This is a genomic window from Nostocoides sp., assembly GCF_037045025.1.
GTDB lineage: Bacteria > Actinomycetota > Actinomycetes > Actinomycetales > Dermatophilaceae > Nostocoides_A.
In genome coordinates this window covers 284336-341864 of sequence record NZ_JBAOHM010000018.1, presented here as the reverse complement: position 1 = coordinate 341864, position 57529 = coordinate 284336, and the positions used below count along the sequence as shown (strand labels likewise).

General features: G+C 69.2%; 50 protein-coding genes and 2 pseudogenes (1 of these 52 only partly in view). 20 read left to right on the top strand and 32 right to left on the bottom strand.

Going from position 1 to position 57529, the window contains the following annotated elements:
* The 5 genes from V9G19_RS26835 to V9G19_RS26815 form a co-directional block, all read right to left on the bottom strand.
* A protein-coding gene (locus tag V9G19_RS26835) for a beta-propeller domain-containing protein (RefSeq protein ID WP_462288428.1) crosses the window boundary here: on the bottom strand, positions 1-1738 show its 5' portion. The gene continues 278 nt to the left of window position 1, outside the view; only the first 1738 of its 2016 coding nucleotides appear in the window; its start codon is at positions 1736-1738; its stop codon lies off the left edge, out of view.
* Between the two features lie 122 nt (positions 1739-1860).
* Positions 1861-2223, bottom strand: coding sequence for a HipA domain-containing protein (locus V9G19_RS26830; protein WP_462288499.1), 363 nt, complete (start codon positions 2221-2223; stop codon positions 1861-1863).
* 155 nt (positions 2224-2378) lie between these two features.
* A complete protein-coding gene (locus V9G19_RS26825; protein ID WP_462288427.1) occupies positions 2379-2819 on the bottom strand; it encodes a HipA N-terminal domain-containing protein in 441 nt (146 codons plus the stop codon).
* Entirely contained in the window at positions 2809-3147 is a 339-nt protein-coding gene (locus V9G19_RS26820; protein WP_462288426.1) for a helix-turn-helix transcriptional regulator, read from the bottom strand. The genes V9G19_RS26825 and V9G19_RS26820 overlap by 11 nt, the downstream gene beginning before the upstream one ends.
* 231 nt (positions 3148-3378) lie before the next feature.
* Positions 3379-3774, bottom strand: coding sequence for a DMP19 family protein (locus V9G19_RS26815; protein ID WP_462288425.1), 396 nt, complete (start codon positions 3772-3774; stop codon positions 3379-3381).
* A 127-nt stretch (positions 3775-3901) separates the two neighbouring features.
* Here V9G19_RS26815 and V9G19_RS26810 point away from each other — a divergent pair, with 127 nt between their 5' ends.
* Positions 3902-4369: an adenylyltransferase/cytidyltransferase family protein gene (locus tag V9G19_RS26810; protein ID WP_462288424.1), complete on the top strand. Its 468-nt coding sequence runs from the start codon at positions 3902-3904 to the stop codon at positions 4367-4369.
* Between the two features lie 127 nt (positions 4370-4496).
* Here the strand turns inward: V9G19_RS26810 and V9G19_RS26805 are convergent, their stop codons facing one another.
* From V9G19_RS26805 to V9G19_RS26790, 4 genes are all read right to left on the bottom strand, one after another.
* Positions 4497-5837, bottom strand: coding sequence for a TSCPD domain-containing protein (locus V9G19_RS26805; RefSeq protein WP_462288423.1), 1341 nt, complete (start codon positions 5835-5837; stop codon positions 4497-4499).
* Entirely contained in the window at positions 5750-10966 is a 5217-nt protein-coding gene (locus tag V9G19_RS26800) for an LAGLIDADG family homing endonuclease (protein ID WP_462288422.1), read from the bottom strand. The genes V9G19_RS26805 and V9G19_RS26800 overlap by 88 nt, the downstream gene beginning before the upstream one ends.
* A gap of 83 nt (positions 10967-11049) precedes the next feature.
* The gene (gene nrdR / locus V9G19_RS26795; RefSeq protein ID WP_462288421.1) at positions 11050-11535 is read right to left on the bottom strand and encodes a transcriptional regulator NrdR; all 486 of its coding nucleotides are present in this window, start codon (positions 11533-11535) and stop codon (positions 11050-11052) included.
* Between the two features lie 207 nt (positions 11536-11742).
* Positions 11743-12153 carry a LysM peptidoglycan-binding domain-containing protein gene (locus V9G19_RS26790; RefSeq protein WP_462288420.1) on the bottom strand — a complete coding sequence of 137 codons (411 nt, stop codon included), beginning with the start codon at positions 12151-12153 and terminating at the stop codon, positions 11743-11745.
* Between the two features lie 208 nt (positions 12154-12361).
* Here V9G19_RS26790 and lexA point away from each other — a divergent pair, with 208 nt between their 5' ends.
* Positions 12362-13150 carry a transcriptional repressor LexA gene (gene lexA, locus V9G19_RS26785; RefSeq protein WP_462288419.1) on the top strand — a complete coding sequence of 263 codons (789 nt, stop codon included), beginning with the start codon at positions 12362-12364 and terminating at the stop codon, positions 13148-13150.
* Here the strand turns inward: lexA and V9G19_RS26780 are convergent.
* Entirely contained in the window at positions 13125-14021 is an 897-nt protein-coding gene (locus V9G19_RS26780) for a Sir2 family NAD-dependent protein deacetylase (protein ID WP_462288418.1), read from the bottom strand. The two genes, lexA and V9G19_RS26780, sit on opposite strands and share 26 nt — an antisense overlap.
* 72 nt (positions 14022-14093) lie before the next feature.
* Between V9G19_RS26780 and V9G19_RS26775 the strand changes: the two genes are divergently transcribed.
* Positions 14094-15053 (top strand): LysR family transcriptional regulator, encoded by a 960-nt coding sequence (locus V9G19_RS26775; RefSeq protein ID WP_462288417.1) that lies wholly within the window; start codon positions 14094-14096, stop codon positions 15051-15053.
* 47 nt (positions 15054-15100) lie between these two features.
* Here V9G19_RS26775 and V9G19_RS26770 read toward each other — a convergent pair whose 3' ends face one another.
* From V9G19_RS26770 to V9G19_RS26755, 4 genes are all read right to left on the bottom strand, one after another.
* On the bottom strand, positions 15101-17635 hold the full coding sequence (locus tag V9G19_RS26770; RefSeq protein WP_462288416.1) for a ComEC/Rec2 family competence protein: 2535 nt from the start codon (positions 17633-17635) through the stop codon (positions 15101-15103).
* 60 nt (positions 17636-17695) lie between these two features.
* The gene (locus V9G19_RS26765) at positions 17696-18739 is read right to left on the bottom strand and encodes a helix-hairpin-helix domain-containing protein (protein ID WP_462288415.1); all 1044 of its coding nucleotides are present in this window, start codon (positions 18737-18739) and stop codon (positions 17696-17698) included.
* Positions 18740-18848: 109 nt separating this feature from the next.
* The gene (gene leuS / locus V9G19_RS26760) at positions 18849-21734 is read right to left on the bottom strand and encodes a leucine--tRNA ligase (protein WP_462288414.1); all 2886 of its coding nucleotides are present in this window, start codon (positions 21732-21734) and stop codon (positions 18849-18851) included.
* Positions 21735-21910: 176 nt separating this feature from the next.
* Positions 21911-22483 (bottom strand): hypothetical protein, encoded by a 573-nt coding sequence (locus tag V9G19_RS26755; RefSeq protein WP_462288413.1) that lies wholly within the window; start codon positions 22481-22483, stop codon positions 21911-21913.
* Positions 22484-22612: 129 nt separating this feature from the next.
* Here V9G19_RS26755 and V9G19_RS26750 point away from each other — a divergent pair, with 129 nt between their 5' ends.
* Positions 22613-23335, top strand: coding sequence for an AIM24 family protein (locus V9G19_RS26750; protein WP_462288412.1), 723 nt, complete (start codon positions 22613-22615; stop codon positions 23333-23335).
* 6 nt (positions 23336-23341) lie between these two features.
* Here the strand turns inward: V9G19_RS26750 and V9G19_RS26745 are convergent, their stop codons facing one another.
* The 4 genes from V9G19_RS26745 to V9G19_RS26730 all read right to left on the bottom strand — a co-directional run bounded on the left by V9G19_RS26745 (position 23342) and on the right by V9G19_RS26730 (position 27429).
* Complete coding sequence (locus V9G19_RS26745; RefSeq protein WP_462288498.1) at positions 23342-23677, bottom strand: hypothetical protein; 336 nt, start codon at positions 23675-23677, stop codon at positions 23342-23344.
* Positions 23566-24144, bottom strand: a complete 579-nt coding sequence (locus tag V9G19_RS26740) for a hypothetical protein (protein ID WP_462288411.1) — start codon at positions 24142-24144, stop codon at positions 23566-23568. Before V9G19_RS26740 ends, V9G19_RS26745 begins: the two co-directional genes overlap by 112 nt.
* A gap of 18 nt (positions 24145-24162) precedes the next feature.
* Positions 24163-24666 (bottom strand): antitoxin, encoded by a 504-nt coding sequence (locus V9G19_RS26735; protein ID WP_462288410.1) that lies wholly within the window; start codon positions 24664-24666, stop codon positions 24163-24165.
* A gap of 132 nt (positions 24667-24798) precedes the next feature.
* Positions 24799-27429, bottom strand: coding sequence for an MGH1-like glycoside hydrolase domain-containing protein (locus V9G19_RS26730; RefSeq protein ID WP_462288409.1), 2631 nt, complete (start codon positions 27427-27429; stop codon positions 24799-24801).
* A 238-nt stretch (positions 27430-27667) separates the two neighbouring features.
* Between V9G19_RS26730 and V9G19_RS26725 the strand changes: the two genes are divergently transcribed.
* Genes V9G19_RS26725 through V9G19_RS26705 form a run of 5 tightly spaced genes read left to right on the top strand, consistent with a single transcriptional unit; the run spans position 27668 to position 32592 of the window.
* Positions 27668-28585 (top strand): S1C family serine protease, encoded by a 918-nt coding sequence (locus V9G19_RS26725; protein ID WP_462288408.1) that lies wholly within the window; start codon positions 27668-27670, stop codon positions 28583-28585.
* A 20-nt stretch (positions 28586-28605) separates the two neighbouring features.
* Positions 28606-29646: an AAA family ATPase gene (locus V9G19_RS26720; RefSeq protein ID WP_462288407.1), complete on the top strand. Its 1041-nt coding sequence runs from the start codon at positions 28606-28608 to the stop codon at positions 29644-29646.
* The gene (locus tag V9G19_RS26715; protein WP_462288406.1) at positions 29625-30515 is read left to right on the top strand and encodes a DUF58 domain-containing protein; all 891 of its coding nucleotides are present in this window, start codon (positions 29625-29627) and stop codon (positions 30513-30515) included. Before V9G19_RS26720 ends, V9G19_RS26715 begins: the two co-directional genes overlap by 22 nt.
* Entirely contained in the window at positions 30512-31504 is a 993-nt protein-coding gene (locus tag V9G19_RS26710) for a VWA domain-containing protein (protein ID WP_462288405.1), read from the top strand. Before V9G19_RS26715 ends, V9G19_RS26710 begins: the two co-directional genes overlap by 4 nt.
* The gene (locus tag V9G19_RS26705; protein ID WP_462288404.1) at positions 31501-32592 is read left to right on the top strand and encodes a VWA domain-containing protein; all 1092 of its coding nucleotides are present in this window, start codon (positions 31501-31503) and stop codon (positions 32590-32592) included. The genes V9G19_RS26710 and V9G19_RS26705 overlap by 4 nt, the downstream gene beginning before the upstream one ends.
* A 19-nt stretch (positions 32593-32611) precedes the next feature.
* Here the strand turns inward: V9G19_RS26705 and V9G19_RS26700 are convergent, their stop codons facing one another.
* From V9G19_RS26700 to V9G19_RS26685, 4 genes are all read right to left on the bottom strand, one after another.
* Complete coding sequence (locus tag V9G19_RS26700) at positions 32612-33583, bottom strand: TolB family protein (protein ID WP_462288403.1); 972 nt, start codon at positions 33581-33583, stop codon at positions 32612-32614.
* A 176-nt stretch (positions 33584-33759) separates the two neighbouring features.
* Positions 33760-35241 carry a GTPase HflX gene (hflX, locus tag V9G19_RS26695; RefSeq protein ID WP_462288402.1) on the bottom strand — a complete coding sequence of 494 codons (1482 nt, stop codon included), beginning with the start codon at positions 35239-35241 and terminating at the stop codon, positions 33760-33762.
* 156 nt (positions 35242-35397) lie between these two features.
* The gene (locus V9G19_RS26690; protein WP_462288401.1) at positions 35398-35793 is read right to left on the bottom strand and encodes a TolB family protein; all 396 of its coding nucleotides are present in this window, start codon (positions 35791-35793) and stop codon (positions 35398-35400) included.
* 510 nt (positions 35794-36303) lie between these two features.
* Positions 36304-38028 carry a glycerol-3-phosphate dehydrogenase/oxidase gene (locus tag V9G19_RS26685; RefSeq protein WP_462288400.1) on the bottom strand — a complete coding sequence of 575 codons (1725 nt, stop codon included), beginning with the start codon at positions 38026-38028 and terminating at the stop codon, positions 36304-36306.
* Between the two features lie 78 nt (positions 38029-38106).
* Here V9G19_RS26685 and glpK point away from each other — a divergent pair, with 78 nt between their 5' ends.
* Together glpK and V9G19_RS26675 are read left to right on the top strand one after the other, a co-directional pair.
* Complete coding sequence (gene glpK / locus V9G19_RS26680; protein ID WP_462288497.1) at positions 38107-39624, top strand: glycerol kinase GlpK; 1518 nt, start codon at positions 38107-38109, stop codon at positions 39622-39624.
* Positions 39625-39626: 2 nt separating this feature from the next.
* Positions 39627-40247, top strand: coding sequence for a class I SAM-dependent methyltransferase (locus V9G19_RS26675; RefSeq protein WP_462288399.1), 621 nt, complete (start codon positions 39627-39629; stop codon positions 40245-40247).
* 163 nt (positions 40248-40410) lie between these two features.
* Here the strand turns inward: V9G19_RS26675 and dapF are convergent, their stop codons facing one another.
* Genes dapF through def form a run of 3 tightly spaced genes read right to left on the bottom strand, consistent with a single transcriptional unit; the run spans position 40411 to position 42786 of the window.
* Positions 40411-41283, bottom strand: coding sequence for a diaminopimelate epimerase (gene dapF, locus V9G19_RS26670; protein WP_462288398.1), 873 nt, complete (start codon positions 41281-41283; stop codon positions 40411-40413).
* A 5-nt stretch (positions 41284-41288) separates the two neighbouring features.
* Positions 41289-42224, bottom strand: coding sequence for a tRNA (adenosine(37)-N6)-dimethylallyltransferase MiaA (gene miaA / locus V9G19_RS26665; protein ID WP_462288397.1), 936 nt, complete (start codon positions 42222-42224; stop codon positions 41289-41291).
* The gene (gene def / locus V9G19_RS26660; RefSeq protein WP_462288396.1) at positions 42208-42786 is read right to left on the bottom strand and encodes a peptide deformylase; all 579 of its coding nucleotides are present in this window, start codon (positions 42784-42786) and stop codon (positions 42208-42210) included. Before def ends, miaA begins: the two co-directional genes overlap by 17 nt.
* Before the next feature lie 115 nt (positions 42787-42901).
* On the opposite strand from def, the gene V9G19_RS26655 reads away from it, so the two are divergent.
* Together V9G19_RS26655 and V9G19_RS26650 are read left to right on the top strand one after the other, a co-directional pair.
* Entirely contained in the window at positions 42902-43084 is a 183-nt protein-coding gene (locus V9G19_RS26655; RefSeq protein WP_462288395.1) for an antitoxin, read from the top strand.
* Between the two features lie 188 nt (positions 43085-43272).
* Positions 43273-43620: a hypothetical protein gene (locus V9G19_RS26650; protein WP_462288394.1), complete on the top strand. Its 348-nt coding sequence runs from the start codon at positions 43273-43275 to the stop codon at positions 43618-43620.
* Positions 43621-43770: 150 nt separating this feature from the next.
* Here the strand turns inward: V9G19_RS26650 and miaB are convergent, their stop codons facing one another.
* Complete coding sequence (miaB, locus tag V9G19_RS26645) at positions 43771-45300, bottom strand: tRNA (N6-isopentenyl adenosine(37)-C2)-methylthiotransferase MiaB (protein ID WP_462288393.1); 1530 nt, start codon at positions 45298-45300, stop codon at positions 43771-43773.
* Between the two features lie 78 nt (positions 45301-45378).
* Between miaB and V9G19_RS26640 the strand changes: the two genes are divergently transcribed.
* The 5 genes from V9G19_RS26640 to V9G19_RS26620 all read left to right on the top strand — a co-directional run bounded on the left by V9G19_RS26640 (position 45379) and on the right by V9G19_RS26620 (position 50728).
* Positions 45379-46017: a hypothetical protein gene (locus V9G19_RS26640; RefSeq protein WP_462288392.1), complete on the top strand. Its 639-nt coding sequence runs from the start codon at positions 45379-45381 to the stop codon at positions 46015-46017.
* Positions 46018-46151: 134 nt separating this feature from the next.
* Positions 46152-46913, top strand: a complete 762-nt coding sequence (locus tag V9G19_RS26635) for a LamB/YcsF family protein (protein WP_462288391.1) — start codon at positions 46152-46154, stop codon at positions 46911-46913.
* A 2-nt stretch (positions 46914-46915) separates the two neighbouring features.
* Positions 46916-47530 (top strand): 5-oxoprolinase subunit B family protein, encoded by a 615-nt coding sequence (locus V9G19_RS26630; RefSeq protein WP_462288390.1) that lies wholly within the window; start codon positions 46916-46918, stop codon positions 47528-47530.
* The gene (locus tag V9G19_RS26625) at positions 47527-48387 is read left to right on the top strand and encodes a 5-oxoprolinase subunit C family protein (RefSeq protein WP_462288389.1); all 861 of its coding nucleotides are present in this window, start codon (positions 47527-47529) and stop codon (positions 48385-48387) included. The genes V9G19_RS26630 and V9G19_RS26625 overlap by 4 nt, the downstream gene beginning before the upstream one ends.
* Before the next feature lie 214 nt (positions 48388-48601).
* Positions 48602-50728, top strand: coding sequence for a RecQ family ATP-dependent DNA helicase (locus tag V9G19_RS26620; protein ID WP_462288388.1), 2127 nt, complete (start codon positions 48602-48604; stop codon positions 50726-50728).
* A gap of 231 nt (positions 50729-50959) precedes the next feature.
* On the opposite strand, the gene V9G19_RS26615 is transcribed toward V9G19_RS26620, so the two are convergent.
* On the bottom strand, positions 50960-51154 hold the full coding sequence (locus tag V9G19_RS26615; protein WP_462288387.1) for a CsbD family protein: 195 nt from the start codon (positions 51152-51154) through the stop codon (positions 50960-50962).
* 72 nt (positions 51155-51226) lie between these two features.
* The gene (gene yczE, locus V9G19_RS26610) at positions 51227-51988 is read right to left on the bottom strand and encodes a membrane protein YczE (RefSeq protein ID WP_462288386.1); all 762 of its coding nucleotides are present in this window, start codon (positions 51986-51988) and stop codon (positions 51227-51229) included.
* A gap of 60 nt (positions 51989-52048) precedes the next feature.
* Here yczE and yczR point away from each other — a divergent pair, with 60 nt between their 5' ends.
* Positions 52049-53491, top strand: a complete 1443-nt coding sequence (gene yczR / locus V9G19_RS26605; RefSeq protein ID WP_462288385.1) for a MocR-like transcription factor YczR — start codon at positions 52049-52051, stop codon at positions 53489-53491.
* A gap of 514 nt (positions 53492-54005) precedes the next feature.
* On the top strand, positions 54006-54401 hold the full coding sequence (locus V9G19_RS26600) for a VOC family protein (RefSeq protein WP_462288384.1): 396 nt from the start codon (positions 54006-54008) through the stop codon (positions 54399-54401).
* Positions 54402-54470: 69 nt separating this feature from the next.
* On the opposite strand, the gene V9G19_RS26595 is transcribed toward V9G19_RS26600, so the two are convergent.
* The 4 genes and pseudogenes from V9G19_RS26595 to recA form a co-directional block, all read right to left on the bottom strand.
* Entirely contained in the window at positions 54471-55169 is a 699-nt protein-coding gene (locus tag V9G19_RS26595; RefSeq protein WP_462288383.1) for a regulatory protein RecX, read from the bottom strand.
* Between the two features lie 9 nt (positions 55170-55178).
* Positions 55179-55622 (bottom strand): annotated as a pseudogene (locus V9G19_RS26590) (recombinase RecA family protein); the annotation flags it as partial.
* 80 nt (positions 55623-55702) lie between these two features.
* Positions 55703-56695 (bottom strand): hypothetical protein, encoded by a 993-nt coding sequence (locus tag V9G19_RS26585; RefSeq protein WP_462288496.1) that lies wholly within the window; start codon positions 56693-56695, stop codon positions 55703-55705.
* A pseudogene (gene recA / locus V9G19_RS26580) lies at positions 56681-57322 on the bottom strand (recombinase RecA); the annotation flags it as partial. The gene V9G19_RS26585 and the pseudogene recA, both read right to left, overlap by 15 nt.
* Positions 57323-57529: the final 207 nt, after the last annotated feature.

Genomic DNA, 57529 nt, shown 5'->3' with positions numbered 1-57529 from the left:
AGGCGCGGTGATCCCACTCCGCCGGGGAGTTGGTGTCCTTCCAGGTCAGCTGGGCCAGGCGCGCCGGCTTGGCCGGGACGGAGATGTCGAAGAGCGAGGCCTGCAAACCCCTCGTCTGCCCGTTCTCGATGTCTGCGTCTTGACCGACGCCGAGCAGCCGGCCGTCACCGAGTGGATGGAGGTATGCCGAGTAGCCGGGGACCTTCAGCTCGCCCGCCACGCGTGGTGTCGTGGGGTCGCTGGTATCGACCAGATAGAGCGGGTCGGTTTGCCGGAAGGTGACGACCGCCGCCAACTCGGGCGACAGATAGCGCACCGAACGGATCTGCTCGGTCAAGCCCATCCCGTCGACTCGCCCGATCGTCACCAGTTTTCCGCCCTGCTCACGCAGCACCAGGAGCGAGGACTGGGAGCGCTGCCGCCGCCACTCCAGCCCGGCCGTCGTGGTGGCGACCCGGATCGTGCCGTGGTCTTCATCGAGCGCGAACTGGTTGACCAGCCGGCCGGCGACCCTGCCCGACCCGGTATAGGTCGTTGCCGCGGGGTTGCTGATGTCGAAGGCGTGCAGGGTGGTCGTCATCTTCGCCGGGTCCGGGGTGCGGATCCAGCCGGCGCTGAACAGATCCCACGGGCTGGTCGCGACGATCAGCCGGTCGCTCGAGGCATAGACCGTCTCGCCGCTGGCCACGACACCGACGGTGGACTTGGGTGCGACGCTTCGGGCGTTCGCGGCCATGTCGAAGGTCACCACCGACAAGGTGGCCACGCCGGCGAACTCCTTGGGACGTGCCACCGCGGCGCAATTGGTCAGCTGCTCGGTGCCCTGAGCCTCGCCCTGGGCGTTCAGCTGCTGGATGTGGGGCACCCAATCGTCGATCGTGCTGTCCGCGATCGCGCGCTGGTTGGCCTTCTTGGCCTCATCCTCGGCGGTGAGCGAATTGTCCTTCGGCTGCGTGAACGTCAGCCCAGGGGGTTGGCTGACCATGACCATCCGCACCGCATCGCCGATCATCCGGGCGGAGCGGTAGGACCCCTCCATGCGCACCGCCCCGAGCACCTTCGGGTTCCTCGGGTCGGACAGGTCCACACGCGTGACGGTGGTCCGTTCCGAAGGAAAGCCCGGTGCTCGGAGATCTCTCGCGATGTCAGAGGCACCGAAGAACGGGCCCGATGTGGTGCTGAGCACGATCATGGTGTCGCCGGACAAAAGCAGTTCGGAGGAGGCGTCCGCGGCCTTGGGGATCGAGATGGTGGCCAGCCGGGTGGCGGTCGCGGCGTCGGTGACGTGGATTCGGCCGCCGCCCTGGGCGGTGACGATGATCCGGCCGTCGGTCTTGACCTGGTCGGCTTCGTCGACGCCGCTCTCCTGGTTGTTCGTTTCGCTGTAGTCGCCGGCCGTGTCCGCGGTTCCGGCTGCCGGCGTCGACGCCGCGTCGTCCGCGGTCGCCCGGGCCTCCAGCCGCATGACGCCCTCCCGCCCCCCGTATCCGCCGAGGCCGTAGGCTCCGACGAGCGGCCTGGCCTTGGCTCGGTAGTAGTCGAGCAGTTGCGCGCAGGAGTCGAAGGCGACCAGTTCCCCCAAGAATGGCGACTGCGGATGTGCCGTCGAGGTGGCTCGCGCGGTGGCGTCACCGTCACAACCGGCGAGCACCGCGGCGGCCGCGGCCGTCCCGACGGCGACGGCCGCGACCCAGCGCCGGCGCATGTGAGATTGGGAAAAGATGGGCTCGCTGGTCATGGCCTGGCTCCACGGGTGAGTGCAATCCGATCTCGTATGACGCACTGCCTGCCCGCCCCGGTTCCCTGCCCTAGGGACGGACTCAGCAGGCACCTGCGCCCAGGCGCCGCCGGCGACGAGCGTCAGATCACCCCGCGGGTGGCTCCCGGATGCAGGATCTGGTTCCTGCGCAGCACGCTTCGGTCCGCCTCCCGCAACCGCGCGAGGTCGGCGGCTGCCGACCAGTTCGTGGTGATGCTCTCGCTGATCGCCTCGATTCGTGCCCGCGCCTCTTCGCGGGTGAGGTCATAAGCGGAGCACGAGTCGATCAGCCCGCTAAATGTGCTCTCCCGCTGACCATTCAGTCCGTATGCCATCGCTTGACTGGCCGTTTCGCCGGACCGAATGCCCGGCGCGAGGTCGTAGGCGGGAGTGAGGGTCAGCTGGTGCCCATTCCAGAAGGCCGCGTGATTCCGCGCGTGGTCGTCATGGTTGCTGATCGCCATGTTGAAGGCGATCCGATCGAAAACAAGCCGGCCCACGGCAGCCGGCGTCCTCGACCAAAACCTTGGGACGGGCGCCGCCGATGCTGGTGCCGTGGATGAGCGCAGCCTCTGCGACCGGCGAAAGCTGCTTGCCCTGTTGAAGTCGAGCTGCAGCGTCATGGAGTTCGTCGAGGGTCGCTGTGTCGGACCGGTCGACATACACGGTCGGACTCATTTGAAAGTCCAGGGCACCGAAGCGGTTGCTCCCCGACTCCAGGAGATAGCCGATCTCGCTCAAGCCGTTGTCCGGCAACCCCGAGGCGGGCCTCGATGACCCGACGCCCCCAGGCATCCGGTGATCCGTCCCGGAGGCACCCGGGCATGGCGAGAGCGTCGAGGGGCTCGATAGTGCCCGGACGCAGCGGCAACTCCGGTCCGTAGAGGCTCAGCGCGTCTGGGCGCGCCAGGTAGGACTCCCCGTAGCCAAAGACAATCCGATCTCCACGCTGGCGCAGCCGGCCCACGACCACCGGCTCGGCGTGCCCTGGCAGCCAGGCCCAGGCATAGGCCGGTGTGGCGTCGGCGTGGTCAGAAGTCCTGACGTCGTCAGAAGTCATAGTCCTCGTCGACCTTCTCGGGACGAACCCGAGATCCGATCAAGGCCAGTCTCTCCTCGCCGCGACGACGCATCCGGGCGAGTTCGGCCCGATCCTCGGTCCCGAAGAGCGGGACACCCGTCAGGACGGCGGCGTTCAGCACGGTGCCGATGGCGGTGCCAGGCGCGCCGGCCTCCAACGCGAGGACCGTCGGCTGGGATACCCCGAGCCGGGCCGCGAGATCTGCCGCTGTCCACCGGCGGCCGTGCCGGGCCTGGCGGATTTGCGAACCCAGAATCCGCAGCGCCTCGTTTGCCTCCGGAAGCGGCGCGATCGTCCTGCGCGGCATCGCACCTCCAATAGACTGGTTCTAAACCACGATAGCCTAAACTTTATTTACTCTCTCGTCCGTTTGGTTGGCCGTCGTCGCCCCTCGGCATGGTCAGTGACCTCTTCCACGCGGTGGAACTCCTCAAGGCGGCCAGGGCTTATGGGGGTTGGCTTGTCGTCGGCCTGCTCGGCGACGAGTACGCCGCGGAGGTTCGCCGCTCGAGGTGGATCTCGTGGGCTGTGCAGGCGACTAGGACGCCAGCTGGGCATCGAGGAGGGCGTCCGCATCGGTCGAGCCCTCCAGGTCAAAGAAGCGTTGGTCGAGTGCCTCGAGTGCGGCGTCACGGTCGAGCCCGTCCATCAGCGCTTCGCGCTCACGCTGACTCGCCGGGTAGGTGGGGCCGAACAATTCCATGGCGTCACGCAGCACCCCGGCCCACTCCTCGCCTAGCGCCGTCGGCAGGGCATCGAGCGCAACCGGGGCGGTGTCGCCGCCCCAATTGCGGAAGTAGCCGTCGAAGCCGCCAGAGTTCACCTCCTGCCGAAGATCACAGATCGCGGCTACCCCCTGCTGAACCGGCGACAGGTCCTTCCGCGGGCTCTCTCCCAACGACTCGTAGAACTCCCAGACACCCATGTGGGGCATCTAACGACATCGTCACCGGGTGCGCAACCCGCGACGGAAGGCGCATCGACGGGTCCGCAGCCGCGGGGATCGCCGACCGGGCCCGAACGTCCCGCTCCAGCGAGGAGGTGGGGCATGATTCCTCCGCATGGGCAGGCTAGCCGCAAGCTCCGGCAGTGCGCGGGTCTACGTCGACATGGTCGGTGACCTCTTCCACGCGGGACACGTGGAACTCCTCAAGTCGGCCCGGACGTACGGGGACTGGCTTGTCGTCGGCGTGCTCGGCGACGAGTGCGCCGCGACCTACAAGCGCCGGCCCGTTATGAACTTGGCCGAGCGGGTCGCGGTCATCGCGGCCTGCCGATATGTGGACGAGGTCATCGCCGATGCGCCGTTCCAGATCGACGAGGAATTCCTGGCCAGGTATGAGATCGCCACGGTGGTCCACGGCGATGACCGGTCGCCGGAGGCTGCCCAAGCCGTGTACGGCGCGGCCATCAAGGCGGCAAGATTTCGCTACATTCCACGCACATCCACGATCTCGACGTCCGCGCTGATCCAACGAGTGCTTGACGCCGATGCCGCAGGGACGCTCCGCCCGGACACGACCCGTTGACCTGTCGCCAATGCTGTCGCCCAGCCGTCGTTTGCCGCCCGGACGTTAATCATCCCGGCCAACGTGGTTGGGTCGACCCTCCGGATCGACCCAACCACGTTGCGCCAATTGCCCTATCGCTGACCTTTCAGCTGCAGCCGCTGGTCGAGCCGCAGCCTTCGCAGACGTAGCAGGAGCCGGCGGGACGCATCTTGGTGCCGCAGGTCATGCACATCGGCGCATCGGCCGTCTTGCCTTGGAAGCGGGCGAGCAGGTCCTGGGAGGAGTGGATGTCACCGGAGACCTCGCGGGCCGATGCGGCGCCAGCTCCGGACTTGACCCGGTCGGTGTCCAGGTCGCGGCCCTCGTGCGCCGGCCGTTGGGACCGCTTCGAGGAGGCGCCGAGTCCCTGGGACAGCGACTCGATCTCGTCCTCCAACTCCTCGTCGGATTCGGTGTCGACGCTGACCGCGGCATACGAACCGGTCTCGAGCTGACGGGCACGCTCCTCGGCGGTGTGGATCCCCATGAACGAGCGAGTGTCGAAGTCCATGTAGTCCAGCGCGAGGCGCCGGAAGACATAGTCCATCAGCGACTGGGCCATCCGCACGTCCGGGTCGTCCGTCATACCGGCCGGCTCGAATCGCATGTTCGTGAACTTCTCGACATAGGTCTCCAACGGCACCCCATATTGCAGCGCCACCGAGATCGCGATCGAGAAGGCGTCCATCACGCCGGCGAGGGTCGAGCCCTGCTTGCCGAACTTGAGGAACAGCTCGCCGAGCCGGCCGTCGTCATAGGTGCCGGCGGTCAGGTAGCCCTCGGCACCGCCGACCGTGAACGACGTGGTCTGGGAGTTGCGCCGCTTGGGCAGGCGCTCTCGGACCGGGCGGTATTCGACGACCTTCTCGATGGCCGGGGTCGCCGCCGCGTCCTTGGCCCTGGCGCTTGACCCGGCATCGGAGAGCGGCTGGCCGACCTTGCAGTTGTCGCGATAGACCGCCAGCGCCTTCAGGCCGAGCTTCCAGCCCTGGACGTAGACGTCCTCGATCTCCTCGACCGTGGCGCTCTCCGGCAGGTTCACGGTCTTAGAGATCGCGCCGGATAGGAACGGCTGGGTCGCCGCCATCATCCGCACGTGCCCCATAGGAGAGATGGCCCGCTCCCCCATCGCCGTGTCGAAGATCTCATGGTGCTCCCGCCTCAGGCCGGGGGCATCGACGACGTGTCCCTTGTCGGCGATGTATTCGACGATGGCCTCGATGGTCTCCTCGGCATACCCGAGCTTGCGCAGCGCCCGCGGGATCGTGAGGTTGACGATCTGCATCGACCCGCCACCGACGAGCTTCTTGAACTTGACGAGCGAGAAGTCGGGCTCGATTCCCGTTGTGTCGCAGTCCATCATGAAACCGATGGTGTTGTGGCTGACGAATCCGGAGGCGACATAGGTGACATTCGAGGGCACGGAGAGGTCGTATGTCGGCTGCACACCGCCGTCCTCATTGGCCGCCACCGTCTCGTAGACGAAGCCGAGGGCGTGGCCGAGGCGCGCATCGCCGGTCTCGGCGAACAGCCGGGCGGCGGTGTCTCTGCTGATGCCGTGACCGCGGGTGACCGCCTGACGGACGAGGTCGCGCAACGGCGAGCCGATCGGGGCGAGCTCGAGCCACAGGTCACCGGGGAGGTGGATGCGGTCGCAGTTGCCGGATTGTGGTCCACGGACGCTCGCCACGAGCCGCGGACTTGCGCCCGCCCATGAAACCGATCTGCGTGCCGAAGCGCACGGCGTGCTGGACGTTGCGCAACTGCACCACGTGGATCGGACCGCCCCGAACCGGACCTCGTGGTGCGGGTCGTCGACGGGTAGCCGAGCGCCAGAAGCACCGTGCGCAACTCCCCGGCGAACGAGGGGGAGGCGCTCGACAGCGTCGGAACACCGTCGAGCACGGTGCCGTCGGCCTCGAACAAGCCGCGCAGGAAGGCGGCATAGATCGACCGGTCGTTGGTCTCCAGGATCGCCGCAGGGATGCGAGGGGTCCAGCCCTTCCCGGAATGGTCCACCCCGGGAAGGTTCTTGGCGAACCCGGCCTCTGTCCACCACCGCGCCAACCGCACCGACTGAAGAGTGACCTCCTGGTACCCCTGCTGCGCCGTGACGACGGGCTGGAGATTGAAGAGACCCTTCGCGAGGACACCAATGCGGTCGATGACGTCGGCGTCACCATCGGCGACGCAGAGGCGGATTCCCTTGGCGTGCAGGCTGCCGTCACCCATGAAGTAGCCCACGAGTTCGGCCAGCTCGGCGTCGACGATCGATGGGACGACGAGGTCATGGTCCCCGGTGTAGTAGACCTGATCGAGAACGGGGAGCGGCACCTCGCGTGAGTCGCCCACGAGGGTGTCGAGCTGCATCGGGACGAGATCGCCCGGGGCAACCTCGGCCATCCGCTTCCACACCCACGCGCCCGTCACCGGGTCGACGATCTTGATCCGGTGAGCGAGCGTGCCCGTGATCGAGTAGCCGGTCTTCGTCACGACCTTCCGGGTTGGCTCTTCACCATTGACGAAGAACTTTGTCGCCGTCCGCGGGCCTTCGTCCGTGGAGACGGTGAGGTCGACGTCCTGCCACTTCTCCCCCCACACGTCGCCGAGGTCACAGAGCCGCTGCAAGCCGCGATCGGTCGTGATCAGGGTGTCCCCGGTCAGGCAGCCGGTCGGCGCGAGCAGGCTGGCTTGGGCGTTGCGGAAGCCGTTCTTCTCGCCGCCCTTGATGACGGCGTCCCAGGCGCGGGTGGCGTGGCGGTGGATGTCCTCGTCCATCGCGTACTTGGTGCGCAACGCGTCGTTGGCCGCCTGGTGCTTGCGCATGACGCGCTTGTGGGCGTCGGCATTGCGGGCATAGCCGGAATAGGGGCCGACGACCGCCGCCAGTTCCGTCGAGCGCTTGTATGCCGCGCCGGTCATCAGCGAGGTGATCGCCGCGGCGAGCGCACGCCCGCCCTCGGAGTCGTAGCCGTGCCCGGTGGCCATGAGCAGGGCACCGAGGTTGGCGTAGCCGACGCCGAGCTGGCGGTAGTCGCGCGTGGTCGCGCCGATCGCCTCGGTCGGGAAGTCGGCGAAGCTGATCGAGATGTCCATCGCCGTGATGACCAGCTCTACGACCTGCTGGAAACGCTCGGCATCGAAGGTCTCGTCCTCGCCGAGGAACTTCAGCAGGTTGAGCGAGGCGAGATTACAGGATGAGTTGTCGAGCGACATATATTCACTGCAGTTGCGCACGACGACGCCGTTGGCAACGTAGGAATGGTTGCGCGGCTCGGACAGGTTGTAGGTGAGCTCGATTCCCTCGTCCGTGCGCTCCGTGAGGCGCACCGTTCGGTCGGTCACGTATGCCGTGCGGCTGGTGATGATGTCGCTGAGCGTTGCCGCCTTGCGCGAGAGCGTGAACCCGATCTGCGCGGCGAAAACATCAAGCGAGCGACCGGTGATGCGCAGGTCGTAGCCGGCCCCGTGGCGGTATCGCCGGGTCGAGCCGTCGGCCCGCGTGTGGCGGTAGCCGTCGTCGCTTGCCTCGAGGATTTGGTAGATCCGGCTGGAAATCCCGAAGGTCGACAGGAGGCGCTGCACGTCGATCAACAACGCCCGGGAGGCCGACCCCAGCCCCGCGTACGAGCCCTTGGTCTCGTTTCGCACCGCCGTTCCATCGGCGTCGAACAGCCCGCGAAGGAACTCTGCCGAAATCTCGGTGGGTGCCTGCATGATCGCCGCGGGCAGCACCTTCTCGGCGCCGAGCGCCCGGGTGACGCCTAGGCCCGCGAGGAAGCGGAAGAACTGACCCCGGCCGAGGCGCAACTGGGCCGTCCCATTGGCCTGCTCGGAGAGTTTGAGGGCCCGGCCGGCGTTGATCGCGGCGAGGAACTCCTCGTGTCGTGGGAGGATCTCGGTGCGGTCTTCGGCCGACCCGTAAATCGTGCTGACGGTCGAGGATGTCGAGCCGCCGCCGATGAGCCAGCCGAGGTAGTGCGCCAGATCGGCGCTCCACTCCTCAGGCAGGTCGAGCGTGGCTTGGCGCTCGCCCGGTGCCGGGATCCTGGCCAGCCGCGCGGCCTCCGGAAGGGTCCAGCTGGCGTTCACCGCCGGCGTCGGCAGGTCGAGGGCGAGAACCTTGTCGTCCGCCGTGAGGCCCTGCGCCTCGACGTAGCCGCGGTTGGTGGTCCAGATCCGGTGGGTGGGGGTGCACCGCAGCTCCAACCCGGAGTTGAAGCGCAGCCGCACGATCGGGTTGCGGCCGGTGATCATCCACGCCTTGGGGCTGGTCAGCTGCATGACCGCGGCCGGCGCGTCCGGATTGGTGGCGTCGTGGGTATAGACGGCGAACTCCTCACCCGCGCCCGTGCGCTCGAGCAGTTCGTCGAACCGGATCAGCCCCCGGTCGGTGTGCACCAATGTGTCGCGCGTGAAGCACGGATTCGATGCAGTGATCCGGCCCGTTTCGGGGTTGGTGTGCCAGCCGTTGATCGTGTCGTCGTATTGAATCCCCGGGTCGGCGCACTCCCAGGCGGCCTGGGCGATCGAGCGCATCAGCGTGCGGGCGTCGACCTCCTCGATGACCTCGCCGCTCATCCGGGCGCGCAACCCGAACGCACTGTCGGACTCGACTGCCGACATGAACTCATCCGTCACGCGCACCGAGTTGTTCGCGTTCTGGTACTGGACGCTGACGATGTCCTTGCCGCCGAGGTCCATGTCGAAGCCGGCGTCCCGCAGGGCGCGGATCTTGTCCTCCTCGCGGGCCTTGGTCGAGACGAACTCCTCAATGTCGGGGTGGTCGACGTCGAGGACGACCATCTTGGCGGCGCGGCGGGTCGCCCCACCGGACTTGATGGTCCCCGCGGAGGCGTCGGCGCCGCGCATGAAGGACACCGGACCGGAGGCGGTCCCGCCGCTGCTCAGCAACTCCTTCGACGAGCGGATCCGGGAGAGGTTGAGGCCGGCCCCGGAGCCGCCCTTGAAGATGAACCCTTCTTCTTTGTACCAGTTGAGGATCGAGTCCATCGAGTCGTCCACGGACAGGATGAAACAGTTGTGGACGCGCAGGTTTCCGGAGAGGTATTCGCCGCTCTCGGTCTGGATGTCGTAGACCTCCATGGGTCCGCGCGCCTCGATCCGGTCGATCTGCAGGACCTTCGTCGGCGCCGCTCCCCGGCCCGGCTTCTCGAAGCTGGCCTCGAGCTTGTCCGCCTTGACCGGGTCGATGAAACCGATGGCGTCGGCGAAGAGGCGACGGTCGCCCGCGTTCTGGATCCGCAAGGTCCAGGTGCCCTGGCGGTCCGGACGACGGTCCGCCTTGAACCCGACCCGGGCGAAGATGCCGAAGCGCAGCAGCAACGCCTGCATCCCGCGGATGTGAGCCTCGCCCACCATGTCCACCTCGACGACCGTCGAGCGCTCCCGGGCAGAGACAAAGCCCTCGGCCTGGAAGATGCTGCGCAGGTAAGCCGCGACCACCGGCAGCGGCGCGGTGAACAGGCGCTGCGGCACCTCCATCGCATTGCCCCGCGTACGCAGGCCCCAGGCGTCGATGAATTCGGTCAGCCCGGTTCCGTAGAGGCGGGTGCGCCGGCAGTCCAGCGACTCGTCCTGGGTGGTGACCTTCCGCTCGTGACGGTGCACCTCCGGGAAGACCACGTCAAGCGCGTCAGTCACCCAGGCGAGTTCGGCGGGGGTGACCGTCATGGCCTCGATCGTCAACGACCGGTTGGTCCCGGCGTATTGCCCGACGAAACCGTCGGACTGCAGCCACCCCGCGAGCGCGGCCTCGGCGATCTCTCGGCCGAGGATCTCGTCCTCCCCGAAGGCCTCACGGCGGTGCCACTCGACCATGTCCCCCGGACCCAGTGAGCCCGCCTCGACGAAGCGGCCACCGGACCCGGTTGCATAGGTCTTCCAGACCAGGTGGTCAGCGGTGACGTCGAGGACATAGCCGGCCTTGGTGTGGACCCGCAGGACGTCCTTGACCCCGTTCGCCTTCGTCGCGACGATCCGGGTGATCCCGTGCGCGTCGTGGACCTTCATGCCCACAGCATCGTCACGAACGAGTTGCCCGATCGGGACGAGACCCGCGGGCGTGCTGACCGGCGCGTCATAGGGCTGACACGCGGACACCTGCTGGGGGCTCTTGGTCCCGACGTTGAACCACACCGGCGAGTTGAACGAGAACACCTGGTGCAGCAGGGCATAGGTGAGCTCGTGCTCGAAGATCTCGGCGTCCTGGTCGGTAGCGAAGTAGCCGTGCTCGCGGCCGGCCTTGGTGTAGGTGAGCACGACGCGGTCGATCAGTTGGCGCAGGCTCGACTCACGTGCTGGCGTGCCGACGGCGCCGCGGAAGTATTTGGTCGTCACGATCGTGCTGGCGTTGACCGACCAGAAGTTGGGGAACTCCACACCTCGCTGGTCGAAGATGACCTCGCCGGTCTTCCAGTTGCTCTGCGTGACGTCGCGCTTCTCCCAGGTCACCTCGTCGTAGGGGTGAACCCCCTCGATGGTGTGGATCCGCTCGATGGTCAAGCCCTTGGGCTTGCTGGATCGAGCGGAGCCCGAACGCGCGGTCTCGGTCATGAGTGCTGGCCTCTCCTGTTGGGATCGTGCTTGATGTTTTCACCGGGCACCGACAGCCCGCGGCTTGTCGGTGCCCGGGAGTTTTAGGGCGCCCCGGTCGGGGCAGGCTCGACGCCGTCGGCGGCCCGCTCGGCGCGCAGCACGGCGATGGCGGACTCGAAGTCCTCGAGCGACTCGAATCCCTGATAGACGCTCGCGAAACGCAAGTAGGCGACCTCGTCGAGTTCGCGCAGCGGGCCGAGGATGGCCATGCCGACCTCGTGGGCGTCGACCTCGGCGTTCCCGGTGGCCCGGATGCTCTCCTCGACGCGCTGGACGAGCACCGCCAGTTGGTCCTCGGTGACCGGTCGCCCCTGACATGCCTTGCGGACGCCGAGCAGGATCTTGGTCCGGCTGAACGGCTCGCTCACGCCCGAGCGCTTGAGCACGCTCAGACTGGCCGTCTCGATCGTCGTGAACCGGCGACCGCACTCGGGGCACTGCCGCCGGCGGCGGATCTGCGTGCCGTCGTCGGTCGTGCGTGAGTCGATCACCCGGGAGTCGGTGAAGCGGCAGAACGGGCAGTGCACGAGCGGGCCTCCTGCGGCTTCCTGGGGACGAACACGTGGACGACGTGGGGATAACGTGTGGGTAACCCGGATTCCGTGTGCACTACATGTGGACGAACTACATCCGTGTAACCACTAGATATGGGAATCTAATCCCCGATTCGCGCACGCGCAAGACGACACGCGCCCCAATTTCGCGTCTCCGGGGCCCAGGGGCCTGGGGTGGCCTCACGGCTGCGGGATCACCAACTCCTGACCCGCGATGATCCGGTCGCTCTGCAACTGGTTGGCCGATTGGATCGCCGCGACAGCCTCCTGGATGGACAGCTGCGGCAGGTAGGTGACGGCCAGCTCAGACAGGGTCTGCCCGGCCCCGATGGTGATCACCCGATCCGGCGGCGAACTCGGCCCGCCCGAGCCGGCGAAGGTGATCGCCGCCGCCAAAACGGCGACCAGCATGACGGTCAGCGTCACCGCCAGCCGGCCCGTGCGCGTCACGCGCAGCGCGCCGTGGTCGCCACGACCCGTGGGCCTCGCGCTGCCGACCCGGCCGTGGGCGGCACCTCGACCGCCTGCGCCAGCGCCGACGGGCAGGCTCGCGCCTCCGATCGGGTGCATGTCGATCGCGATCGCGCTCATAGCCGAATCCCTTCCTGACGTATCCTCGAACCTTCGTTCGACGGACGTGGTACTATTTCTAGCACGCTCGTTCGAATCGTGGCAAGACACGCTCGAACAAATGTCGGAGATTGTCGCCGGTCCGCCCTAGACTTCCTCATGACCAGCAAGCCTGACAGGGACCACCGACAGCCCCTGATCAGTGCCCGACAGGGAAGGTGTGGGAGCCATGAGAGACAGCACCAACAGTGGGCAGCCGTCCATCCGACGCGGACCGGGCCGGCCGCGCAACGAGGACGTCCTACGGGAGGTTGGGGAGTTGCATGCTCTCCCCGAGTTCGAGGGAGGCGACGGCCTGACGATCCGGCAGCGTCGGGTGCTGGAATGCATCCGCACCTCGATCGACACGCGCGGCTATCCGCCGAGCATGCGCGAGATCGGGGAGGTCGTGGGCCTGACCTCGCCCAGTTCGGTCTCCCATCAGTTGCTCGCCCTGGAGCGCAAGGGATTTCTGCGCCGTGACCCGCATCGGCCGCGCGCCATGGAGGTCGTCACACCGGACGACCAGCGCGGCTACCGCGGGCAGGCGCCGAGCCGAGGCGAGGACGGCCACGACGTGACCGGCAGCGGCGATGCCCGCCCCGATCCGTCCTATGTCCCGGTGCTCGGCCGGATCGCGGCCGGGGTTCCGATCACCGCCGAGGAGGTCGTCGAGGACGTCTTCCCGCTCCCCCGGCAGATTGTCGGGGAGGGCCCGCTGTTCCTGTTGCGCGTCACCGGCGACTCGATGATCGACGCCGCCATCTGCGACGGCGACTGGGTGGTCGTTCGCCAGCAGCCCTCCGCGGACAACGGCGACATCGTGGCCGCCATGCTCGACAACGAGGCGACGGTCAAGACCCTAAAACGCGCCGACGGCAAGGTCTGGCTGCTGCCGCAGAACCCGGCGTTCTCACCGATCGACGGCGATCACGCGACGATTCTCGGCAAGGTCACGGCCATCCTGCGACGGATCTGAGCAGCGCCACCAGTGTTGGCGTGAGCGAGACGTCCAGGCGCAGGCTCGCCAGGTCATCCCCTCGCGTGGCTCGGTGGGTGACGATCGCGATCGGTATGCCGCGTGCGGCAGCGCGCCGCACGAATCGCAGGCCGCTCATCACGGCCAGCGAGGATCCGAGCACGAGCAAGGATGGCGCTGCCTCGGTCAACGCCATGCACTCGGCGACCCGTTCGGGTGGGACCGATCCGCCGAAGAAGACGACATCGGGCTTGAGCGTGTCGGCTGCGCAGACCTCGCAGACCGGCAACACGAAGTGCTCGATGGCATCGTCGGCGAGCACGACGTCCCCGTCCGGGCGAATCTGACTGCTCACTTGGGACCCGTCGGCGGCTTTGCCGACTGCCCGGTCGGCAAAGCCCGGGTTGGCGCGAGCCATCCGGGCCTGCAGCACGTCGCGGTCGACCTCAAAGCCGCAATCCAGGCACGCGACGCGCGCCAACGACCCGTGCAGTTCGATGACATCCCGGCTTCCCGCGCGCTGGTGCAGGCCGTCGACATTTTGGGTGATAACCGGCCCGAGCAGTCGGCGGTCCTGCAACTGGGCGACCGCGCGATGGCCGTCATTGGGCGTCGCGGCGGTGAACCGCTCCCAGCCGATGAACGAGCGCGCCCAATACCGCTGGCGGGCGCCCAAGGAGCCGACGAACTCGCCGTGCTGCATCGGGGTCACGCGGCGCAGCCCGTCCGGCCCGCGATAGTCCGGAATGCCCGAATCGGTGCTCATCCCGGCACCGGTCAGGACAAGGGCCGGGCCATGCGTCAAAAACGCTGCCAGGCGATCCGCGGCCTTAGTAGGTGCAGTCAGCGGGGCGCTCTCCAGCGGGCTCATCGCTCCCCCAATCCATAACATCTCGATGGAGATGCCTGACTTCCATAACGCCTTGTTATATCATGGTGGTTGATGATCGATGTGGCCGGCCTGCGCGTGATGCGGGCAATCGCGGAGGAAGGTTCCTTCACCGGTGCCGCCCTCGCCCTGGGCTTTAGTCAGCCCGCCATTTCGCAGATGGTGCGCCGCCTCGAGCAGCGCGCGGGCACAGCCCTGGTTGACCGGATCGGCCGCAGCGTCCGGCTCACCGAGGCCGGTGCCGCGCTGGCCCGGCGGGCCACCGATGTGCTCGCGGCGATCGACGCCGCCGAGGAAGAGGTTGCCGCCATCGCGGGGCTGCGTGCCGGGCGGGTGCGGCTGGCCGCCTTTCCCTCGGCGTCCGCGACCTTGGTGCCCAAGGCGCTAGCGCTGGTCAAGACCCGCTTCCCCGACGTTGCCGTCTCGTTCACCGAGGCCGAGCCCCCCGAGTCGCTCGCCGCGTTGCGGGCCGGGGAGTGCGACCTGGCGATCGCCTTCGCGTATGACGGCACCGACATCGGCCGGGGCGAGGAGGACCTGGACCCCTTCGAGACCCGCCATCTGCTCGACGACGAGGTGCTGCTCGCGCTGCCGACCAACCATCCCCTGGCCGGCCGGCGCGTCGTCGAAATCCACGAACTACAGGACGAGACATGGATCGCCGGGTGTCCCAGGTGCCGCGGCCATCTGCTGCAAATGTGCGACACCGCGGGCTTTCGGCCCGATGTCGAGTTCGAGACCGAGGACTATGTCGCGGTCGCCGGGCTGGTCGCGGCCGGACTCGGTGTCGCGCTGATCCCCGACCTGATCGTCCGCACCGCCCACCACCCCGATGTGGTGACCGCGCAGGTCCGGCCGGCCTCCAAACGACAGATCGTGGCGGTCACCACACCCGATCTGCTGCGAGTTCCAGCGGTCGAGGCCACCTTGGGTGCCTTGTGCGAGGTCGCCCATTCGGCGGACCTATTGCCGACCTTCCCGCCCGTTGCCGCCCAGCTGGACTACTACCTTTAATCCGTCCCCGCGCTGACTTCTCGGGCGCCGCTCGCGGAAAGCAGCGATCACGGTTCCGAGCGGCCCGCCGCCCACACCCTCCCACCGGTCAGCCACAGGGCGACGTCGCCGGAGGTGTCCGTGCGGCGCAGCGCCATGCCCTGGCCGGCGAGCAGCGCAAGCGTGCTCGGCGCCGGATGCCCGTAGTCGTTGTCCCGGCCAACGCTGATCACCGCCACCCGCGCGCGCAGCTGGGCCAACAGCTCGGGGTCGAGATTGCTTGAACCGTGATGGGCCACCTTGAGGACCTCGAAGTCGGCGAGCCGAGCCCAGGCACGCGGATCTCGTCGCAGGCTCAGCAGCACGGCGTGTCCCGCCTCACGCTCGATGTCCCCGCACAACAGCAGGTCGAGATCGCCAACCCGGACATCGAGAACGACGCTGGCGTTGTTGGGGACTGACCCCTCTGCGATGATCCGCTCCGGCCAGAGCACGTGAGCCTGGACTCCTCGCCACGCCAGGTCACTCCCCGCCCGCAGAATCCGGGTCGGTATGCCGCGGGCGCGCGCCAAACCCTGCACCTGCCGGACCGCCCACGCCGGGTCAGCGGCCGGCGAAACGAGAATCTCGCCCACAGCGCGACCGGCCAGGGCGCCGGCCAGGCCGCCGACGTGATCGGCGTGGAAGTGCGTGAGCACGATCGCGTCGAGCGTTCGAACCCGCAGCCTCCGCAGGCAGTTATCGATCAGCCGCGGCTCCCCGCCGACGTCGACGAGGACGGCGCTCGCCGGCCCGGTGCGCAGCACGAGCCCGTCGCCTTGGCCGACATCGCAGGCGACGAACTGCCAGGCCGTGGGGGGCCACAGTAGCGGCGCCGTCGGTGCCGTTCCCCCGGCGAGCAGGGCGACACCCGTGCCGGCGAGCAACGGCCGCCGCAACGACTCGTGCACCGCCCGCGGACCGCAGACGAGAATGGCCACGGTCAGCGCGGCGAGACCCAACGCCCCAAGTGCGCTCCCCGGCCACGGGATACTGCCCCAGCTGACCTGCGCCCCCCGGTGGGCCACCGCGGCGATGCCAAGCGCAGGCACGGCCGGTATCCAGGCCGCCACCGCAGCCGCACCCGGCCAGATCATGCCGAGGAGGAGAACGCCCGCGCCGCCCAAGGTGACCGGCGCGACCAGCGGCGCGACGAGCAGGTTGGCCGGCAGCCCCACCAGGCTGATCGATTCCTGCAACAAGACCACGACCGGAGCGCAGGCGATCTGGGCGGCCACCGGGATGGCCAACGCCTCGGCCAGGATGCCGAGGCGGCGCGGCAGCACCCGACGCAGCGCCTGCGCCCACGGCCGGACGAACAGCAGCAGGCCCAAGGTCGCCAGGGCAGACAAGGCAAACCCATACGTTCGGGCCAGCCACGGATCGATCACGAGGAGAACGACGATCGCCGCACCGAGGGCCGGCAGACCCGCCGCCCGACGCGACCCATGCATGCCGAGCAGGCCGACGGCCCCCATCGCCGCGGCCCGTATGACGCTGGGCTCCGGCCGCGCGATGAGGACGAACATCGCAAGCAGCACGGCCAGCGTTGGCGGCCGCCACCGCCTGGGGACGCCGGACACCCGCAACACGACCACGCCTGCCCCGAGCAAAATCGCCACGTTGGCGCCGCTGACCGCAGCCAGGTGCGACAGTCCGGTGGTGCGCATGTCGGCAGTCAGCTGGGGCGGTGATCGCGACGTGTCGCCGACAACGAGCGCCGGAACCAGGCCCTCCGCGTCTGCTGGCACACCGGTCAGCGCATCCCGCAGCGCCGCCCGCGGATGCTCGGCCCAGGCGAACGGCCACGGCGCCGGGGCGGCCCGCTGGGGCGCCGCCAACGCCCGAGCGGTCGCGACCACGTCGTCGGCTGGTTCGACCGGGCTGAGGCGCACTCGCGCGGACACACGCTCGTGCCACTCGAGCTGCGCCCACCGAGGGTCGGCGATGACAACCACGGGCGCCCGAACCCGCACGCGCTGGCCCCGACCGATCGCCTCCTCGACCCGCAGTCGCACGAACACCCGTGGCGGGCGATCCTCCCTCGGTCGCCGCTCGATCACCGGTTCGCCGACGACGACACCACTCACGCTGACCACCGCTCGCTCGGCGGCCCAGTCATCCAGGGGGCCGGCTTGGCGCGCGGCGGTTGTCGCCGCGATGCTGACGAGGACACAACTGGTCGACGCCGCTGCGGCGGCAAGGACCAGCCACGCCCGCGACCAACGTCCGTGGCGCGGGCGGGCACGGACGACGCCGACGGCGGCAAGGATTATCGATGCCGCGGCCGTCAGGGCAATCCATCGGACCGGCCGCCCAAGCGCGAGCGCGCCGGCCACCCAGGCGAGGAGCGCCGGCAGCAGCAGGCGCAGGTCCGCCCGAGCAGGCACCGTCACCCGAGCCCGAGGCGGCCGGACCCGCCGGACATGACCTCGAGCGTCGACCGCGACACATCCGTCGGCAGTCATCGCCGCGACCACCGTGGCCGGGTGCTCGTTCGGTGCCTCCCGGGTCGCTGCCTCCCCGGGCGGCGCTTCCCCGGTCACTCCGTCGGTCGGCTCCACTGCAGCCGTCGTCGCGGACCGGGCGGGGGACGTTGGCACCGTTCTCGCGTGACCGCGCGACTACACGGTGACGAGCGGACGCAGTTGAGCGAGCAGCTTCTCGCCGATGCCCGAGACCTCACCGAGCTCGTCGACCGCGGTGAATCGGCCGTGCTCGGTGCGCCAGGCGAGGATCCGGCCGGCGAGCACCGGGCCGACCCCGGGCAGCGTGTCCAGCCCGGCGATGTCGGCGGTGTTGATGTTGACGGCAGCCCCGCCAGCACCCGCAGCTCCGGGCGTCGCACCGCCCGAGCCGCCCGCTTGACCGGCAGGTGGTGGCGAGGGCAAGCTCTGGCCCGGTTTGGGGACGATGATCTGCTCGCCGTCCACCACGAGCCGCGCAAGGTTGACCGCGCCCAGGTCGGCTCCCGACCGCGCTCCGCCCGCTTGCTTGATCGCGTCGACGACGCGCGAGCCGGTCGGCAAGTCGACGACTCCCGGATGGCGGACTTGACCGACGACATGGACGACGACCAGCGCAGGTGCACCCGGGGAAGCGGACCCTCCGGCCGAGACCGCCGCTGTGCCGGCGCCGCCGGTCGGCCCGGCCGCTGCGAAGGTTGAGGCACCCGATCCGGCCGTCCCCGATCCCGAGGCACCGTTTGCGCTGTCTTCCTCGGACCCGACGACCTCACCCGATGCCACCGGCGCGCCGGGCTCTTGCGCCCGCACCAGCCGGACACCGAAGATCGCCACCACCCCCACGACTACGGCGATCAGCGCGAGCACTGCCGGTCGCGCGGATGCCAGCCGGGCCTGGGCCAGCCCGGTCGGCACCCGCACCCACGACGGCGATCCGGCGACCTCTGCTCGGGCGTGGCGCCCGGCTCGGCTCGATGTTGTCGTCGCCGTCGATGGCAGATCGCGCCCAGCGTGTCGTGGCTCGCTGCCCTCCGCCTCCCGCACGGTGTCTCCCGGGTCGAGCAGGTCACCTCCAAGGTCGGGCACGTCGCCTCCCGGGTAAGTCACGTCGGCGCCCGGGTCAGGCTCCCACCCGGCCGGCAGCCGCTCGGCCAGGGCCGCGGCTAGGCGGTCGGTGGCTTCGTTGTGTCGGCTTCGGGACATACCCCGACGCTAAGGACGGTCGCGCCGATTTACCAGGACAACCTCCAGACCTGTGGACAGCTGTCGATCCTGCCCGCCGAGCCCTGTGGACAACGAGCGTCCCAGCCGGTCAGCTCGGCACGACGTTGACCAGCTTCGGTGCCCGCACGATGACCGTCCGCACGCCGTCGGGCGTCGCCGCGGCGACCTTGGGCAGCGCCAACACGCGTTCCCGCAGGTCGTCCTCGGCGATATCGGGGGACACCTCGATCCGGTCGCGGACCTTGCCCTTGATCTGGACCACGCAGGTCACGGTCTCTTCGACCAGCCACGCGGGGTCGGCGACCGGGAAGGGCTCACGCGCCAGCGACGCCGGATGGCCCAGCCGGGACCACAGCTCCTCGGCGATGTGCGGCGCCATCGGCGCGACCATCAGGACGAGCTTCTCCGCTGCCTCCCGCGGCACCGCGTCGAGACGGGTCAACGCGTTGTTCAACTCGGTCAGCCGGGCGATCGCCGTGTTGAAGCTCAGCTCCGCATAGTCCGCAGACACCGCCGCGATCGTCTTGTGCAGCACCGGCGCGGTCCCGTCGTCAACCGGCGCATCGATCACCCGGACCTCGCCGCTCTCCTCGTCGATCACATTGCGCCACAAGCGTTGCAGGAAGCGCTGCGCGCCGACGATGGCCCGGGTCTCCCACGGCTTGGACTGGCTCAGCGGGCCCATGCCCATCTCATAGAGCCGGAAGGTGTCGGCGCCGTAGGCGGCATACATGTCGTCGGGGGTGACGATGTTCTTCAGCGACTTGCCCATCTTGCCGTATTCCTGGAAGACCGGCTCGCCCTCCCAGGTCCACGACGGCTCGCCGTCGGCGCCGGCATGCTCCTGCACCTCCTCGGCCGGGACGGTCTGACCGCGGGCGTCGCGATAGGCGAACGCCTGGATGTAGCCCTGGTTGTACAGCCACCGAAATGGCTCCTCGCTCGACACGTGTCCCAGGTCATAAAGCACCTTGTGCCAGAAGCGGGAATACAACAAGTGCAGCACGGCGTGCTCGACACCACCGACATACAGGGCGACCCCACCGACGTCACGCGAACCGGCCGGCGCCCCGGCGACGGGCTCTTCGCGCGGCCCCATCCAGTAGGACTCGTTCCCCGGGGCGACGAACTCGTCATGATTGCCCGGGTCCAGATAACGTAGCTCATACCAACAAGATCCGGCCCACTGCGGCATGACGTTCAGCTCGCGGCGATAGCTCTTGGGGCCGTCGCCCAGATCGAGCTCCACCGTGGCCCAGTCCAACGCGCGCGCCAGGGGCGGAACCGGCTCGGAGACATCATCATCCGGGTCCAAGGCCTGCGGGCTGTAGTCGTCGACCTCGGGCAGCTCGACGGGCAGCATCGATTCCGGAACCGCGAGCGGGTTGCCCGCGTCGTCGAAGACGATCGGGAACGGCTCACCCCAGTAGCGCTGCCGGCTGAACAGCCAGTCGCGCAGCTTGTAGGTCGTCGTTCCTTCCCCCAGCCCCCGGGCTTGCAACCAGGCGATGATCGCCGCCTTGGCCTCGGCAATGCCCAAGCCGTTCAACGAGATTTCGTCGTTGGCCGAGTTGATTGCCGGGCCCTCGCCGGTGAAGGCAACCGTGTCGTCGTGGCCCTCGGGCGGTTGGACCGTGCGGATGATCGGCAGCGCGAACTTCTCGGCGAACTCCCAGTCCCGCTCGTCCTGGCCGGGAACCGCCATGATCGCGCCGGTGCCATAACCCATCAGGACATAGTCCGCGACGAAGACCGGGATCGTGGCGCCGTTGGTGGGGTTGGTCGCGAAACCGCCGGTGAAGACACCGGTTTTGTCCTTGGCCTCGGCTTGGCGCTCCAACTCGGTCTTGCGTGCGGCCTGTTCGGCGTATGCCGCCACGGCGGCCTGCGGGCTGGCCGCACCTCCCGTCCACTCCGACTTGGTCCTTTCGGGCCAATCCCCCTCGGGGACAATCACATCCAGCAGGGGATGTTCGGGGGCGACAACCATGAACGTCGCGCCGAACAATGTGTCCGGACGCGTCGTGAAGACCTCGATCGATGCGGCCCCGCCGACGATCGGGAACAGCACGCGCGCGCCGGCACTGCGCCCAATCCAGTTGCACTGCATCAACTTGACCTTTTCCGGCCAGTCCAGCCGGTCCAAGTCCGCGAGCAGCCGGTCGGCGTAGCTCGTGATACGCATCATCCACTGGCGCATATTCCGTCGGAACACAGGGAAGTTGCCGATGTCGCTGCGGCCCTCGGCCGTGACCTCCTCGTTGGCCAGCACGGTGCCCAGGCCGGGACACCAGTTGACCGGCGCCTCGGAGACATAGGCCAAGCGATAACCGTCGATCACCCTCGCCCGCTCTGCGACGGACAGCGACGACCATTCTCGACCGTCGCCCAATACTCTTTCACCCGAGTCAAATTCGGCGACTAGCTCATCGATCGGGCGGGCCTTTCCCCGCCCGTCGTCGGCGTCTGCGTCGAACCACGCGTTGAAGATTTGCAGGAAGATCCACTGGGTCCAGCGATAGAACTCGATGTCGGTGGTCGCCACCGACCGTCGCTCGTCGTGGGCCAAGCCCAGCCGGCGCAGCTGCCGGCGCATGTTGGCAATGTTGTCTTCGGTCGTCTTGCGGGGATGTTGGCCGCTCGTGACGGCATACTGCTCCGCCGGCAGCCCGAAGGCGTCATATCCCAACGCGTGCAACACATTTTTTCCCAGCATGCGCTGGTAGCGGCCGTAGACGTCGGTCGCGATATAGCCCAGCGGGTGGCCGACGTGCAGCCCCGCCCCGCTGGGATACGGGAACATGTCCAGGATGTAGAGCGGTCCCCCGGAAAACGTCGCCACGGCTTGCGGGTCGGCGAGCGACCCGGTCGGGTTCGGCGCGTGGAAGGTGCCCTCCTCCTCCCAACGGTCCTGCCAGGCCAGCTCGATCTGGTCGGCCAGGGCGGCGGTGTATCGGTGCGGCGTCTCGCTCATCGGGTTCCTTTGTCGTGGTGTCCGCTACTGCTTTGGGCAACGAAAAGCCCCTCCGGGCAGAGGGGCTGGCCGCGCTGACGTCCTGATCCGGTGCGTCACCGCGGCTTCATAAGGAGCAGCGAACCTGCCATGCCCTTAAGGGTAGCGCAGGCGAGGAGCGGCGGTGCCGCAATTGCCTACTGCGCCCAGCTCGGCGGCGGCGGGGGTGGCGCGGTGCCACCTCCGGACTGGTGCTCGGGCTCAGGAGCGGCGGGCGCGGGAGTCGACCCGGAATCGCTCGGCGCGTTGCCCGGGGCAGCCTCGGCGGGCGGTGACGACATCGGCTCGCCCGTCGATGACGGCGGCGGCTCAGCTGCCGGCGGCGCGGCTGCCGCTGGCGGCGGCGGGGCTCCGGGGCCGGCTTGGCTGGCCTCGTGTTGGGCGCGGACGGCGCCAGGGGGTGGCGGGGGCCCACCGGGAGCGCCCATGACCGGTGTCAAGGACAGGTTGAGCAGCCCCTGCTGATGCAACTGTTGCAGTTGGCCCATGATCCGGTTGTAGTCCTCGGGCGATCCGGGCTGGCCGCTGGCGTGCTGGAAGGTCAGCACGCCGAGGTCGCGCAGCAACCGGTCGGCCTGCCCACCTCCGCCCGGCGAGCCGGGTGAGCCGCTCAGCGGGGCGCCGCCCATCATGCCGGCGTTGCCGAGCGCGGTGTCGGCCTTTTGCTGCAGGTCCATGGCGGCCTGCTTGGCCTTGTCGAGGAACCCCATCAACCACTCCTTCGTCGGACATGCCGGAAACAGACAAACCATAGGCCGGGTGCCCCGGTTTCGCCTACGGTTTGTGGCAAACGCGCAGCCAGCCAGGACGCGCATGGACAGCGAAGGGGAAACACCAGCATGACGATCCACGGCTCGCTCTTTACCGACTTCAAGGAGCGGGAGACCCAGGACCCGTTCTCGCTGCAGAACAAGAAGCTGCTGCGCGTCGACATGCGCTATGGCGAGGTCATGGCCAAGGCCGGCTCGATGGTCGCCTATCAAGGAGATGTCCGCTTCACCAAGCAGAGCTCCGGCCTGGGCCGGATGTTCAAGTCCGCGGTCACCGGCGAAGGGCTGACCGTGATGACCTGCAGCGGTCAGGGCGACCTCTTCCTCGCCGACCGGGCCCAGGAGATCCAGGTCATCTATCTGCAGGACGACGCGGTCTCGGTCAACGGCAACAACGTCCTCGCCTTCTCCAACTCGATCCAGTGGGACATCCATCGCCTCCAGGCCCGCGGTGGGGCGATGGCGGGCGGGCTCTACAACGTCTCGCTGCGTGGCACCGGCTATGTCGCGATCACCACCGACGGTGAGCCGGTGGCCCTCGACGTCGCCAGCTCCCCCACCTTCGGCGACGCGCAGGCCGTCGTGCTGTGGACCGCCGGCGTGCGGATGGACATCCGCGTCGACACCGGCGGAATCGGCTCGATGATCCGCGGCGGCACGGGCGAGGCCTTCCAAATGGCCTTCTCCGGGCAGGGCTACGTCCTGGTCCAGCCGAGCGAGTCGGTCGCGGCCGGCGGCCACCAGCAGCAGAGCGGCGGCCAGGGCGGGGTGCTCGGCAACCTGCTGAGCTGACCAGCCTCAGCTGGCCGACTCGCCTACGCCGAAGTCCACCAGCCGCGCGAGCAGCGCGACCTCTGCCCCGGCCAGACCGACCGAACAAGACAGGACGCGCCGCTCGATGCTGGTGCGGCCCGCTGCCTGCCCGGCCAGCACCTCGCCGAGGCCGACCAACCGGCCCCCCTGCCTCGTTCCGGCGAGGATATTGGGCGGGTCGTATGCCGCGATCTGCGCGAGCGAGTCGGTCACCGCGACGTCGACCCGGTCGACGAGGGCGAGGTCGAACTCGGCCCGGCCTTGCTGCTTGGGCCCGAGGGTGCTGACAAAAGCCCCGTCGGCGACCCAGTCGGCCTCGATGACGGGCGTGGCACTGTCGGTGGCCAGCACGACGAGGTCGGCCCGGCATCCCACAACTGGGTCCAGGCCTGGATGCCGGTCCCGATCAACGCCAGCCGGGAGGCGTCCGGACGGGCGAGGGCGTGGAGCTCCACGGCATCGATCGCCCCGGTGCGCAGCGGCCCGAGCGCGGTGCCGATCGCGACCGCCCGCACCCGGCCGGTCCCCGCGTCGTGCAACACGACGACCTGCTCCCCCGGGTCGCGGCCGAAGCTGTCATAGGAGCGATAGCCGAACCATCGCCCCGGGGCCTCACCGGCCGTGTAGATCAGCCGCCCGGCGGACAACTGGGCGTGAACGCGCGGTGGCGTCACGTGGTGACCGGTCGCGTGCGCACGCAGCGCCGCTCGCATGCCGTCGACGGCGATCTCGGGGGTGAGCGCGGCCAGGATGTCGGTGTCGGTCAGGACGACCGGCCGCGCACTCACGGGGTGCTCGAGCGGAGGCTACTCGGCGGCATACCAGGGCTTGGTTTGCCCGTCGGCCTCGCGCTGTGGTGAGCCCTCGGGAGCCGCGCTGCCCTCGGCGTGCGGCCAGCCGGTCGGGGCGTCCTGCGGGCCGCCGCTCGCTGCGGACTCCCCGTAGGGGTGACTCGGGAAGGGCTGCGCATCGCCGGTCGGAGGGGCCGGGGGCGTCCAGCCATCGGTGACGTCGGCGTCGCTCGTGGACCCGGCGGCTCGCTTCTCGGCCACCTTGTCGACGGCGTTGCCGACCGCGATGCCGAACTTCTCCACCTTGTCGTGGTATTTGCCGTCGGTGCGCTGGTCCACGGCCGCTCCCGCCTTCGCGACCCACGCGTCGACCTTCTCCCGGTTGTCGTGCGCGAGATTACCGGCCTGCGCCTTGAGGTCGGCGACGGTCTTGTGCGCGAGCTGGGTGAGTTCCTGCACGCGGCGGTCGAGATCGAGGTCGTCGATCGTCTTCTTGAGGTTGTCGTTGAGGTTGGACATCGTCCGGTGCCCCCTTGGGTGCCGTCTGGCGGTGGTGCCTGAAGTGTGGCGCGGGTTGCGTCTCACTCTGCCACGACAACGCCGCCCCCGCCCGATTCTGTTCCGCCCGAATCCGGGCTCGGGGAATATGGCTCAGGTCTCGCGCAGGCAGATCAGGTGAGCCACCAGGGCGGTCCAGCCGGTCTGGTGGGAGGCGCCCAGACCGGCGCCGGTGTCGCCGTGGAAATATTCGCTGAACGTCGGATGGGCTTGCCAGAGCGGGCCGGTGGGGACGTGACGGGGGTCGCCCGGGCGACGGCTGTCGGGGCCGATCCGGAAGAGGCCGACCAGCCGGGCGTCGATGTCGGCGGCGATCTCGAGCATCCCGCGATACGCCCCGGAACCGGCCGGATACTCGACCTGCAGCGGGGCGCCCATGCCCTCGGCATACGTCCTCAGGGCGTCGGTGAGCAGCACATTGACCGGCAGCCAGATCGGCCCACGCCAGTTGGAGTTGCCGCCGAAAAGCCGGCTGTCGGACTCCCCCGGGACATACCGGATCTGCAGCTCGGCGCCGTCCAAGGACAGCGTCGTCGCATCCCGATAGGCCGCCGAAAGCGATCGGATGCCGTGCGGGGCAAGGAATTCACCCTCATCGACGAGGCGGCGCAACAGCCGGACCAGGCGATCCTCGGTGAGCACCGACAGCGTGTCCGGCAGGCTCGCGCCCGAGTGGATCAGCGCGTCAAGCAGCTCCGGTCGCCGGGCTCGCAGCCACTCCCGATGGGCCGTGAAGTCCGGCAGCGCCGCATCGGTCCACGCCGGCATCGTCGTGACGCCGATTAGCGGCAGCAGCCCGACCATCGAGCGCAACCGGACCTTTTGCGTCCCGCCGCCCGCGCCGACGATGACGTCATAGAAGAAGCCGTCGTCCTCGTCCCACAGCGCGATGTTCTCCGAGCCGAAGGCCTCCATCGCCTCGGCGATCGAAAGGAAATGCTCGAAAAACTTGGTCGCCACCTCATCCCACGCGCTGTCCTGGCGCGCCAGCTCCCAGGATATCCGCAGCATCGCCAGGCAGAAGAAGGCCATCCAGCTGGTCGCATCGGACTGCTCCAGCCGCGAGCCGTCGGGCAGGGGGCCGCTGCGATCGAACGGCCCGACGTTGTCCATCCCCAGGAAGCCGCCCTCAAACAGATTGGAGCCCTCGGCGTCCTTGCGGTTGACCCACCAGCCGAAGCTGAACAGCAGCTTGGTGAAGACCCGGGTCAGGAAGGTCAGGTCGCGGCTGCCGTCGATCCGATAGACCAGCCAGGTCGCCCAGGGGTGGACGGGCGGATTGACGTCGGAGAAGAGCCATTCGTATGCCGGGAGCTGACCGTTGGGGTGCATCGCCCACTCGCGACACATCAAGACGAGTTGGTCCTTGGCGAAGTCGGGGTCGATGTGCGCCATCGCCACGCAGTGGAAGGCAAGATCCCAGGCAGCGAACCACGGGTACTCCCATTCGTCGGGCATCGAGATGACGTCGGCGAGCGACAGGTGACGCCACGAGGTGTTGCGGCCGAGGGGCTCTGGCGCTTGGCGCCGCGGGGGCGGCACCGGGCCGGCGGGGTCACCCTCGAGCCACTGCCGCACGTCATACCGGTAGATCTGTTTGCTCCACAGCAGCCCGGCGAAGGCGCGGCGGGCGATGAAGCTGTCCTCGTCGGCGGGATCGCCGGGGAGCACGGCCGCATAGAACGCGTCGGCCTCGGCGCGGCGGGCCTGCCGGATCGCGTCGAAGTCCGCAAACGGATCGGCGCGGGCCGCGTCGGCGTCGCGGGTCATGCGCAGCCGCACGGTGACGCCGGCGCCCGGCTCGATCGCCTCCCAGGTCCACCAGAACGCGGCCTTGGTTCCGTATGCCGCTCGCAGCCTCGACGAATCCCCCTCCACCACGGCGGCATTGATCGCGTCCTTGGGGAACTCGCTTCCGCCACCGTGCCCAAACGCACGCTCATCATTGGTTTCATTGTCGCAAAACAGGATTTGCGGCTCTCCCTCGGCGACGATGCGATAACGCCCGAGGTAGCCGTGCTCGGCGATGATCGCAGAACGGCCTCCGGGTGCCTGCACGCGGTGCAGCCGGGGGATGCGGTCGTCGCGGCCCCACGACCAGGTGTTGCGGAACCAGATCTGCGGGAGAAGGTGCAGCGGCGCCGCCTCCTGGCCGTGGTTGGTCGCGGTGATCTCGATGAGGATGTCGTCGGGCCCGGCCTTGGCGTGCGTAACGACCACGTCGAAGAAGCGATCGCCGTCGAGCAGGCCGGTGTCGGACAGCTCCAGTTCGTCCTCGCCCAACCCGCGGCGAGCGGATTCCTCGACGAGGTGGCTATAGGGATAGGCGCCGTGCGGGTAGCGATAGAGGAGCTGCGCCCACGAGTGCGTCGGCGTAGCGTCCAGGTGCCACCAATACTCCTTGACGTCCTCGCCGTGATTGCCCTGCGGGTTGGCGAGCCCGAAGAGCCGCTCCTTAAGCCGGTCGTCGCGCTCGTTCCACAGGGCGAGGGCGACGTTGAGGAAGCCGTAGCGGTCGGTCAGCCCGGCGATGCCGTCCTCACCCCACCGGTAGGCACGCACGTGCGCCTGGTCGAAGGGGAATGAGGCCCACGCATCCCCATCGGCCGAATAGTCCTCGCGCACCGTCCCCCATTGCCGGCCGGACAGGTAGGGACCCCACCGGCGCCAGGGGGCGTCCTGTCCGGGCGAGTCGGCCAGCCGCTGGTGCTCGGCCGTGGTCATCGCTTCGGGGCGGTCGAGGGTGGCGTCATCCGGCCTACTCTGGCACCTCGAAGCTGTGAACTCGCCGTGAAAACCCTGCCCAACCTCGGTGGATGTTGGCGCGGCGAATTACAGTCTCGCCATGGCCTGGCGCCCCACGCGACGTGAGCGGCCCGCCGAGCAGGTGCCGATCCGGCCTGCACCCGGGGGGTCGCCTTCGCCTGCCCCGCCACCGTTTGCCGCGCCCACAGGGGATGCTGTGCCGCCGATTCCCTATGCCGCGGCGCCCGGCGGCCCGCCGGCGGCTCCCCCAGCGGCGTCCGGCGCGACCCCGTCCGGCGCGACCGCGTCCGCACCCGCGGGCGGCCGAGTCCGGCGTGCCCTGACCCGCCCGGGCAACGCCACCCGAGCCCTGCTCACTCGCTCGGCACTGACCTGGGCCGCCCTGACGCTCGTGGCCGCCGTGGCGATCCTGGCGCTGTGGCGCACGACGAGCATCCCGCCGGCCTATGGCGACCGGCAGGCCCGCGAGGCGGCCCAGCCGCTCGTCGACGAGGCGATCCAAGAACAGGCGCGCCGAGCGCCGGAGGCGGCCGCGGCATACGCCAAAATCGCGCCGTCGATGGTGGTCATCCGCACCAGCAGCGGCGGCGAGGACGGTCTCGGAGCCGGCTTCATCGCCAACGCCGACGGCCGCATCCTGACCGCCTATCACGTCATCGAGGGCGCCGGACCGATCACCGTGATCTTCCCCGACGGCACCGAAACCGGCGCCAAGGTCGCCGACAAGAAGCCGGACAAAGACCTCGCCGTGCTCCAGCCCGACCGCCTCCCCGAGGTCGTCACGCCGGCAACCCTGGGCGGGGGCGGCACGGTCGGCGACACCGTCTTTGCCGTCGGACACCCGCTCGGCCTGTCGTTCTCGCTGTCGGCAGGGGTGATCTCGGGCACGGAGAGGGACGTGCGGACCGAGGACCGCACGCTGGCCGACCTCATCCAGTTCGACGCGGCGGTCAACCCGGGCAACTCCGGCGGGCCGTTGCTCAACCGCGACGGGCAGGTCATCGGCGTCGTCACCGCCTTGGCCAACCCGAGCAAGCAACCATTCTTTGTCGGCATCGGCTTCGCCGTGCCCATCGCCGCCGCAGGCGGCGGGATCGGGGCGCCGCCACTATGACCACCCCAGGAGGACACCCCGTGACCGAGACGGCCGGCCAGCCCCCGACCCACGAGCGCCACCCGCTCGAAAGGACGCTCTATGAGGTCAAGAAAACCATCGTCGGGCAGGACGACCTGCTCGAGCGGATGATCGTCGCCCTGCTCGCCCGGGGCCATCTGCTCGTCGAGGGCGTGCCCGGGCTGGCCAAGACCCTCGCGATCAAGGCGCTCGCCGAGGCGATCGGCGGCGACTTCCAGCGCATCCAGTTCACGCCCGACCTGGTGCCCGCCGATGTCGTCGGCACCCGGATCTACAACCAGCAGAGCGGCGAATTCCAGGTCTCCCTCGGGCCGGTCTTTGCCAACCTCGTGCTCGCCGACGAGATCAACCGGGCCCCGGCCAAGGTACAGAGCGCGCTGCTTGAGGTCATGCAGGAGCGACAGGTGACAATCGGCCGCGAGACCTTTGCCGCGCCCGACCCCTTCCTGGTCATGGCCACCCAGAACCCGATCGAGTCCGAGGGGACGTATCCGCTCCCCGAGGCTCAGGTTGACCGGTTCATGTTCAAGGTCAAGGTCGGCTATCCCTCTCCCGCAGAGGAGTTCGTCGTCGTCGAGCGGATGCTGGGGCTCGGCGAGAAGGCCTCGGCAGTGCTCGACCCGGGCAAGCTACGCGAGCTGCAGCGCGCCGCCGACCACGTCTACGTCGACCCGGGAATCATCCAGTATGCCGTCACGCTCACCGGCGCGACCCGCAACCCGGGGCTGGTGGGCCGTCCGGATCTGGCCCGGTTCATCACCTTTGGCGCCAGCCCGCGGGCCTCGATCAACATGGTGGTCGCGGGGCGGGCGCTTGCGTATCTTCGCGGCCGCACCTATGCCCGGGCCGAGGACGTGCGGGATTTGGCGATGGATGTGCTGCGCCACCGGCTGGTGTTGTCCTATGAGGCCCTCGCCGACAACGTCGACCCGGACGCCATCCTCACCCCGATCATCGGGGCGGTCCGGATGCCCGATCTGACTGTGGCCCCCTCGGGTCAGCCTGCCGGAGCCGTCGCGTGGCATCGCCCCTCGCCCTGACCGCCGAGGCCCTGCTGCGCCGGGTCGAGTGGACCGTGCTGCGGCCGCTCGACGGCCAGCTGCAGGGCGACTACCGCACGCTGTTCACCGGCAGCGGCATCGACTTCCGGGAGTTGCGCGAATACGTCCCCGGCGACGACTTGCGCCGGATCGACTGGAATGTCACCGCCCGCATGGACAGCCCCTATGTGCGCGAATACTCCGAGGACCGCGAACTCAACGCCTGGTTCGTCCTCGACCGATCCGGGTCGATGCGCTTCGGCCCGGAGCACCGCGGCAAGGAGGCGGTGCTGATCGAGTTCACCGCCACCTTGGCGCGGCTGCTGACCCGCGGCGGCAACCGGGTCGGCGCGATCCTGTATGACGGGGGTACGCCGGTCACCGTCCCCGCCCGGGCCGGCCGGGTGCACGTGCTGCGGCTGGTCCACCGGTTGTTGGAGCCGCATGAGGCGGCGCGAACGCCCACCGATCTGACCGCCTTGCTGCGGGCCAGCTCCGGCATCATCCGGCAGCGTTCGCTCGTGCTCGTCGTGTCCGACTTCATCACCGGACCGGGGTGGGAGGCGCCGCTGCGCCTGCTCGCCCAGCGCCACGACGTCGTTCCCGTCCAGATCGTCGACCCGCTCGAGCAGGAGCTACCCGACGTCGGCGAAATCGTCGTCGAGGACAGCGAGACCGGGGAGCGGGTGATCGTCGACACCGGCGACGCACAGTTCCGGGGCCGGTTACGTGCGCTCGCGCAGGCCGAGCAGCAGCAACTGCGCGAGCGGGTGCGCTCGTGCGGGCTCGACCTGACCACGGTCTCGACGGCCGACGACCTGGTCCGGGTCTTCGTCACCCTCGCGGCGCGGCGCAAGGTGATGCGATGAGGCTGACCTTCCCGTGGGCATTGATCGCCCTGCTCGCGCTACCGGTTCTGGTATGGCGCTATCGCGCGCTCCTGCAGGGCCAGGATGAGCAGGCGGCGGCGCTGGCGCGCACCGGGCTGGTGCCGGTGAGCTCGGGCGACCGGCGACGGGGCCGGCACCTGGTGCCGCTGCTGCTGGCGGCCGCGCTGACAGCCCTGATCGTCGCCTCCTCCGGTCCGGTCGCCACGCTGCGGCAGGTCCACCCCGAGGGCACGGTGATCCTCGCCTTCGACGTGTCCAACAGCATGCAGGCCACCGACGTCAAACCCGACCGGCTCACCGCGGCCAAGGAGGCGGCGCGCCGGTTTGTCGAGGCTCAACCCGGCAATGTGCGCATCGGCATCGTCGCCTTCGGTGACACCGCGATCGTCACCCAGGCACCGACCGATGATCCGGTCGCGCTCAGCGGCGCGATCGACCGGCTCACCAGCCGGGGCGGCACGGCGATCGGCCAGGGGATCTTCGTCGCGCTCAAGGCCATCTCGGGCAACAAGTTGACTGTCGACGCCGAGCAGCTGGTCCAAGACCCCGAGTCGGTCGACATAGGCTACTACGGGTCCGGCCGGATCGTGCTGCTCTCCGACGGCGAGAACACCGGCGAGATCGACCCGATGGCGCTGGCGCGGCTGGCGTCGGTCGCCGGCGTGCGGATCGAGACGATCGGCCTGGGTCAGCCCGGCGGAGCCGACGTCGAGATCGACGGGGTGACGCAGCATACGTCGCTGGACGAGAAGCTGCTCACCGACATCGCGACGGCGACCGATGGCCACTTTCAGCGCGGCGAGAGCGCCGCGGAACTCGGTGACATGTATGCCGGCCTCGACCTGGAGCTGGTCTCGCGGCGCGAGCCGACCGAGCTGGCACCCTACATCACGCTGCTCGCGATCCTCATCCTCCTGTCCGGGGTGGGCATCTCGCTGATCCGCACCGGCAAGGTGGTCTCGGCATGACGCTCAACTGGCCGTTGGCGCTGTTGTCGCTCCTCGTGCTGCCGCTGCTCGTCGGGCTGTATGTGTGGGCGCAGCGGCGGCGCCGGGCGGCGCCGGTGCGCCACTCCAATGTCGCGCTCGTCAAGGCCGCGCAGGGGTCGCAGCGGCGGCGTTGGGCGCGCCACCTGCCGCTGGTTGCCGTGCTGTTCGCGCTGCTGAGCCTGGGCGTGGCGAGCGCCCGGCCGGCGATGGAGTTGCGGGTGCCGCAGGATCGCACCTCGATCATCGTGGCGGTGGACATCTCCCGGTCGATGTGCTCGATCGACGTCGAGCCCAACCGGCTGGCGGCGGCCAAGGCGGCGGTGCGGGAGTTCATCGACAAGCAGCAGGAGGGGACCCGGATCGGGATCATCGCCTTCGCCGGGTATGCCGAGCTGGTCGCCGCCCCGACGACCGACAAGGAGGAGCTGCGCACTGCCGTCGACGGCATGATCACCGGCCGGGGAACGGCGATCGGCGCGGCGATCTTGAAGTCGATCGACGCGATCGCCTCGGTCAACCCGGCCGTGCCGCCGGTCGGCCCCGACGAGGTCCCCGCGCCGCCGCAGATGGAGCAGACCGAGCCGCTGCCACCCCCGGGTGACGTCAGCCCGCCGACCGTCCCGCCGGTCTCGGACATCGTCGTCTTGCTCACCGACGGCGCCAACACCCGCGGCGTGCTGCCGATGGATGCTGCCAAGGCGGCCGGGTCTCGGGGGATCCGGATCTATTCGATCGGTTTCGGCACGACTGAGCCGACCCGGATGGTGTGCACCCGAGAGCAACTCGGCGCCGACGCGTTCGCCGAGGGCGGGCCCTATGGCCGCGGCGACGTCGCGCGCTTCCTCGTCGTCGACGAGCCGACGATGAAGGCGGTCGCCACAGCCACCGGCGGCAGCTACTCCCCCGCCGCCGACCGCGCCCAACTCGACCAGGTGCTGCAGAATGTGCCCCGCGAACTCGTGCTCACCCGCGAGGAGGTCGAAATCGCGCCCGCCCTGGCCGCGCTCGCTGCCGTGCTGTTGCTCGCGGGCATCGCGATCGCGGTGCGCCAGCGGCGGTTCCCCTAGCGGCCTGCTTCGGTCGAAGTTAGCTAGCGGCGCGCCAGTCGCGCGGAATGATGTTTCTCCCGGTGGAGCCGGGAATGAGCGTGGCGATCACGCTGCCGTCGGTCGCCGATATTGTCGCGAGGTTCAGGATTCCGTCATCCGGCCGTGCCGGACCGTTCTCGCGCACCGCGAGCCGGGACCCGTCGGGTGACCAAATCGGAGCATACGTGCGGCGGTCGACGTCCCTCGGCGTCAGCTCCGTGACTGCCCCGGTGGCAACATCGACGATGTCGACTCCAAATTCGGGCCCGCTGTAGGGCTCGTAGCGCTGCACCGCGAGGGCGCTCCCGTCGCGACTGAATTCGGGGCTGATTCCATCATGAGTCCGTTGGATGGCGCCGGTGCGGTCGGATACGACGTTGACCTCGGCCAGGCGATGCTCGTAAATGTAGTACCAGCGGGTGACCGCCATGCGCCCGCCGCTGCGGGACCAGTCCACATCCAGGTGGACCACCGGCCCGTCTTGATCCTCATAATTGGCGACCAGGACCTTCGACGATGCGCCGGCACGCACGGGCATGACGCAGACGCCTCGGGAGTTGATGAACGCCAGCCGTGTGCCGTCCGGCGACCAACTCGGGTTGCTTCCCTGCCCGAGCTTGACGACTCCACCGCCAGCGACACTGCGCACGAACAGGTATTGCTTGCCGTCGGCGAGCCTCTTGTGGAAGGCGATTCTCCGGCCATCCGGAGAGAACTCGGCGTCCGCGATATGGCCTCCGGTGGTCAGCTTGCGCAGGTTGGTGCCGTTCGGCTTGATCAGGTAGAGGTTGCCGTTGATCGTCACGAGGATGTCGCCGTTGACGACCGGCGCGCTCGCCGCCGTCGCGGGCGATGATGCGACGGCCGACCCGAGCGCCGGAGCCGCCCCCCCGGCCATCGCCACGACGAGAGCACCCGCGGTGGCGATCGCGGCGCGCCTGCTCGTGCCGGATCCGGTGCTGCGCTCCATGGATGACTGAATCATCATGTGTCTCCTGCAGATTCACGCGCCCGATAGGAGCCGGTGTTCCGGCGCCTGCCCCTCCGGTTTCCCGACGTTACAGTTCCAGAATTGTCCCACCATGACAGGCGGTCAATGGGGTGTTCACCCCATCAAGGACCACCCGGCCGACAGATTGCCGGGCCTTACGCGGCATACGGAGCGAGATCGGCGGCCAGGTCGGGGCCGACGAGGGCCTGGACCCGGGTGCCCTGGGCGGTGTGGTCGTTGCCGAGTATCTCGCCGGTGTCGTGGATGCGCGAGAGCAGGTCGCCGCGGTCATACGGGATGAGCACGTCGATCTCGACGCTGGGGCGGGGCAGCTCGGCGGCGATCAGGTCGATGAGTTCCGGTATGCCGCGGCCGGTGTGCGCCGAGACGGCGATTGCGTGCCGCTCGTGACGCAGAATCCGGTCGAGCACCTCCGGGTCGGCGATGTCGGCCTTGTTGACGACCACGATCTCCTTGACGTCCGCGGCGTCGACATCGGCGAGCACCGCCCGGACTGCGGAGATCTGGCCCTCGGGGTCGGGGTGCGAGCCGTCGACGACGTGCAGCAGCAGGTCGGCGTCGGCGACCTCCTCCAGCGTCGAGCGGAAGGCGTCGATCAGTTCGTGCGGCAACTGGCGGACGAACCCGACGGTGTCGGTGAGGGTGAACTCGCGCCCCTCGGGAGTCTGCGCGCGGCGCACGGTCGTGTCGAGGGTCGCGAACAGCTGGTTCTCGACGAGCACACCGGCGCCGGTGAGCCGGTTGAGCAGCGAGGACTTGCCGGCATTGGTGTAGCCGGCGATCGCCACGCTCGGCGTGCCATGGCTTGTGCGGGAATGGCGCTTGGTGTCGCGGTGGGTCTTCATCGCCCGGATGTCGCGGCGGAGCTTGGCGATCCGGGTGTTGATCCGGCGCCGGTCCAGTTCGATTTTGGTCTCCCCGGGGCCGCGGGAGCCGATGCCCTCACCGCCGGCGACCCGGCCGCCGGCCTGCCGGGACATCGACTCACCCCAGCCGCGCAGCCGCTGGAGCAGATACTGCAGTTGGGCCAGCTCGACCTGCGCCTTGCCCTCGCGGGATTTGGCGTGCTGGGCAAAGATGTCGAGGATCAGCGCGGTCCGGTCGATGACCTTGACCTTGACGATGTCCTCCAGCCCGCGGCGCTGCGATGGGGCCAGCTCGGAGTCGCAGACGACCGTGTCGGCGCCCTCGGCGATGACGACGTCGCGCAGTTCCTCGGCCTTGCCCGACCCCAGCCAGGTGCCCGGGTCGGGCCGCTGGCGGCGTTGCAGCATCCCGGCGAGCACCGTCGAGCCGGCGGTCTCGGCGAGCGCAGCCAATTCGCGCAGCGAGTTCTCGGCGTCCTGGGCGCTGCCCTCGGTCCACACTCCGGCGAGCACCACCCGCTCCAGGCGCAGCTGGCGGTATTCGACCTCGGTGACGTCCTGCAGCTCGGTCGAGAGGCCTTCGATCCGGCGCAGCGCGGTGCGCTCCTCGCGGTCGAGCTGGTCGCCATCGCGGTCGCTTGGCTCGTATGCCGCTCCGGCCAGCGCGCTCGCGCGCCGGGTCAGCACGTCCTGCGCGGCCGCGGGCAGGCCGTCGTCGATGTCGTCTGCGTCGTATGCGTGTTCACTCATGCTGCACTCAGAGTCTCACGGCGAGACCCGGGGATGCACATCGTTTTCCGGCTGGCCAGCCGGTGGGGCGCCAGTCATAACACGCACCAGTCGAGCGCCGGGGATGTCCTTGACCCACCGGCGGTCCAGGTCATCGCTCGCTCGGATCGCGTTGACTCAGCGCGCGGAGCGCCAGTCCATGACGCCGACCGCCTTCATTACCGGGAAACTCTTGATCAGCCGCCGGTCGCCGCCGTCGCTGGCGCGCACCGAATAGATGCCGTTGCCGAGCAGCAGCGCGATGCGTTGGCCATCGGGCGACCACACCGGATACATCCCTTGGCCGCCCGGGATCAGCGATCGCACGGTCTTCGTGCTGCGGTTGACCACCTTGACCCCTCCGGCCCCGTCACCGTTCTCCTGGAAGTAGGCGATCTGCCTGCCGTCGGGACTGAAGTCGAGTTGGTGTTTGTTGTCCACATACGTGCCGAATGCGGTGCGGCGTTGGCCGCGAGGCCCGAGGATTCGGATCTTGTCCCGCGACAACCGGTTGACCATGCAGTCCTGGACCACCGCCAGCTCGTCGGCGACCGGCGACCAGACGGCCTCCTCATACCTGCCGTCGGGCTAGGCGCGGCCGCTGCACCGAGGCGACAAGGCACCGTTGCGGATGATGGTCGTGACCGGCCCTCCCGGCCGCGCCCGGCGTGGAGTAGATGCCGTGCACGCCCGTATAGGCGATCTTCGAGCCGTCTTTGGAGAAGGACGGCGCCGGGCCATACGTTCGCCCGCGACGGCGAGCGAGACCCGTGAGCTGCCGTCGGCGTTCATCAGCCAGAAGTTCTCCCAGTCGGTGACGACGATGCGATTCCCGTCGGGGCTGAACCGGCCGTCGACGGTTCCGTGCGCGATGTGCGTGATCCGGCGCAGGTTGGTTCCGTCCGGGCTTAGTCGACGCTACCTCGCCGCAGGCGAGGAAACCAGGCACCTTCAGGGCGGCCAACTCCACGACCTCGGCTACGAAATCACATCCACCCCCGCCCAGCCGCCTAACCCTGCCACCTCACCGACTCTTCGAGGCAGTCAGGAGGGGATCGAGGCGCCGGCGGTGATATTGATCCGCGCGTCGCGGGCAGACGTGCGCTCGGCGTTGGCCTCGCGATCGTCCTGGGCCCGCTGGCTCTCCAACTCGGCCTCGACCCGGGCGCGATAGAACTCGACCTCCCGCTCGGTGCGGTTCTCGTCCCAGCCGAGCGCGGGAGCGACCAACTCAGCGACGGCACGCGCCGAATCCACCCCCCGGCTCGGGGTCTCGATGGACGCGCGAGTGCGCCGGGCGAGCAGGTCGTCCATGTGCAGCGCACCTTCGTGCGATGCGCCATACAACAGTTCCACCATGAGGTAGTCCTCGGCGCCCGGGACAGGTTCCCACAGCGTGCGATCGCCCGCCGCCAGCTCGAACAGCTCATCCACGAGCGAGCCGTAGCGGCCGAGGAGGTGCTGCAAGCGCCATACCGGCAACTCGGTCTTGCGCGAGAGCCGGTCGAGCTGGTTCATCAACGCGGGATAGCCGTCGGCGCCGAGCAGGGGGATGTGTTCGGTGACACTGTCGGCGACGCCGGGACCGATGTCCTCGCGCGCGGCGTCGATCGCGTCGGCGGCCATCACCCGGTAGGTCGTGTACTTGCCGCCGGCGATCGAGATCAGCCCGGGTTGTGGCCGGGCGACCGCATGCTCCCGGGAGAGCTGGGAGGTGGTCTCGTCCTCACCGGCGAGCAGCGGCCGCAGCCCGGCGAAGACGCCCTGGATGTCGGCATGGGTGATCGGCGTGGTGAGCACCGAATTGACGTGCGCGAGAATGTAGTCGATGTCGGCCTTGCTGGCCGCCGGGTGGGCGAGGTCGAGATTCCAGTCGGTGTCGGTCGTCCCGATGAGCCAGCGGGTGCCCCACGGGATGACGAACAGGACCGACGTCGGGGTCCGCAGGATGAGGCCGACCTCGGAGTTGATCCGGTCGCGGGGGACGACCAGGTGCACACCCTTGGAGGAGCGGACGTGGAAGCGGCCGCGCCCGCCGGCAAGGGTCTGGATGTCGTCGGTCCACACTCCGGTGCAGTTGACGATGACCCGCGCCCGCACCTCCGCGCGGCTGCCGGTCTCGACATCCTCCACGCTCGCCCCGACGATCCGCTCACCGGCCTTGGTCATGCCGACCACCTGGGCCGAGTTCAGCACGCTCGCCCCGTATGCCGCCGCCGTGCGCGCCAGCGTCAGCGTGTGTCGCGCATCGTCCATCTGCGCGTCGAAGTAGAGGAGGGCACCGGTGAGGGCGTCCTTGCGCATTGCGGGGACCAGTCGCAGCGCACCGTGGCGGGTCAGCTGCCTGTGACCGGGCACCGAGCGGGCGCCGCCCATGTTGTCGTAGAGCGTCAGGCCCGCGGTCACATAGGGACGTTCCCACCCGCGGTTGGTCAGCGGATAAAGGAAGGGCACCGGGCGCACCAGATGGGGCGAGAGCCGGGTCAGGGCCAGCTCTCGTTCCTTGAGCGCCTCGCGCACGAGCCCGAAGTCCATCTGCTCCAGGTAACGCAACCCACCGTGCATCAACTTGCTGGAGCGCGAACTCGTCCCGGACGCGAAGTCCCGCTGCTCGACCAGGGCGACCGACAGCCCCCGCGTCGCCGCGTCGAGCGCCGCACCCGTTCCGGTCACGCCGCCGCCGATGATCAGCACGTCGAACTCACGCTCGGCCAGCCGCTTCCAGGCGCGCGCGCGATAGCCGAGATCGAGAGGGATAGCCTTCGCCATACAGCCATTCTGCCTCCGGACCGGGGTGAGCAACCCTCGGTTGCTGAGGGGACCGGGACGAAGGAGTCACAGGTGATCTTGCCCACATACGTGCTGGCAATCGACCAGGGGACCACGAGCACGCGCGCGATGGTCTTTGACCATCGCGGCCGGGTCGTCTCGGCCGACCAGCGCGAGCACGAGCAGATTTTCCCGCGCGCCGGGTGGGTCGAGCACGATCCGATGGAGATCTGGGAGAACACTCGCCTCGTCATCGGCGGCGCGCTTGCCTCGGCCAACCTCAACAGCAGCCACATCGCCGCGGTCGGAATCACCAACCAGCGCGAGACCACGCTGGTGTGGGATAAAACCAGCGGGACGCCGATCGCCAATGCGATCGTCTGGCAGGACACCCGGACCCAGCGCCTGTGCGAGCAACTCGCCGGCGACGCCGGCCCACGCCGGTATGCCGAGCGCACCGGCCTGCCGCTCGCCACCTATTTTGCCGGTCCCAAGGCTCGCTGGTTGCTCGATCACGTCGACGGCGCCCGGGAGCGGGCGGAGGCCGGTGAGTTGCTGTTCGGGACGATCGACACCTGGGTGTTGTGGAACCTCACCGGCGGGCCGCAGGGCGGTCTGCACGTCACCGATGTGACCAACGCCAGCCGCACCCTGCTGATGGACCTGCACACCCTCGACTGGGATGACGAGCTGTGCGGGCAGATCGGCGTGCCCCGGGCGATGCTGCCGCAGATCCGCTCCTCCTCACAGGTCTATGGCAACTGCCATCCGGGGATCTTGGACGGCGTGCCCGTCGCCGGGATCCTGGGCGACCAGCAGGCGGCCACCTTCGGGCAGGCGTGCTTGGAGCGTGGCAGCGCCAAAAACACCTATGGCACCGGCAATTTCATGTTGCTCAACACCGGCACCGACATTGTGCCGTCGGCCAATGGGTTGCTGACGACCGTCTGCTATCGCCTCGGCGACGAGCCGGCCGTGTATGCGTTGGAAGGCTCGATTGCGGTGACCGGCTCGCTCGTGCAATGGCTGCGCGACAACCTCGGCCTGATCGCCAGCGCCCCCCAGGTCGAGACGCTGGCCAAAACGGTGACGGACAACGGTGGGGCCTATGTCGTCCCGGCCTTCTCCGGGTTGTTCGCGCCGCATTGGCGCCCCGACGCCCGGGGCGCGGTCGTCGGGCTGACCCGTTATGTCAACAAGGGCCACCTCGCCCGGGCTGCGCTGGAGTCGACCGCGTTCCAGACCATGGAGGTGCTGGAGGCGATGAACGCCGACTCCGGCGTCACGCTCACCGAACTCAAGGTCGACGGCGGAATGACCGCCAACGAGACGCTCATGCAGTTCCAGGCCGACCTGCTCGGGGTCGACGTGATCCGCCCGGTCGTCGCCGAGACCACCGCCCTCGGCGCTGCGTATGCCGCCGGCCTCGCCGTCGGCTATTGGGAGAGCACCGCCGACATCGTCGCCAACTGGGGCGAGGACAAGCGGTGGCATTCGCAGATGGACTCCGCGACCCGGGAACGGCTGCGCCGCGGTTGGGACAAGGCGGTCGCCCGCACTCTCGACTGGGTCGACGAGGACGTCGAGCAGGGCTGAGCGTGGACGCGCCGTTCGAGCACTACTTCACCGCCAAGCCCGCCGATCCGGCCGAGTTGCGCTCGCGGACGGTGGTGCTGGCTGGGCGACACGTGGACGTCGTTGTCGCCCCTGGGGTTTTCTCTCCCGATGGCGTCGACCGGGGCACTGCCATCCTGCTGGCCAACGTCCCCGACCCGCCCACCACCGGTGAGCTGCTCGATCTCGGCTGCGGCTGGGGCCCGATCGCTCTGACCCTGGCACTGCGCGCACCCGAAGCGCGCGTATGGGCGATCGACATCAACGAGCGCGCGCTGGATCTTGTGCACCGCAACGCAGCGGCACTTCGCCTGGGTGGAATCGTCGCGGCCACACCGGATTCGGTCCCCGAAAACGTCGAATTCGCGGCGATCTGGTCAAATCCGCCGATCCGCGTCGGCAAGGCCGCCCTGCACGCGATGCTGCGGCAGTGGCTGACGCGACTGGCGGCGGGCGGAGCGGCATACCTTGTCGTGGCAAAGCAGCTCGGCGCGGACTCGCTGCAGCGGTGGCTGGCCGAGACCTTCCCCGAGTGCGCGGTGACGCGGCTGGCCACCGACAAGGGCTTCCGGGTGATCGCCGTCGTCCGCCGCCCACGTCGCTGAGGGCCGCCCACTTCGCTGAGGGCCGCCCACTTCGCTGAGGTCTGGGCTTTTCGCCGAGGTCGTACGATCGGTAGTACGACCTCAGCGAGAAATGACGACCTCGGCGGGTTTCTTGGGCCGGCGCGCGATCGCCGGGAGGAGGCGCCGGGAGCACCACCCGGGCTCAACCGAGCGCGTCCAGATCGACCTCGCCATCGGCGACGAGCACGGCGGGACCGGCGAGTTCGACGCGCTGGCCAGGCAACAGCCGTACACGCAGCCGGCCGCCGGGAACGTCGACGGTCCACGGCTCGTCACCGTCGAGGTTTCCGGCCCACAGGTGGGTCGCGATCGCCGCGGCGCACACGCCAGTGCCGCACGACTGGGTCTCGCCGACCCCGCGCTCGTGCACCCGCATCCGCAGATGCCCGGCGGCCAGAGGCGTCACGAACTCGACGTTGGTGCCCTCGCCGGGGTGCGGGTTGACCGCCGGCGGGCGGGTCAGGTCGAGATCGTCGAGGTCGACGCTCGGGGGCAGGGCCGCCACCGTATGGGGGTTGCCGAGGTCGAGCCGCAGCGCCGAGAACGGGTCGTGGCCGGGCACGTGCACGAGCGCGTCGATGGCGTCGGCTTCACCCCGGGCGTCGATAAAGGCCCAGGTGCCCATGTCGATGACGACGGCGTCCCCCTCGAATCGAGCCCGCTTGACGCCGCCCCGGGTGGCGATGCCGACGCTGTCGCCGGCAATCAGTCCCTCGCGCCGTAGGTATGCCGCAAACACGCGAACTCCGTTGCCGCACATCTCGGAAATACTGCCGTCGGCGTTGCGGTAGTCCATGAACCACTCGGCCTCGCCCGATTGTGCGCGCACCGTCTCATCGGTCGCCGTCGCCGTGCGCCCGACCCGGATGACGCCGTCGCCGCCGATGCCGCCGCGTCGGTCGGCGAGGGCGGCGGCGAGGGTCGCCGTCAACGTCAGCTGATCGTCGCGGTCGTCGAGGAGCACAAAGTCGTTCCTGGTGCCGTGCCCCTTGGTGAAGCGCAAACTGCGGGTCATGCGCGTCATTGTCCCGGATCTTGGGCGCGCGCGCGGACGGCGGTCAGCGCCTGGGTCAACAGATCTGGGGCGGCGGCGTCCAGCCAGATGATCCGCCGGTCGGGCCGTAGCCAGCTCTCCTGGCGCCGCACATAGCGCCGTGTCGCCTGCGCCGTTGCCTCGATGGCGGCCGCTTCGGTGAGCTGTCCGTCGAGTTGGGCGAGCGCCTGCTGGTAGCCGATCGCCCGCGGCGCGGTCCGCCCGGACCGCAGCCCGTGGGCGTCAAGTTCGCGCACCTCCGCGAGCAATCCCAGCGCCCACATCTGTTCTGTCCGTATGCCGATCCGCGCGTCCAGATCCTTCCTCGCCATTGTGAGGGCGAGGGTGAGCGTCGGTCGCCGGTAGGTGCGCTCGGGGTGCACGCCAGCGAACGGGCGGCCGGTGAGTTCGACGACCTCCAGGGCCCGCACGATGCGCCGGGTGTTGGTGGGCAGGATCTGTTGCGCGGCAACGGGATCAACATCGGCAAGGCGTTGGTGGGCTGCCGCGGGGCCGTGGTCATCGGCATACGACTGCCAGCGGGCGCGCACGAGCGGATCGGTCGGCGGGATGTCGAGCGTATCAATCGCGGCCCGAACATAGAGGCCGGAGCCACCGACGAGGATCGGGACGCCGCCGCGGGCGGCGATCGCGTCGAGATCGGCTCTGGCGCAACGTTGATAGGCCGCCAGGCTAGCCTCTTGGGTCACGTCGAGGACGTCGAGTTGATGATGCGGTATGCCGCGCCGCTCTTCCACCGGCAGCTTGGCCGTGCCGATGTCCATGCCGCGATAGAGCTGCATCGCGTCGGCGTTGACGATCTCGCCGCCAAGACTCTGGGCGAGGTCGAGGGCGAGGGCCGACTTGCCGGTTGCGGTGGCACCGACGATCGCCAGGATTGACGGCTCAGCTGTCGTGGCCAAATGGGTCCTCGTCGACGCCCGGCAACCAGGTGTGGTCTGGCCCGGTCCAGCCCTTTGATCGAATTGCTTTGCGCGCCTTCTTCTTCCACTTCTCACTCAGCCGGTCGACATAGAGGAAACCGTTGAGGTGATCGTATTCGTGCTGCATGCACCGGGCGAACCAACCGGTCGCCGAGAACGTCAGTTCCTTGCCATTGCGGTCATAGCCCCGCACCTCCGCGGTGAGGCCGCGGCGCAGGGGGTAGTGGAAGCCCGGCACCGACAGGCAGCCCTCCGACTCGTTGTCGGGATCAGGCTCACCATCGCTGGGACGCCCTGGCCGCACAAAGGGATTGATGATGGCGCCCACCTCGGGAATCCCGTCGTCGTTCTCCAGGTGCCAGGTGAAAACCCGCAGCCCCACGCCAATTTGCGGTGCGGCCAACCCAACTCCGTGGGCGGCGGCCTGAGTCTCGAGCATGTCGTCGATGAGGCGCTGGACGGAATCACCGAAATCGGTCACCGGCTCGGCCCGCCGGTGCAGCACGGGATCGCCGGTGATGACGATGGGATGAATGGGCATACGGGCAATTCTCGCATTGGAACTCCTCCCAGCCAGTTCCCAGGTTGGTCCGCCTAGGATTGCCTCAGCGCGCCAACCGGCGCCGTTCCCGAGTGAGAGGAGGTCGAGCATGGGTATGTTCGACGACATCAAGGGCAAGGCTCAGGACGCCATGGCCGACCACCCCGACAAGGTCGAGGGATTCAGTGACCAGGGCATCCAGAAGGCCGGCGACCTCGCGGATGGTGCGAGCGGCGGCAAGTTCGGCGACCAGATCGACGGCGCCGAGCAGAAGGCCGACGAGGCCATCGGCGAGTAATCGCCCCTCGAGTCGTCGTGGGCGTCCGGGCTGCGGCCCGGGCGCCCACACGTATGCCGGGCCGCGATTGTTGTACGCGCGATCGCGCCGAATAGCCTCAGGCCAGACCCCTGCTCGGCCGCCCAGTCGTGTTACAACATGGTTGCGGCAGCAACGAAGCGGTCGCACCCTTCGAGCGAGGAGCACCTATGGGCCTGCTGGACGACATGAAGGACAAGGCCGGGGATTTGGTCGACGCCGCCAAAGACCTGGTAGGGGGCGCCGGGGACGCGACCGGTGACGCGGCCCGCGATGCCGGCGACGCGGCGGGCGATGCGTGGGACAACACCAAGGCTGCCGCGAGTGACGCCGGTGACTCGATCGGCGATACGGCCGAAGACGCCAGCGACGCCGCCGGCGACGCGTGGGGCGACGCCAAGGACGCCGCCGGCGACGCGGCAGACGATGCTGGCAACGCGATGGGCGACGCCAAAGACACGGCGAGTGACACCTGGACCGACGCCACCGACGGGGAGGGCGACGGCCTGACTCGCTAACGCCGCCGCTGTTTGGGACCGGTCGTGAGCGCCCGGCGTCACCGGGGCACCACGGCTGATGGCGCCAACCATGTGGACGCAATAACCGTCAGCGGACGCAAATACGTTTGCGTCCGTTGACGGTTATTGCGTCCAGTTGGTCCTTGGCGCTCACGCCGGGCAGGCGCTGACTGGAGTGAGCGCTGCTGTGGGCGGGGCGCCGAGTCGCGGCATACCCAGTGAGACAGGGGGTTTGACGCCTGCCGAGCCGGCCGGAGCGGCGTCATGGAGCGCGGCCCAAGCATCTCCGCCCGCGGTGCGGCGCACGGCATACGGGCCGCCGCCGAGGCCCGAGTCGGCGATCAGGTGGTGCGGCGCCCCATAGGTGACGGCGACGGTGACGGCATCCCCCGGCCGGGGACGCTCGCCCCCCTCGGGGACCGCGAAATGCACCAGCCGGTTGTCCCGGGCCCGCCCGGACATGCGCGCGGTGGCCTGGTCCTTGCGGCCCTCTCCGGGTGCGACGAGAACCTCGACCTCGCGTCCCTCCTGGGTGCGGTTCTCGGCCCAGGAGATCTCCTCCTGGAGTGAGATGAGCCGATCGAAGCGTTCCTGCACAACGGCTTTGGGGACCTGACCGGCCATCGTCGCGGCGGGGGTTCCGGGCCGGACTGAGTATTGGAAGGTGAACGCGGACGAGAAGCGCGCGGCCTCCACCACGCGGAGGGTCTGGTCGAAATCCTCCTCGCTCTCACCGGGGAAACCGACGATCAAGTCCGTTGTGATCGCTGCGTGCGGGATCCGCGCGCGCACGGCCTGAAGGATGCCGAGGAACTTCTCGCCGCGATAACTGCGCCGCATCGCCTTGAGCACGCGGTCCGAGCCGGACTGCAGGGGCATGTGCAACTGCGGCATGACATTTGGGGTGGACGCCATCGCCTCGATGACGTCGTCGGTGAAGGCTGCCGGATGCGGGCTGGTGAACCGGACCCGCTCCAGGCCGTCGATCTCGCCGCAGGCGCGCAGCAGTTTGGCGAAGGCACCGCGGTCACCGAACTCCACGCCATAGGTGTTGACATTCTGGCCGAGCAGGGTGACCTCGATAACCCCTTGGGCAACAAGGGCTTCCACCTCGGCCAGGATCTCTCCCGGCCGACGGTCCTGCTCCTTGCCGCGCAGGCTGGGGACGATACAAAACGTGCAGGTGTTGTTGCAGCCGACCGAGATCGAGACCCACGCGGCATACGCGCTGTCGCGGCGGGTGGGCAGCGTCGACGGGAAGGTCTCCAGCGACTCGAGGATCTCGATCTCGGCGCGCCGGTTGTGTCGGGCCCGGTCGAGCAGCGCCGGCAGCGAGCCGATGTTGTGCGTGCCGAAGACGACGTCCACCCAGGGAGCCTTCTGCAAGATGGTGCCGCGGTCCTTCTGAGCCAGACAGCCGCCCACCGCGATCTGCATGCCCGGGTTGCGCAGCTTGGCCTGGCGCAGCACGCCGAGATTGCCATAGAGCTTGTTGTCCGCGTTCTCCCGCACCGCGCAGGTGTTGAACACCACGACATCGGCCACCTCCGGCCGCTGTCCCTCGGGCAGCCCGGCGACGTCGGCATAGCCTGCCGTCTCCAGCAGCCCGGCCAGGCGCTCGGAGTCGTGGACGTTCATCTGGCATCCGTGGGTGCGCACGTCGTAGTAGAGCTGGCTCATCGCACCGCCAAGAGTACGCGTTCGCCATGGCATGGCGGCTCCGTCAACCTAGGAAGAGGGGCAGCGCGTGCTCGAGATATGGGAACCACGACCCGGATTCTGGTAATCACCGCGCTGGGCCTCGCCGTCGGGTCGGCCGGGTGCGGGGACGCGTCACCGCCTACAACGACCAGGGCGACGTCTTCGCCGGCCACGTTGATTCCGACCACGTCAACCGTCGCGGTCTCGACGGGCATAGCCACGAGCGCAGCCGTTGCCGACGAGTTGGGCGCGGGCCTGGCGCGGCTGGCCTTGGACCCGGGCCCCGACGCGGTGGCGGCGCTCCCGTTCGGCGAGCGTGTGTGGCTCGGGCTCGGGCCGACCCTCATCGCCCCCGTCGCGCGCTCGAGCCTGGCCGAGCCGGCGAGGTGGCGAATCGAGCCACCCGAGGGTCACTATCGCGCCAGTGTCGGCCCGTTCTCCGCGCTCGACACCCTCCAGCACCACCTCGCGGCGACTGGACTCGAACCTGAGCGCGCGTTGCGCGTCATTCACGGCGAGCACACCGACTGCTTCGGTGCTCCCGCCGCGGCTCCCCCGAGGCTGGCGCGCGCCGAGCGCATCGCCATCCAGCCGGCGGATGGCACGATCGACAGCTGCATCCAGTGGTTCAGCGTTGATGCATTCGTCCAGGTGGAGGACATCGTCGCGGTAACGCTTGACGTTGGCGAGCCGTAACCCACACCGGGACGCGTCCGGGATCGACCGGGACGAGATGGCCGCGGGGTTCGCAGTCGGCTGCTGACTGCACGCCCTGTCGTCGAGTTGAGCCAAGCCCCAGGCGGCCCGGTCGAGGGGTGGACAATGGCTTGATGTCACGCATCGATCTCAACGCCGACCTCGGCGAGGGCTTCGGGCGGTGGTCGTTGACCGACGACGCGGGGCTGCTGAAAGTCGTGACCAGCGCCAATATCGCGTGCGGCTTCCACGCGGGTGATCCGGCCACCATGGAGCGCGTATGCCGCCTCGCCGTCGCTCAAGGGGTCGCGATCGGGGCGCAGGTTTCCTACCGGGACCTGGTTGGCTTCGGGCGTCGGTTCATCGCCGCGTCCGCCGACGAGCTCCGCGCTGACGTGCTCTATCAAATCGGGGCGCTGGACGGGTTTGCCCGTGCGGCCGGCGGGCGAGTGTCCTATCTCAAACCGCACGGGGCGCTCTACAACGCGGTGGTGCACCACGAGGCCCAGGCGGCGGCGCTGGTGGCCGCCGTGACGGCATACGACCGAGAATTGTTTGTGCTCGGCCTGCCTGGCTCGCGGTGGCTGACGCTCGCCGGCGAGGCTGAGCTGCGGACAGTGGGCGAGGGGTTCGTCGATCGCGGCTACACGACGACGGGGACCCTCGTTCCGCGCGGCGAGCCGGGCGCTCACGTCGACCCGGCGGACATCCCGGCCCGCGCCGTCGCGATGGCGAGCGACCGGAGCATTGTGAGCGTGGACGGGTCACCCGTCGCGACCCCGGTCGAGAGCCTGTGCGTCCACGGGGACTCCCCCGGTGCCGTGGCGACGGCGCGCGCGGTGCGCTCTGCCCTGGCAGCGGCGGGCGTGTCGGTGCGGTCATTCGTCGAGGGCTGATCGTGCGCGTCCTTCCCTGCGGCCCGGATGCCGTTCTCGTCGAGGTGGATTCACTCGATGAGGTGCTCGGCTTCGACGCGGCTGCGCGGGCGGCGGACATCGCCGGTATCACCGAGACGGTGCCGGCCGCGCGCACAGTGCTCGTGCGCTTCGACCCGCACGCCACGGGCGCGGACTTCTTGCGCGCGCGCCTGACCCGACTCAGATGGGCGCCGCGGGCGCCCGAGGACGGCCCGCTCGTCGAGATCCCGGTCCGCTATGACGGCAGCGACCTGGACGAGGTGGCCCAAGCGTTGGGGATCGACGTCGCGGAGGTGATCGAGCGGCATACGGCTGCTGCGTGGCGGGTGGGATTTGTCGGGTTCGCACCCGGGTTCGCCTATCTCGTCGGCGGCGGGGACGGGCTGCGCGTGCCGCGGCGCACGAGTCCTCGGGTGCAGGTGCCCGCGGGGTCGGTGGCCCTGGCCGACGAGTATTGCGGTATCTATCCCCGTGCCTCGCCCGGCGGTTGGCAGCTGCTCGGCACGACCGACGCATCGCTGTGGGACCCGAGCCGGGCAGAGCCGGCGCTGCTCGTGCCGGGCACGCGCGTGCGCTTCGTGGCGGTGGGGCGGTGAAGGCCCTCGTCGTTGAGAAGCCCGGGCCGCTCGCGTCGGTGCAGGATCTGGGCCGGCTGGGGTATGCCCGGCTGGGGGTGAGCGCGGGCGGCGCCGCCGACCGCGGCGCGCTCCGGCTCGCCAATCGGTTGGTCGGCAACGACGCAGGCGCGGCCGGGATCGAGGTGACGGCCGGCGGGTTCGCGGCCCGGGCGGAGGCAGATCTCGTCGTGGCGGTGACCGGAGCGCTAGGCCCGGTCACGATCGACGGCCGCGAAGTGGGCACCAACGCCCCCCTGCTCTGGCCATCCGGGGCGCTCGCGGAGGTGGGTATGCCGGTGGCCGGCCTGCGCAGCTACCTCGGCATCGCCGGTGGCATCACTTCCCCGGTCGTTCTTGGCTCGCGGTCCTACCACGCGCTCGCCGGGCTCGGCGCGCCGGTGGCGGCCGGGGACCGGCTCCCGATCGGCGCGGAGCTGGCCGACCTGCCGGTCGCGGACCAGGCGCCGGTGCCGCCTCCTTCGGGCACCCACGTGACCCTGGAGCTGACCGGCGGCCCGCGCCGGGATTGGTTCACGCTGGAAGCGCTGGCCGGTTTGGGGGCTGCGGACTATGTCGTGACCGCCGAACTCGACCGGACCGGCATCCGGCTCGACGGGCCTGCGCTTGCCCGGGCCGACGACCGCGAGCTCGCCAGCGAAGGCATGGTCCGCGGGGCCGTGCAGGTCCCGGCCTCCGGTATGCCGATCCTCTTCCTCGCCGACCATCCGGCCACCGGCGGCTATCCCGTAATCGGCGTGCTCACCGAGCGCGCGTGCGATCTCGCCGCGCAGCTCACGCCCGGTATGCACGTTCGGTTGCGTCTGGTGGACCGCTGAGCACGATCACCAACTCGGCCAACGTGGGGTGACCTGCACCAGGTGAGGTATGCCGCACCTCCTGCAGGTCGGCGGGTCGGGCCAACGGGAGGGTGACCTGCACCAGGTGAGGTATACGGCACCTCCTGCAGGACGGCGAACCTTACCGGCGTCAGGCACCCCGAGAAGGCGATGGGAGAGGGTTGTCGGTGGCGCGGCATACGGTGAAGGCATCATGAACGCGTCCAAGGTGCAGCCAACCGACACCGACCTGCGCACCGCCGCCGAGGAGGCGGTGCGGCGCCTCGTCGGGCGCGCGGACGCGACCTTTCGCGACGGGCAGTTCGAGGCGATCGACGCGCTCGTGCGCGAGCGCAGCCGGGTGCTCGTCGTCCAGCGCACCGGGTGGGGCAAATCGGCGGTCTACTTCGTCGCGACGGCGCTGCGCCGGGACTCGGGCGCCGGGCCGACCGTCATCATCTCGCCGCTGCTCGCCTTGATGCGCGACCAGATCGCGGCCGCCGGGCGGGCGGGGATCTCGGCGGTGACGATGAACTCGGCGAACGCCCAGGACTGGGGCGCTGTGCGCGACGCGCTGGCGCGGGACGAGGTCGATGTGCTGCTCGTCTCGCCCGAGCGGCTCAACAACCCGCGCTTCCGCGAGGAGCAACTGCCCGACCTCGCGCGGCGGTGCGGGCTGCTCGTGGTGGATGAGGCGCACTGCATCAGCGACTGGGGCCACGACTTCCGGCCCGACTATCGCCGGATCAAGGACCTGCTCGACAGTCTCGATGCCCAGGTGCCCGTGCTCGCGACCACGGCGACCGCGAACGCGCGTGTGGTCGCCGACGTCGAAGCACAGCTGGCGACCGGCGGGAGCGCGGTCACCACGATCCGCGGTGGGCTGGCTCGCGACTCGCTGCGCCTCGGCGTGCTCGGCTCGATGGCGCCCGAGCAGCGACTCGGCTGGCTGCTCGCCCACCTCGGCGAGCTGACCGGCAGTGGCATCGTCTATGCCCTGACCGTGAGCGGCGCCGAGGACATCGCCGCCGCATTGCGCGCGGCCGGGCACGAGGTCGCCGCCTACACCGGGCGCACCGACCCGGCCGAGCGCGAACAACTTGAAGAAGCCTTGCGCGACAACACGATCAAGGCACTCGTCGCCACCTCGGCACTCGGGATGGGCTTCGACAAACCCGACCTCGGATTCGTCGTCCACGTCGGTGCCCCGTCCTCGCCGGTCGCCTACTACCAGCAGGTCGGCCGTGCCGGGCGCGCCACCGAGCGGGCCGATGTGCTGCTGCTGCCGGGGCCCGAGGACCAGGACATCTGGCGCTACTTCGCCTCGGTGTCGATGCCGCGCGAGGAGCAGGCCAGCGCGGTGCTGCAGGCGCTCGCCGAAGCCGGGCGGCCGCTCTCGACGGCGGCAATCGAGACGATCGTCGACATCCGCCGCACCCGGCTGGAGTTGCTGCTCAAGGTGCTCGATGTCGACGGGGCGGTCGATCGGGTGACCGGCGGTTGGGTCGGGACGGGCGCGCCATGGACGTATGACGCGCAGCGCTATGCCTGGGTCGCCGAGCAACGCCGGGCGGAGCAGGAGCAAATGCTCGCGTATGAACGCGCGACCACCTGTCGGATGGCCTTCCTGCAGCGGGCGCTCGACGACGCGACCGCAGCCGACTGCGGGCGATGCGACACCTGCGCCGGGGTGTGGTTTCCGACCGATATTCCGCAGCGGGTCATCGGCGCGGCCCGCGAGCGCCTCGACCGGGTCGGCGTGCCGGTCGAGCGGCGGGTGATGTGGCCGACCGGGATGGACCGGCTCGGTGTCCCGGTCAAGGGGCGGATCGGGCCGGGCGAGCAGGCCGCCGAGGGCCGGGCGCTGGCGCGGCTGAGCGACCTCGGCTGGGGTCAGCGGCTGCGTCCACTGCTGCAGAGCGACGCGCCGGTGCCGCCGGAAATCCTGCGCGCCGTCGTCCAGGTCCTCGCCGGATGGGGGTGGGCGCAGCGCCCAGTCGCCGTGGTCGCCGTGCCGTCGCGCTCGCGGCCCCAGTTGGTCGGCTCGCTCGCCGCCGGCATCGCCGAGATCGGCCGGCTGCGCGACCTCGGCAGCCTCGACCTGGTCGACGGTGGGCCGACCGGCGAGCCCGGCGGCAACAGCGCCTTCCGTCTCGCCGGGGTCTGGGAGCGACTGGCCGTCGGGCCGCTACTCGCCGCGGCGCTGGCCGGCATCCCCGGGCCGCTGCTGCTGGTCGATGACCTGGTCAGCTCCCGGTGGACGATGACCGAGGCCGCGCGCCTGCTCCGGGCCGCAGGCGCACCCGAGGTGCTGCCGCTGGCGCTCGCCATCGACGGTTAAGGCCGGTTAAGGCAGAGGGGTCCCCGCGCCCGGGCCGCCCCACTCCTCGAGGCCGCCGATTCGGTGAGGTGCATGGTCGGGCGGCGCAGCCTCGGCGCAGACGCAACAGTCGTCAACGGACGCAAATACTATTGCGTCCGTTGACGACTATTGCGTCCGCGCGGGGCCTTTTGCGTCTGGATGGGCAAGACATCCCACGTGGACGTAGGTGGTTGTACCAGCCGACTTGGCCTACTTCGTGAAGGCGTCCTTCACGTCGCCAACCGCGTCTTTGACCTTTTCGCCGGCCTTCTTGACGCTGGCCTCGGCCTGATCGCCCTTGCCTTCGGCTTCCAACGACTCGTCGTCGGTGGCCTTGCCGGCGGCCTCCTTGACCTTGCCGGACGCATCCTCGGCAGCGTTGCTGATCTTGTCACCGATACCCATGGCGTGCTCCCTTCGTGCGGCTGAGTTGCCGCTGTCCCTCCACGGTCCCCGGGATTGGGCGGCTCGTGGGGATTAGCGCCCCTCGAATTCCGGGCCGCATGAGGTGACCTCGCTCTCGTGGTCCGCCAGGCTGGGCCCCGACGAGTGGTCCGACGCTCGCACGGGATGCGGCAGGCGGACGGTGACGATCGGCAGGAAGAACTGCACGATCGGGCCGATGAGAACGGCATACAGGACCGTCCCGATGCCGGCGGTCCCGCCGAGCAACCAGCCGAGGGCAAGCACGGTCAGTTCCAGCGAGGTGCGGACCAGGCGGATCGATTTGCCCGTGCGGCGGGCGAGCCCGGTCATCAACCCATCACGTGGCCCCGGGCCGAGCTGGCTGCCGATATAGAGCGCCCCGGCGAGACCGTTGGCCACAATGCCGCCGAACAAAAACGCCCACCGACCACCGAGATTGGCCGGCGCGTCGAGCACGGTCAAGGTGGCGTCGGTGGCCAGGCCGATCACGATCGCGTTCAACAGCGTTCCTAGACCGGGCCACTGGCGCAACGGAATCCACAGCACCAACACGGCAAAGCTGGTGACGATGACCACGGTGCCGAAGCTGACGCCCCAGTGGGTCTGCACGCCCTGGTGGAAGACATCCCACGGATCGAGTCCAAGCGTGCTGCGCACCAGCATCGCCATCGATGCGCCATACAGAATCAGCCCGAGCAACAGTTGGATCAGCCGGTGGGCCGTCCGGCCGGCGCGCACCTGGTCCAGGGGCGATAACGCGACCAGGTCGACGCGACGGGTTAGGCCGCGCCGGGCGAGATGGAAGGGCGACATACCAACATCATGGCCCAAAGTGGCCTACATTTCGATAGCCAATTCTGAGAGACTGGCCCGATGACGCCCACGGTCTCCGCCGCCCGGCTCGCTCGCCTGCTCGGCGAGGCACCCACCGCGCGGCCCGCCTACCGAGCGGTCGCCGATGGCCTGAACACACTGCTGAACGACGGCCGGCTCGCCTCCGGCACGCGCCTACCGAGCGAACGAGAGCTGACCGCCGCGCTGGGCTGCTCTCGGACGACGGTTGCTCGGGCGTATGCCGTGTTGCGCGACGACGGACGGCTGACCTCCCGCCGTGGCTCCGGGTCGGTTCTGGCGCTGCCCGCGGGACGAGGGGGCGGGCGGTCGAGCCGCGTGCTGTCCCCGGCGCTCGACCTCGACCCCGGCACGATCGATCTGACCTGCGCCGCGACGCGTGCCCCCGCGGGCATGGCGGATGCGTGCGCCGCCGCCCTGGCCGCGCTGCCGTCCTATCTCGATGACAACGGCTATGCGCCGGTGGGCTTGGCCGACCTGCGGGCGCTGATCGCCGAGCGGTATGTCCGAGCCGGACTGGACACCCGTCCCGAGGACATCCTGATCACCTCCGGCGCGGTCTCGGGGCTGGCCATCGTTGCCCGGAGCCTGGTGCGACCGGGCGATCGCGTGCTGACCGAGTCACCGACCTATCCCAACGCGGTCGAAGCGCTGCGGCGAGCCGGCGCTCGCATCGCCACGATTCCGGTCGACCCCGAGGGCTGGGATGTGGCCGAGGCCGTGCGTGTCATTGGCCATGCCGGCGCACGGCTGGCCTATCTGATCCCCGATTTCCACAACCCCACCGGGGCGCTGCTCGATGAGGATGGGCGCAGCCAGCTCGGCCGTGCCCTGGGGGCCGCCGGGACCGTGCCAGTCATTGACGAGTCGATCGCCGATCTTGACCTGGACCGGTCCGCGCAACGGCCTCGGCCGTTCGCCCGCTTCGCGCCGGAGGCGATCGCAATTGGCAGCGCGTCAAAGTCGTTTTGGGGCGGGCTGCGGATCGGGTGGTTGCGGATGCCGCCGGGGCGCGCCGGCGCGTTGCTTGAGGTCCGCGCCGGTTTGGACCTTGGTGCCCCGATTCTGGAGCAGCTGATCCTCGCCGAACTGCTGCGCCGCCACTCGGACCTGCCTCCTGGCCGGCGCGGGGATTTGGTGGCGTCGCGGGAGGCCACCAGGTCCGCCCTTGGCTCCATGTTGCCCCAAGCTCGGTTCAGTATGCCGCGCGGTGGACTGTCGCTCTGGGTGGAGATCCCCGACGTCCCGGCAGTAGCGCTCTGCCCGGCTGCGGAAGCCACCGGCCTGCTCCTTGCTGCCGGACCACGCTTTTCTCCCGGCGGCGGATTCGAGCGCTTTGTCCGGATTCCGTATGTTCTTCCGAAGGAGACCATGGTCGAGGCGGTCCGCCGGCTCGCCCGGGCCTGCTGCGTGGCCCGAGCGGGGACCGGAGAACACTCGGCGACGACAGCTTTCATCGCCTGAGCCGCTGCCAACGGGCTCGGCCGGCAAGCGCCCGAGCGATGTCGACCACGACGAGCGCCACCGCCACGGCAACCGACACCGCCGACCGACTGGGAATTGGGTCCTCGACAGTCACTTCCCGCCGGTCGGGCAGCCCACACGGCCACGGACACCGCGACCGAAAGCGGCACCGCGATCACGCTGCCGTCGGTGGAGGAGATGGCAACCGACCTGCGCGACGCCGGGTAGAGAACGCCCAGGACGTGGCCCAGGCCGTTGAGGACGGCGGCCCCTACCCTCGGCCTGAACTGATCCGAGGAACTCATCAGTGACCGGGTGCCCGCAGGAAAGCTGAGCCGTGCACGCGCGGTAGACGTCCAGCAGACAGCGAGCGGCACCTGCCCCGCCAACCGGCCGAGCCGATCCCTCAGATCGGCTCAGCCGGCGCTCTCCCGGGGCGCACCCTCCTCATCGACGATCGCCGGAGCGCATGGGGATGTGACTTCGCCCGACGCTCATATGTCACGCTGCACCCGTGTCCATCCGCATCGAACGACTCGATCATGTGCAACTGGCCCTCCCCCGCGGCGGTGAAGACCGCGCTCGAGCCTTCTGGGTGGGGATCCTTGGGATGTCCGAGCTGCCGAAGCCGCCGGAACTGGCTGCCCGCGGCGGCTGCTGGTTTGCCAGCGCCTCCGGCGCCGAAGTGCATGTCGGGGTCGAGGAACCCTTCGCGCCGGCGCGCAAGGCGCATCCGGGCCTGACCGTGATCGGCCTCGATGACCTCGCCGCGACCCTGGGCGAGCACGGCATCGACGCCCGGTGGAGCCAAGAGATCCCCGGTGTCCGGCGCTTCCACGCCGACGACCCGTTCGGCAACCGCATCGAGTTCATCGACGCAACGGCAACGGGCCACGGCAGCGTTTCCTAGCCAACCGATCCCGTGGGCGGACCGCGATCGGCCGACGGCTGCTTGGACGGTCCCCAATGGGCAGACGCGCTAGTCGCGTCGCTGCTCGGCGGTGGCGTCGACCTCTTCCAGCACCACTCGCGTCGCCAGGCCCGATGGGTAGCCCTTGCGGGCGAGCATGGCGACCAAGCGACGCAACGTGACCTCCCGATCGAGGCCGTGCATTCGCGGCAATCGGCCGCGGACGAGATCTCGAGCTCGCTCGGCTTCGTGAACGTCATCGATCTCCTCCAGCGCAGCGGCGGCTATCTCGTCGGCGACCCCCTTGCCCCGCAGCTCGTGAGCCAGCGCCTGCTTCGACAGGCCGCGGGTGAGCTGTTTGGAGCGGACATAGGTCTCGGCGTAGGCGGCGTCGTTGACGAGCCCCACCTCGCCCATCCGCGCCAGAACGTCCTCGGCCACCCCTGGATCGCACCCGCGCTCCGCGAGCTTGGCGCGCAGCTGGGCTCGGGTCTTGGGGGAGTTGGCCAGCTGACGCAGCACGATCTCGCGGGCGAACGCGTGCGGGTCGCGGGCCCCGTCACGTGCTCCCCCGCCATCGGGCTCGTCCCCGTCGTCGCCACGCACGGCACGGTCGCGCTGTAGCGCCGGCCCGACCTGGTGACCGCCGCCGGACTGCGTGAGGTCCGGCGGCGGCCCCGGCGGGCGGTGTGGGCTCCCGCCGGCTTCGATCCGGGCGACGGCGGCGCGCAGCGCGTCGAGGTCGGGCCCGGACGTGGCTGGTGACATGGGATCGGCCTAGAACTCGACCGGGACCTCCGGGACCGGTGGGGCATCGACCCGGGGCCCGACGCCGAGCTTCTCCTTGATCTTCTTCTCCAACTCGTCGGTCAGGTCGGGGTTGTCCTTCAAGAAGTTGCGGGCGTTCTCTTTGCCCTGCCCGAGCTGGTCGCCCTCGTAGGTATACCAAGCTCCCGACTTGCGGACGAAGCCCTGGTCGACGCCCATGTCGATCAGACCGCCCTCGCGAGAGATGCCCTGGCCATAGAGGATGTCGAACTCGGCCTGCTTGAACGGCGGCGAGACCTTGTTCTTGACCACCTTGACGCGGGTGCGGTTGCCGACAGGCTCGCTGCCGTCCTTGAGCGTCTCGATCCGACGGACGTCCAGGCGCACCGAAGCATAGAATTTCAGCGCCTTGCCACCGGTCGTCGTCTCGGGGCTGTTGTGCACCATGACGCCGTCGACGAAGTAGTTGTGCGTGCCGCTCAACCTCGATGTCGAACTTGCGCATCGACCGGGTCTTGGGTTTGACGTGAACGTCAAGCACCTCGGCGGGCATGAGCACCTGCGCGCGGCGAAACGTACTCCGGCACAACGCCGAACCGGCCGCGAAGCCCACCGAGCAACTTGTAGTCCATTGATGGGTGCACGAACGGAGCCACGAGTTCCAGGAACCGGCGCGACCCGGCGGTGGTCAGCTGCAGCACGGCCTGTTGGGTGGCGCCTCGCAGCGCGACCCGTGACTCGACGCCCCAGGTATCGCGCAGGTAGTCCACGAGCCGGCCCTGTGAACCGACGCTCATGGCCTGCACGCCGAACTCCACCCGGCCACTGCCACCAGCCGTTCGCCGTTGGCGGCCTTGGCTGCGCACCGTGAAGCAACCGTCGTCCATGAACCAGATCGCCAGGGCGAGCGGGGTCAACGCCTTCAGGTATTCCTCGCTGAGGTGCTTGCGACCATCGCCCCAGTAGACGACCTGGCGCAGCTCGCCCAACTCGGCAAGCGGGGTGAAGTCGACGTGAACGGCCCCACTTGGGCGGGTCGTGAGGCTGCACGGGATATTGCCAAGGAGCTCCACCTTCCAATCGAGGTAAGCCTGCTGGGCGGCCCCGTGGCCGAGGCGGTAGCGGACGCCGGCGCGCCCCTGCCGATTCGGCGCCAGGTGGCCATCACCCATCAACCCGCCGAGGACGACTTGCCACTGCTGGTCGGACAGGCGTGCGGTCTCGCAGACCAGGACGCGGTCGCCAGCGATGATCTCACCGGCCTCGCGCCAACCTCCCGGGGTCCGGACCAAATGGTTCTCGGTGGCCGCGAACTGTGATCGGCCGTTGCCGCCGGACTTCGCGACGGTGAACTGCAGGAAGCGCTCGGCGTTGCCGTTGTCGAACCAATTGGTGATCGGCCGAGCGACGATCTGGTCGGTGCCCGGGTCGTAGGTGCGCACCTCGACCGCGGCGCGCGCGTTGACGAGCTTGCCGATCTTTTCGGTGCTGCCATCCGCGAGAGTCACCCGCGTCGAATAGGACATGCAGCCAAACATCACTCCGATTTTTTCGCGCAGCTGGTTGATGAAGATGGCGGTCGTGCCGGTGGTGCTGAGGGCGCCGGTGATCTTGCGCAATGCCTGGCTCATCAGCCGCGCCTGCAGGCCGACGTGGCTATCGCCCATCTCGCCCTCGATCTCGGCGCGGGGCACGAGCGCAGCGACCGAGTCGATGACGATGATGTCGATCGCGCCGGAACGGATCAGCATGTCGGCGATCTCGAGGGCCTGCTCCCCCGTGTCGGGCTGGCTGACCAGCAGGGCGTCGGTGTCAACGCCGAGCTTCTTCGCATACTCCGGGTCGAGCGCATGCTCGGCGTCGATGAACGCCGCGATCCCGCCGCCGCGCTGGGCGTTGGCGACCGCGTGCAGCGCCACCGTCGTCTTGCCGCTGCTCTCCGGGCCATAGATCTCCACTATCCGCCCCCGCGGAAGCCCGCCGATGCCGAGCGCGACATCGAGCGCGATCGCCCCGGTCGGGATCACCTCGATCGGCAGGCGGACGTCGTCGCCCAGGCGCATGACCGCGCCCTTGCCGAAGTTTTTCTCGATCTGCCCCATCACCTGCGTCAGCGCGCGGGCCTTTTGCTCCTCGTCGGGCTTGATCGCCATGTCACACCTGCCTGTCTGTCTCGTTGTCGGGCGCGCCCACCTGCGACCCGGCCAGGCGAAGACCGCCCGTCGAGTCAGACGCTAGATGCGACCACCGACAACCCGCCCCATCCACCGGGTGATCCTGTGGATAACTGGCGCGGCTGGCCGGGGTGCACCTGGGGACAACCTAGCCGCAATTCTGTTCGAATGAGGGAGGTGCACGCT

What these genes read in the sequence shown, in the direction of transcription:
- V9G19_RS26830 (WP_462288499.1), bottom strand. Translation starts at nt 2,223, where the DNA reads ATGGCGATCAGCAACCATGACGACCACGCGCGGAATCACGCGGCCTTC.
- V9G19_RS26825 (WP_462288427.1), bottom strand. Translation starts at nt 2,819, where the DNA reads ATGACTTCTGACGACGTCAGGACTTCTGACCACGCCGACGCCACACCG.
- V9G19_RS26820 (WP_462288426.1), bottom strand. Translation starts at nt 3,147, where the DNA reads ATGCCGCGCAGGACGATCGCGCCGCTTCCGGAGGCAAACGAGGCGCTG.
- V9G19_RS26815 (WP_462288425.1), bottom strand. Translation starts at nt 3,774, where the DNA reads ATGCCCCACATGGGTGTCTGGGAGTTCTACGAGTCGTTGGGAGAGAGC.
- V9G19_RS26810 (WP_462288424.1), top strand. Translation starts at nt 3,902, where the DNA reads ATGGGCAGGCTAGCCGCAAGCTCCGGCAGTGCGCGGGTCTACGTCGAC.
- V9G19_RS26800 (WP_462288422.1), bottom strand. Translation starts at nt 10,966, where the DNA reads ATGACCGAGACCGCGCGTTCGGGCTCCGCTCGATCCAGCAAGCCCAAG.
- V9G19_RS26790 (WP_462288420.1), bottom strand. Translation starts at nt 12,153, where the DNA reads ATGAGCGCGATCGCGATCGACATGCACCCGATCGGAGGCGCGAGCCTG.
- lexA (WP_462288419.1), top strand. Translation starts at nt 12,362, where the DNA reads ATGAGAGACAGCACCAACAGTGGGCAGCCGTCCATCCGACGCGGACCG.
- V9G19_RS26780 (WP_462288418.1), bottom strand. Translation starts at nt 14,021, where the DNA reads ATGAGCCCGCTGGAGAGCGCCCCGCTGACTGCACCTACTAAGGCCGCG.
- V9G19_RS26775 (WP_462288417.1), top strand. Translation starts at nt 14,094, where the DNA reads ATGATCGATGTGGCCGGCCTGCGCGTGATGCGGGCAATCGCGGAGGAA.
- V9G19_RS26765 (WP_462288415.1), bottom strand. Translation starts at nt 18,739, where the DNA reads ATGTCCCGAAGCCGACACAACGAAGCCACCGACCGCCTAGCCGCGGCC.
- leuS (WP_462288414.1), bottom strand. Translation starts at nt 21,734, where the DNA reads ATGAGCGAGACGCCGCACCGATACACCGCCGCCCTGGCCGACCAGATC.
- V9G19_RS26755 (WP_462288413.1), bottom strand. Translation starts at nt 22,483, where the DNA reads ATGGGGTTCCTCGACAAGGCCAAGCAGGCCGCCATGGACCTGCAGCAA.
- V9G19_RS26750 (WP_462288412.1), top strand. Translation starts at nt 22,613, where the DNA reads ATGACGATCCACGGCTCGCTCTTTACCGACTTCAAGGAGCGGGAGACC.
- V9G19_RS26735 (WP_462288410.1), bottom strand. Translation starts at nt 24,666, where the DNA reads ATGTCCAACCTCAACGACAACCTCAAGAAGACGATCGACGACCTCGAT.
- V9G19_RS26730 (WP_462288409.1), bottom strand. Translation starts at nt 27,429, where the DNA reads ATGACCACGGCCGAGCACCAGCGGCTGGCCGACTCGCCCGGACAGGAC.
- V9G19_RS26710 (WP_462288405.1), top strand. Translation starts at nt 30,512, where the DNA reads ATGAGGCTGACCTTCCCGTGGGCATTGATCGCCCTGCTCGCGCTACCG.
- V9G19_RS26705 (WP_462288404.1), top strand. Translation starts at nt 31,501, where the DNA reads ATGACGCTCAACTGGCCGTTGGCGCTGTTGTCGCTCCTCGTGCTGCCG.
- V9G19_RS26700 (WP_462288403.1), bottom strand. Translation starts at nt 33,583, where the DNA reads ATGGAGCGCAGCACCGGATCCGGCACGAGCAGGCGCGCCGCGATCGCC.
- hflX (WP_462288402.1), bottom strand. Translation starts at nt 35,241, where the DNA reads ATGAGTGAACACGCATACGACGCAGACGACATCGACGACGGCCTGCCC.
- V9G19_RS26685 (WP_462288400.1), bottom strand. Translation starts at nt 38,028, where the DNA reads ATGGCGAAGGCTATCCCTCTCGATCTCGGCTATCGCGCGCGCGCCTGG.
- dapF (WP_462288398.1), bottom strand. Translation starts at nt 41,283, where the DNA reads ATGACCCGCAGTTTGCGCTTCACCAAGGGGCACGGCACCAGGAACGAC.
- def (WP_462288396.1), bottom strand. Translation starts at nt 42,786, where the DNA reads ATGCCCATTCATCCCATCGTCATCACCGGCGATCCCGTGCTGCACCGG.
- V9G19_RS26655 (WP_462288395.1), top strand. Translation starts at nt 42,902, where the DNA reads ATGTTCGACGACATCAAGGGCAAGGCTCAGGACGCCATGGCCGACCAC.
- V9G19_RS26650 (WP_462288394.1), top strand. Translation starts at nt 43,273, where the DNA reads ATGGGCCTGCTGGACGACATGAAGGACAAGGCCGGGGATTTGGTCGAC.
- miaB (WP_462288393.1), bottom strand. Translation starts at nt 45,300, where the DNA reads ATGAGCCAGCTCTACTACGACGTGCGCACCCACGGATGCCAGATGAAC.
- V9G19_RS26640 (WP_462288392.1), top strand. Translation starts at nt 45,379, where the DNA reads ATGGGAACCACGACCCGGATTCTGGTAATCACCGCGCTGGGCCTCGCC.
- V9G19_RS26635 (WP_462288391.1), top strand. Translation starts at nt 46,152, where the DNA reads ATGTCACGCATCGATCTCAACGCCGACCTCGGCGAGGGCTTCGGGCGG.
- V9G19_RS26620 (WP_462288388.1), top strand. Translation starts at nt 48,602, where the DNA reads ATGAACGCGTCCAAGGTGCAGCCAACCGACACCGACCTGCGCACCGCC.
- V9G19_RS26615 (WP_462288387.1), bottom strand. Translation starts at nt 51,154, where the DNA reads ATGGGTATCGGTGACAAGATCAGCAACGCTGCCGAGGATGCGTCCGGC.
- yczE (WP_462288386.1), bottom strand. Translation starts at nt 51,988, where the DNA reads ATGTCGCCCTTCCATCTCGCCCGGCGCGGCCTAACCCGTCGCGTCGAC.
- yczR (WP_462288385.1), top strand. Translation starts at nt 52,049, where the DNA reads ATGACGCCCACGGTCTCCGCCGCCCGGCTCGCTCGCCTGCTCGGCGAG.
- V9G19_RS26595 (WP_462288383.1), bottom strand. Translation starts at nt 55,169, where the DNA reads ATGTCACCAGCCACGTCCGGGCCCGACCTCGACGCGCTGCGCGCCGCC.
- V9G19_RS26585 (WP_462288496.1), bottom strand. Translation starts at nt 56,695, where the DNA reads ATGTCCTATTCGACGCGGGTGACTCTCGCGGATGGCAGCACCGAAAAG.